This window comes from Stenotrophomonas sp. 1278 (assembly GCF_029892765.1).
GTDB lineage: Bacteria > Pseudomonadota > Gammaproteobacteria > Xanthomonadales > Xanthomonadaceae > Stenotrophomonas > Stenotrophomonas indicatrix.
In genome coordinates this window covers 1-56,029 of sequence record NZ_JARXWD010000004.1, presented here as the reverse complement: position 1 = coordinate 56,029, position 56,029 = coordinate 1, and the positions used below count along the sequence as shown (strand labels likewise).

Here is a 56,029-nt window from a genome sequence, read left to right as displayed (position 1 = left end):
GCCTTTGAGGGTGTTGGAGATGGAACGCCGCAGGGCGGCGCCGTCGGTGCTGGGGACAGCGGATTGGGACGTAGTGCTCATCCGGGTGGGGATCCTCGATGCGGTGCGTCCATGCGGGAAATTGCGCTGCCAGGCGCGCGGTGCGCTGCCGGCCAGCCTCCTTGGTACTGCAACCCACGTCAACGCCGGGTGCCGGAAGGGGCGGGCGGGGCATGGATGGATGACAGCGTGCCACTACATGGGCTGCCGGACCATAACCAAAACGTCCTAAAATCCGTGTTCCCCCAGCTCCCTGGTGCGTCATGTCGGCTCCCCCCGTTCCGTCTGCGGCTGCCCCACGGGGCGGCCTTGTCGTGCTGGCACTGCTGCTGGTCTACGTGGTCTGGGGCTCGACCTACCTGGGCATCGCCAAGGCCCTGCATGGCGGCGCGCTGCCACTGACGATGGTCTCCGGCAGCCGGTTCATCATCGCCGGCGGCCTGATGTACCTGGCGCTGCGCCTGTTCTGGAAGATGCCCAGACCCACCCTGCGGCAGTGGCGCAACCTGGTCATCATGGGCGTGACCATGCTGGTGCTGGGCAACGGCATGGTGGTGCTGGCCGAACGCGAGGTGTCATCCGGCCTGGCCGCTACCGCGGTGGCCTCGGTGCCGTTGTGGATGGCGCTGTTCTCGGCCCTGCGCGGGCAGCATGCCAGCAAGGGCGAATGGCTGGGCATCGCCGTTGGCTTCGTCGGCGTGGTCTGGCTCAACGCCGGCAGCAGCCTGACCGCATCGCCCACCGGGCTGGTGCTGCTGCTGATCGCGCCGGTCGGCTGGGCGTTCGGCTCGGTGTGGGCACGCGGGCAGGACCTGCCGGGGCCGTTCATGACGGCGGCCGGGCAGATGATCTGCGGTGGCGTGCTGCTGGTGCTGATCGGCCTGGTCGTCGGCGAGCGCCCCACCACCCTGCCCGACAGCGGTGGCCTGCTGGCGATGGCCTACCTGTGCGTGTTCGGTTCGATCGTGGCGTTCACCGCTTACGTCTGGCTGCTGCAGAACGTGCGCCCGGCGCTGGCCGGCAGCTATGCCTACGTCAATCCGGTGATTGCTGTCCTGTTGGGGGCTGCATTGAATGGTGAACGCTTTGGTTGGCGCGACTTCCTGGCCATGGCGGTGATACTTCTCGGTGTGGTGGTACTGACGATGGCAAGGACACGCAAGCGATGAGCATGGACGAGAAAGAACAGCGACGGGGCCTGTTGATCACTGCCTCCACCTTCGTGCTGTGGGGGCTGGTGCCGGTGTACTGGCATCTGCTCAACGAAGTGCCTTCGTTCCAGATCATCGCCCACCGCATCATCTGGAGCACCGTGCTGGTGGTGGCCTGGCTGCTGATCGCCTCGCGGCTGGGCTGGTGGAAGAAGATCGCCGCGCAACCGCGCGCGCTGCCGATCCTGGCGGTATCGAGCCTGACCATCGCCTTCAACTGGGGCCTGTACATCTGGGCGATCAACGCAGGGCATGTGATCGAAACCAGCCTGGGCTACTTCATCAACCCGCTGGTGAACGTTCTGCTGGGCGTGCTGGTGCTGAAGGAGCGCCTGCGCCGCGTGCAGTGGCTGGCGGTAGCCATCGCCGCGGTGGGCGTGGCCTGGCTGACCATCGATGCGGGCACGCCGCCGTGGATCGCGCTGGGCCTGGCGTGCTCGTTCGGCCTGTACGGCCTGCTGCGCAAGCTGGTGTCGGTCGATCCGGTGGCCGGGCTGGGCGTGGAAAGCCTGTACCTGTTCCTGCCCGCGCTGGGCTTCGCACTGTGGTCGGAAAACGGCCATGGCGGTGGCTTCTTCGGTAGCTGGGGCTGGGCCAACGACCTGATGCTGATTTTCGGCGGGGTGATCACGGCGGTGCCGCTGATCGGCTTCGCCTACGGGGTCAAGCGCATCCCGCTGTCGCTGGTCGGCATCCTGCAGTACATCGCACCGAGCCTGCAGCTGCTGCTGGGCGTGTTCTTCTTCCACGAAGCGTTCGACACCGGCAAGGCGATTGGTTTTGCGGCGATCTGGGCCGGCCTGGTCCTGTACGTCGGTGACAACGTACGGGCGATGCGCGGCGCGAAACGATAGCGCCTCCGGGGTCAGATCCCTTCGCGATGCAAAGGGATCCGACCCCGCAAAAAAGAACGGCGCCCCGAGGGGCGCCGTTCTGCTTCCATCCACGGCCAGGAGAGAGTTGGCCGGGGCGGGAACGCGGTTGCAGGCTTAGAAGCGCTGCTGGTATTTCATGTACATGAAACGACCGATGTCGAAGCCACCGTAGTAGGTGAAGCTGCTGTTGGGCTGGCTGTACATGATCGGACCCTGGTGGTCGAACACGTTGTTCAGGCCCAACGACACGGTGCCATCCCACGGCAGGCTGTAACGCACCTGCAGGTCGTGGAAGGTGTTGGAACCCACCTTGCGGCTCGGCTGTGCATCGGTATACGGCGAAACAAAGTCGGCCATGTTGCAGTCCGGGCCACCGCCCAGGTCGTACGAGCAGGCTTCCTTCATGCCCGAGTAATAACGGGCGGTCCAGCCGATGCCGAGGTTGCCGTACTGCCAATCCAGGTTGAAGGTCGAACGTACGCGGAAGTCACCGGCCCAGCCCACGCGCTGCTCCACCGGGGTGGTGGCGGCGCTGTCGTTGCGCTGCTCCAGGTAGTCGGTGTAGGTGGTGTTCCAGTTGATGGCGAACTTGCCGTATGCGGTTTCCGGCAGGCGGTAACGCACACCGATGTCATAGCCGGCGGTTTCGCGGTAGCCGGCGTTGACCAGCGAACGATCCAGCGCCGAAACCTGGCCGCGGGTGGCCGCAGCGGTGGAACGGGTGAAGCGACCGCATGCCGAATCCACGCCCTGCACGTAGCACTGGTTGAGGATGTCGGTAGCCGACTCGCCCACGATGGCGTTGTCGATGCGGATCTTCCACCAGTCCAGGCTGACGTCCAGGCCCTGCACGAATTCCGGGCTGTAGACCAGGCCGACGGTCCAGGTCTTGGCGGTTTCCGGCTTCAGTTCCGGGTTGGAACCGGAGTTGAAATCGGAGGTGGCCTGCTGGCCCGGGCGGTTGGCAAGGTTGCCGTCCGAACCGGTCTGCTGACGGAAGTTGGCGGGCACGTTCAGCGCCTGGCAGCGTGCTGCCACGGTCGGGCTGCTGGCGGCGATGCCGAACTTCGTGTCGCACGGATCGGTGAACGAATCGCGGCTGGAAACCGCGCCGCCGTAGAGATCGTCCACGGTCGGTGCACGGAAGCCGGTGCCGTAGGTGGCGCGTACCAGCAGGCTGTCGATCGGCTTCCACTTCAGGCCGAACTTGCTGTTGGTGGTCGAACCGAAGGTGTTGTAGTCGGTGTAGCGACCGGCCAGGTCCAGCGACAGCTCGCGGGCGAAGGCCATGTCGGCCAGCAGCGGCACCTGCATTTCCAGGTAGACCTCGTTGAGCGAGTAGTCGCCACGGGTCGGCTGGCCGGTGGTGCCGGCGATCTGGCCCTTCTGCACCATCAGGTCCGGGGTGTAGCTGGCTTCTTCGCTGCGGTGCTCAAAGCCCATCGCGCCCATGATGTCGCCGGCCGGCAGGGTGAACAGCGAGCCGGAGATGTTGGCGCTGGCGACCTTGGTGGTGCTGCGCATCTTGTCGACGAAGCGGGTGAACAGGTAGTCCTGCACGTCCTGGTTGCCCAGCGAGCCAGGGCCGGTGTAGCCCATCGGTGCAGCCGGATTCCACGGCACGCAGCCGGCGATCACCGCACCCGGCGTACCGCAGCGGGCCACGTCGCCGTCCATGAAGGACGGGCCGACGGCCAGGTTGACGTTCGGCTGGTACATGCTGCCCGTGCCAACGCGCTCACCTTCGTTGCGGTTGTACATGTAGCTGACGTTCCAGTCCCAGTAGCGCGAACCGGTTTCGAAGCTGCCTTCCAGGCCGAGGCTGGCACGCTTGGTTTCCAGCGTGTTCTCGGTACCGCGCGGCAGCTCTTCGGTGCGGTGCGAGAACAGCACGTCCTGGCCCCACTTGTTGAAGGTGCTGTCCTTGGACAGCGCAGCGCGCGTGCCGTTGCGCGACTGCGCAGCCGAGACCGAGTACGGGTAGCCGGCCAGGTGCTTGGTCGACTCGCGCTTGCTGTACAGCGCGTCGGCGACGATGCGCAGGTTGTCGGTGATCGAGAAGCCGCCGTTGGCGAACACCGAGGTGCGCTCCAGGCCGCTCAGCAGGCTCATGTTGGTCTTGGCGTTGGCGCCGTCAGCCGGATCCGGCGTGTGGAAGTTGCCGGCGCTGCTCGGGTCGCCGCCCGGGCCCACGGTCAGCGGCTTGCCACCGACGGTGACCGTGCCCCACTGGGTGGTCGGGCTCAGCGCGTCGACGTCGTCGGCATGGCGCGGGCCACCCGGGTAGCGGCTGAACTCGCGCGCATCGCCGAGGATCTCGTCTTCCTTGGTGCGCTCGGCGCCGACGCTGAACCAGCCGCGGTCGAAGGTCTTGCCGAAGGTGGCGCTGTAGGAGCGCTTCTGGCCGTCGCCTTCACCGTACTGGCCGACATAGACGCTGGCTTCGCCACCGTCGAAGTTCTTGCGGGTGATGATGTTGACCACGCCGGCGATGGCGTCCGAGCCGTACAGCGCCGAGGCGCCATCGGTCAGCACTTCGACGCGTTCCACGATCGCCGACGGAATCGAGGCCAGGTCGGAGTATCCGCCGGCGCTGACGCCCATGCGGCGGCCGTCGATCAGCACCAGGCTGCGTTCCGGGCCGAGGTTGCGCAGGCTGACATACATGCCGCCGAAATCGCGCGAGGAGCTCAGCGAGGACGAACGGCTCAGGCTCGGTGCGCCGGCTGCCGTGACGTCCTGCAGGATGTCGGCAACGTTGACGTAGCCCTTCTTCTCGATGTCGGCGCGGTTGAGTGCCACCACCGGCTGCGCGGTCTCGACACTGGCCTGGCGGATGCGCGAGCCGGTGATCTCGATGCGGTCGAGGTTGGTGGGGGTATCGCCGGCTTCCTGTGCGAAAGCGGGCGTGGTGCAGCTGGCGGCCAGCGCGATGACGATCGCGTTGCGCAGCGGGGTGGTCTTCAGGGACATCCGTGAAATCTCGTGTTTCAGAAAAAACATGCGTCCGTTCTATGGACGCGTGGGGTGCTGCAAACCAACGTGGGGGCCGGATTCTAGAGTGTTTTCATCGGTAACTGTTTGTCCGCGCGCGCTGTAACGCCGCGAAAATGAATCGCAACCAACAATCCACAGGTGCACTGTGCGCAACGTCACGCGCGCTGCGTTTGCGATGGGCAGAGGCACCAATAGCGGCGGTGTTTGCGCAATCTGTAATCGTTGTTGCGTGCGTACACGCATCCATCCACGCATGGCGTGGATCTACTGCAACAACGTCGGCGTCCACACCATGCGGATGGGCCAGTAGATCCACGCCATGCGTGGATGACGTGCAAAAAAAAGGGACGGAGCCTTCGCTCCGTCCCCTGCGCAACGTTCATTCAATCAATGCGTGATGCTCAGGTCTCGCGCAGCGCCGTGGTGATCGGCAGGCGTGCCGCGCGCAGTGCCGGGAACAACCCACCCACCAGGCCGATGCCCAGCGCCCACTTCAGCCCGCTCCACAGCAGTTCCGGCGATACATGGAACTTGAACACTACCGCGCTGAAGTTGCTGCCGATGGTGGACACGCTGTAGCCGTTGAACAGCAGCCATGCCACCGCGCAGCCAAGCAGTCCGCCGAGCAGGGCCAGCAGCATGGTTTCCAGCATCACCGCAGTCACCACCGGCAGGCCACGGAAGCCGATCGCACGCATGGTGGCGATCTCGCGTGCGCGCGTCGCCACGGCGGCATACATGGTGTTGAGCGCACCAAATACAGCGCCTACGGCCATGATGGTGCCGATCACCTTGCCGAGGATGTCGATCAGCTTGGTCAACCCGCCACCCTGCTTGCTGTAGTAGACGCGGGTGGTTTCCACGTCCAGCTTCAGGCGTGGATCGGCGGCGACAGCGGCCTTGAACTGCTCGAAGCCGGCCTTGCCGTCGGTGCGCACGCTGATCGACTGCCAGGCACTGCGCTGATAGGTGGTGGCCAGCGTGTCGGCATCGGTCCACAGTTCCGAGTCATGCGCATCGCCGGTAGCGAACACGCCCACGACGGTCCAGGTCTGGTTGCCCAGGGTGAGCGTCTTGCCAACGTCCATGTCGCGGAACTGGCTCCTGGCGCCCTGGCCGACCACGATCTCGCGCAGGCCGGCGGCGAACCGGCGGCCTTCGACGATCTTGACCTTGTCATGCACGGCCCACGCCTGCGGGCCGACCCCGCGGAACTGCGCATTGACGTCGGTGCCATCGGCCTTGGACACCAGGTTGACCACCTGCGAAAGTTCCGGCGACAGCAGCGGCCGCCCCTGCGCATCGCGGGTGATGCCGGGCAGGGTGGACAGCGTCGGGACCTGCTCGCGGGTGATGACCGAGTTGGTCTCGGCCTGCGAACCGCCGCGCAGCACGATCGCGGTGGTGTCATCGCCGGTGTTGTTGAGCGTGGCCTGGAAGCCTTCGCCCATCGCCAGCATCGCGACCAGTACGCCGACCACGCCGGCGATGCCGACCACGATCACCGAGGAGGCACCCCAGCGTTGCGGCAGGCTGGCGATGCCGATGCGGGTGGCGGCCAGGGCCAGCCGGCCACTGCGGGTGAGCGCCAGCCACAGCCCCAGCAGCACCGCGATGGCAGCGACGCCGATCCACGGCAGGCTGATCCAAACCACCAGGCCAACGACCAGCAGCAGCACGGTCACCGCGTTCCCCAGCCACTTCTTGAGCTTGTTCATGTCGGTGTCCTCTTCAGCGGCCGGCGAGCGCGTCGACGATCTTCAGGCGCTTGGCGCGCAGTGCGGGCAGCAGCCCGACCACGATGCCGATCACCACGATCAGGACGATGCCCACCAGCCAGGTCGGCGTCGGTACGTGCGGCGGCAGCATGCCCATGCTCTTGGGGCTGATGGCCGGCAGGATCAGCGCCGCCAGGCCCATGCCGATCAGTCCACCGAGGCCGATCAGCAGCACCGATTCGACCATCACCAGGGTCAGCACCGTGCTGTCCTTGAAGCCCAGCGTCTTCAGCGTGGCCAGTTCCGGAACGCGCTCGCGCACCGCCTGGGCCATGGTGTTGCCGGTCAACAGCAGCAGGGTGAAGAACACCGCGCCCATGATCGAGGTGACGATCATGCCGATGTCGGCGAACTGTTTCACGAACGCCTGCTGGAACGCCGATTCGGTCTGGGTCTTGGTTTCGTGGTCGGAATTGGCCGAGATCGCATCGATGGCCTGCGCCACCCTCGACGACTGCTCCGGGTTGTCCAGCGTCACCGTGTACCAGCTCACCTGGTTCTTGATGTAGTCGTTGGACTCATCGAAGTACTTCCAGTTCATCATCAACTGGCGTTCTTCATTGGCCGCCAGTGCGCGATCCTTCGAGCGGTAGATGCCCTTCAGTTCCAGCGGCCAGTCGTTGCTGCCGCCACGCGGGAAGATGGTGGCCTGCAGCGGGATGGTGTCGCCGATCTTCCAGCCGAACTGCTTGGCCAGCGTCTCGCCGACGATCGCGCCGGTACGGGTCTGCTGCCAGTCCTGCAGCTGCGCCGGGTCGATCTGCAGCTCGCGGTAGACATCGAAGTAGTTGGGCGCCACCGAGAAGTTGGGGAAGAAGTTCTTCGGGTCCTGGTAGATGCCGCCGAACCACATGCCGTAGGTGACATCGCGCACGCCGCTGACCTGGCGGATCTGCGTTTCCAGGCGGATCGGCAGCGACTGGGTGATCGACAGGCGCGAAGCCACCACCAACCGGTTGGCACCTTCCACGCTGCCACCGGACGAGAACGCCACGCGCACCGAGTCGAGCATGCCGAACAGCAGGAACGCGGCCACCACCGACAGCAGGGTCAACAGGGTGCGGGTGCGGCTGCGGAACAGCTGCGCCCAGACCAACGAGAAGTATTTCATCGCTGTGGCCTCCGTCAGTGGGCCAGCGGGGCGTCGGCCAGCTCGCCCTTGTCCAGGTGCACCGTGTGGGTGGCGTACTCGGCTGCCTTCGGGTCATGGGTGACCATGATGATGGTCTTGCCGTGTTCGCGGTTGAGCTGCTGCAGCAGGCCCAGGATCTCTTCGGCGGACTGGCGGTCAAGATCGCCGGTGGGTTCGTCGCAGATCAGGAAGGTCGGGTCGGAGACGATCGCGCGGGCGATCGCCACGCGCTGCTGCTGGCCGCCGGACAGTTCGTTGGGGCGATGGCTGCGGCGGTCGGCCAGGCCGACCAGGGTCAGCGCGATCTCGGCATTGCGCTTGCGCTGCGCCGCGCTGAGGTGGGTCAGCAGCAACGGCAGTTCCACGTTCTTCTGCGCGGTCAGCATCGGCATCAGGTTGTAGAACTGGAACACGAAGCCGACATGATGGCTGCGCCACGTCGACAGCTGGCCGCCGCTCATCTGGTCGATGCGCTCGCCTTCGATGCTGATCTCGCCGCCGGTGGGGTTGTCCAGGCCGCCGATCAGGTTGAGCAGGGTGGTCTTGCCGGAACCGGACGGGCCCATCAGCGCGACGAAATCGCCGCTGGCGATATCCAGGTCGATGCCGTGCAGCACCTGCACCTTTTCGGGGCCACGCTGGTAGGTCTTGGTGATGTTGCGCAGTGAAACCAGGGTCGACATGGGTGGTTCTCCACGAAAGGCGGGAAACGGGGATGCGTCCCGGCCAACGGCCGGCACGCGTCGAACAGTGGTGCTTTCCAGCGGTACTGCCGGTGGCGCCATGCGGGCGCCGGGCCGTTACTGCGCTTGCTTCTGCTTGACCCTGGTGCCGTCGCGCAGGGTGTCCGGCGGGTTGACCACCACCGACTCCCCCGCGCTCACGCCCTTGAGGATCTGGCGGTCCTTGCCCATCGCCTGGCCCGCCTCGACCGTGCGTTGCTGCACACGGTTGTCATCGCCCAGTGCGAAGGCCACCGACGCGCCCTCACGCTCGACCACCGCAGTGGCCGGAACGCGCACGCCCTGTGGCTTGGCTTCGGTCTGCGGCTTGGCCTGTTCCAGGAAGCTGACCCGCACGCCCATCTCCGGCACGATGCGCGGATCTTTCACCTTCAGTGCGACCCGTACCTTCACCGTGGCCTTGCCGCGGTCAGCGGTGGGAACGATGGCGATCACCTCGGCCGGGATCTTCCACTCCGGGTAGGCGTTGAGCGTGGCTTCCACCGGCATCTTCGGCTGCACGCGGCCGATGAAGGCTTCGCCGACCTCGACTTCGATCTCCAGCGATTCCATGTCGACGATGGTGCCGATGCCGGTACGGGTGAAGCCACCACCGGCCGACAGCGGCGAGACGATTTCGCCGGGCTGCGCGGCCTTGGCGGTGACCACGCCGGAGAACGGCGCGCGCACGATGTTGTTGTCCACGCCAAGGTCGGCGATGGACAGCTGGTCGTTGGCAACCTTGACGTTGCGTCGTGCGGTTTCAAGCTGCGCACGCAGGCTGTCACGCTGGGCCACGGCCTGGTCGTACTGCGAACGCGAGACCAGCTGCTGGCCGACCAGCGCCTGCAGGCGGCTGGCTTCAGCGGCGGCCTGCTTCTGCTGGGCGTCCAGGCCGACCACCTGGCTGCGTGCGGCCTGCAGCTGCGAGGCGTACAGGTTGCGCTGCGCGTCGGCATCGATCGGGTCCAGGGTGGCCATGATCTGACCCTGTTCCACCCGCATGCCTTCTTCGATCATCACCTCGCGCACCTTGCCGGTGATCTTGGCCGACACCGTGGCCATGCGCCGGGCGACCACGTAGCCGCTGGCGTCGAGCACCGAGCTGCTGGCGCTGCCCTGCTGGATGGCCACCGCCGGCGCGGTGTCCACTTCCACGGTGGGCGCGCGGCCGAACAGTGCGAATGCACCACCGGCCAGCAGCACGATGATCACGGCCACGGCGATCCACAGCCAGCGGCGGCCACCACTGCCGCCACTGGAGGCGGGCGGCGGCGACTTGCGGTCGATACGGAGTTCCTTCAACAGCTCGGCAGAAGCGTTCATTCGTTCCATCACAGGCGTTCGGGCGGGTGTGACCGGAAGGGCAGGCAGCGGCGGTTCCGGCGGTGGAGCGTGCGGCACAGCATGAAGGCAGGTGCATCGGCGATGGCAGTGACAGCTGTCATCCGATGTCATTGACGGCGGCAACTGCGAAATGTGACCACGGCGGCACAGGATGGCAACGTCCCCGCTACCGGTACCGCCCATGGATACGATCGCTCCGTCGCTGGCCCGCCTGCAGCAGGTGCAGGTGCGTTACCGCGACCATACCGCCCTGCACGGCATCGACCTGCAGGTGCGCGCTGGCCAGGTACTGGCCCTGCTGGGCCGCAACGGTGCCGGCAAGAGTACCGCGATCAGCGTGCTGTTGGGCCTGCGCCGTGCCGACGCCGGCCAGGTCGAGCTGCTGGGCGGTGATCCGCAGCAGCGCGATCAGCGGCTCGGCCTCGGCGTGATGCTGCAGAGCACCAGGCTGCCGCCGATGCTGCAGGTGGATGAACTGGTGGCGCAGGCGTGTCGGCGCCTGCGCCGGGTCGGCTGAACTGGCATGATCGGCAGCGATCGTCCCCGCCTGGAATCTTCCGTGCCACCGAGCTGGCTTGCGTCCCTGCTGCGCCCTGCCCCGGATTCGGCGGTGGCCGAACTGCTGCGGCGTGGCAAGTCGCCCTGGAGTGGTGCGATCCACCTGCTGTGGTCGGTCTGGATCTTCCTTACCCCGGTGCTCGGGAATGGCTTCACGCTGCGCTGGTTGTTGCTGACGCTGGCCAGCTATCCGTTGTTCCTGCTGTTCTATGCCAGGGTGATGCTGGCGCCACGGCACCACGCCTGGCGCTACGCGCTGGGCATGATTGCGATGGCCCTGGTGCTGCTGCCGTGGTATCCGTCGGGACTGAGCTACTTCGTGTTCGGCTGCGTGATGATCCGCATGAGCAGCCGCGGCGGCTGGTGGGTGTACCTGTTGCAGCTCACTGGCCTGAATCTCCTGTTCTGCAGCACCGCGCTCTACTTCGGTTATCCGTGGCAGGCCATGGTGTGGATGCCGGCGGTGTCGTTCATTGTCGGGCTGGTGGTCAACGTGGAGGCCTTGAGCCATCAGCGCGACGTTGCCCTGCAGCTGTCCCAGGACGAGGTGCGGCGCCTGGCGACCACCGCCGAGCGCGAGCGCATCGGCCGTGATCTGCATGACCTGCTGGGGCATACGCTGTCATTGATCACGCTGAAGCTGGAACTGGCGCGCAAGCTGTACGACCGCGATGACGCGCGTGCCCGGCAGGAAATCGGCGAGGCCGAGGACATTGCCCGCGAGGCGCTGGCGCAGGTACGCAGTGCGGTCACTGGCATCCGCGCCAGCGACCTGGCCGGCGAACTGGCCTCGGCACGCCTGCTGCTGGAATGCCAACAGGTACACCTGCAGTACATGCCGCCGCCGCCGATGCCAGTGGAGGTAGAGCGTGGGCTGGCACTGGTGCTGCGCGAGGCGGCGACCAACATCGTGCGCCACGCGCAGGCGACCCGGGTGCAGGTGGATTTCATGCTTGAGGACCGACAGTTGGTGATGCAGATACGCGATGACGGCCGTGGTGGCGTGCAGGCCGAGGGCAACGGATTGTGTGGCATGCGTGAGCGCGCAGCGGCGCTGGGTGGCCAGTTGACGCTGCAGTCGCCGCGCGGGGAAGGCACGCTGCTGACCGTGCGCGTGCCCCTGGTGGCCGCAACTACGCCGCTGTCGCCGGCATCGCTGGCACAGGGAGGCGCGGCATGATCCGCATACTGCTGGCCGAAGATCAGGCGATGGTGCGCGGCGCATTGTCGGCGTTGCTGGGCCTGGAACCGGATATCGAGGTACTGGGCAGTGCTGCCGACGGCGAAGCCGCCTGGCGCATGCTGCAGCAGCTGCAGCCGGACATCCTGGTCACCGACATTGAGATGCCGGGGCTGAGCGGGCTGGAACTGGCCCAGCGCATCGCCCGCCATGAACTGCCGATCAAGGTGGTGATCGTGACCACGTTCGCCCGTGCCGGTTTCCTGCGTCGCGCATTGGAAGCGGGCGTACTGGGCTATCTGCTGAAAGATGCACCGGCCGAGAACCTGGCCGAGGCACTGCGCAAAGTGAAGCAGGGCATCCGTGCGATCGATCCGCAGCTGGCGCTGGATGCGTGGTCGCAGGCCGACCCGCTGACCGACCGCGAGCGCCGCGTACTGCGCCTGGCAGGCGAGGGCCGCACCGCCAGCGAGATCGCCGAGCAGCTGGGGCTGTCGCACGGCACGGTGCGCAATTACCTGTCCGAATGCATTGGCAAGCTGGGCGTGGCCAACCGGATCGAGGCGTACCGGCTGGCGCGGCAGAAGGGATGGTTGTAGGGGGGCGTCACTTTTCTTTTCGCGCGAAAAGAAAAGTGACACCCCTCCGCAGTCGCGGAAAAGGGCAGCCGGGAACCCCCGGCGAACCCATTCAATCCTTCCCGCTTGCCATCGCCTGGAACACGCCATCGCGGCGCACCCACAGGTGGAACAGCGCCGCACCCACGTGCATCAGCACCGTGGCGAACAACACATAGGCCAGCAGGCTGTGCGCATTGCGCAGCGCGGCGTACAGCGCTGGCGTGTGCGGCACGATCGGCGGCAGGTGCAGGCCACCGCCCAGCACGATCGGGTAGCCGCCGGCCGACAGCATCGCCCAACCGATCAGCGGCATCGCCAGCATCAACGCGTACAGCATCCAGTGCGAAGCCTTCGCCGCCAGCACCTGCCACGCGGGAAGATCCGCTGGCAGCGGCGGTGGGCGATGGCGCAGGCGGTTGTACAGGCGCAGCACCGCCAGCAGCAGGATGGCGATACCCAGCGGCCGGTGCAGGTCGATCAGCATGGGGCGCAGGTGCAGCGAGGCGACCATGGTCACGCCGATGAACAGCATGGCGATGATCATCAGCGCCATGGACCAGTGCAGCACCCGGGCGAGCAGGTTGAAGTGGCCGTTGCCGGTGCTCATCGTGCGTCCCCCTTCGTCTGTGCCGCCGCACCGCTGGCGCGCTCCCGCTCGCGGCGGTTGAACGACTGCGAATACACCGCCGAGCGCGCAGCCAGGATCGGGTCGTCGCTGCCGCGCACGCCGCTGGGCACGATCAGCGGATCGAAGTTGAGCTGGCCACAGGCGCCTTCTTCCTGCGACTGCATGCGGTCGAGGCTGAGCACGCCCGCCACCACCTGTTCGCGCGATTCAGGCCACGGCACCGAGGGATCATCAATGGCATCGCCCGGCGCGGCCAGGCTGACCACCAGGTTCCAGCGCACCGGGCCGGTGGCCAAGCGCTGCTGCAGTTCCTGGCTGAGGAAATCGACATTGGCCTGCTTGCGTGCCTCCGCATCCATCTCCACCAGCGGCGCCTGCGGCTGCCAGCGCCAGCGCACCGCGCGTTTCTGCCCCTGCGCGTTGGTGAACCAGAAACTGTTGACGCTGTTGAAGGTGGTGTTGGCCCAGCTGCTGGTCCACGGTGCGCTCTTGGCCCACTGCTGGAAGGCCTGTGCGCTGGGGTACCTGGCCAGCACGGCCGCCATCTTCTGCGGGTCGGGCTTGCCGGTGGCCGGATCCGGAATCTGCGCGCGGGTCTGCTCGTAGAACGCCTCGGCGGTGGGCACGGCGAAGAACGGGAAGCTGTTCATCGCCATCCGCCATTCCTGCCCGTCATCGCCCACCAGCTGCACGGCGATGCTGCGCACGCGCGCGCTGCCATCGGCGCCGTGCGGATCGCCGCCGCCGATCGACAGCCGGCCCAGCACCGGAACCTTCGCCTGTGAGAACACCCGTGCGCTGGACAGCGTGGGCGCCTGTGCGCTGGGTTCGAACCAGCCGCTCACGCACACCCCTTTGCTGTGCGCGCGGCGGAAGCCGGGATGTGCAGGGCCGGTGGCCTCGATGGTGTCGGTGAAGCGCTGTGCGGTCAGCCGGTCGCGGCCGATCCAACCGGCCAGCCAGGCGAAGGCGAGGGCAACGATGCCCAGGATCAGTGCGATCAGCGCGATCCAGGGCAAGGGCGAATGCCGGCGCGGCGCGCCCGGCTCCTGGCCAGCGCGGGTATAGCGGAAGAGCGACATGATCGAAGTCCTGCCTTCACGGATGTGTGGGTGGGCGACCACCACATCCTCGCAGAACCCGGCCGGGGCCGAAATTCAATTTTTCGTCAGATTTGCAGGGTGATGCAGTGCCGACCAAGGTCGGCACCCACCGGCATGGGTAGCGCCGGGCCATGCCCGGCAGCTCCATCAGCTGTAACGTGCCTTCAGCATCGTCCACGCCGAACGCAGGGCCAGGGCTTCGCCACCGGCCGGGCGGCCCGGGCGCTCGCCATCGTTCCAGGCATACACGTCCAGATGTGCCCAGCGCTGTCCGTCTTCCAGGAAGCGTTCCAGGTACAGCGCGGCGGTGACCGAGCCGGCCATGCGCGAACCGGCGTTGGCCAGGTCGGCGATGCCGCTGCTCAGGTAACGCAGGTACGGACGCCACAGCGGCATGCGCCACACCGGGTCACGGGTGGCGTCGCCAGCCTGCAGCCACTGCTGGGCAACCGTGTCATCGTTGCTGAACAGCGCCGGCAGGTCCGGGCCCAGCGCGATGCGTGCCGCGCCGGTCAGCGTGGCGAAGTCCAGCACCAGGTCCGGCTTCTGCTCACCGGCGAACGTCAGCGCGTCGCACAGGATCACCCGGCCTTCGGCATCGGTGTTGTCGATCTCCACGCTCAGGCCCTTGCGGGTGGCGATCACTTCGCCCGGGCGGAAGGCATCCGGGCCGATCGCATTTTCCACGGCCGGTACCAGCAGGGTCAGGCGCACCGGCAGCTGCTGGGCCATCACCAGCCCGGCCAGGGCCAGCGCGTGTGCGGCGCCGCCCATGTCCTTCTTCATGTTGCGCATGCCATCGGCCGGCTTGATGTCCAGGCCGCCGGTATCGAAGCACACGCCCTTGCCGACCAGTGCCAATGCCGGGTCGGTCTCCCTGCCCCAGCGCAGCACGATCAGCCGCGGCGCACGGTGCGAGGCACGGCCCACCGCATGGATGGCCGGGAAGTTCTGCGCCAGCAGTTCGTCGCCGGTGATGGCTTCCACCTGCGCGCCATGCGCTTCAGCCAGGGCACGCGCGGCGTCTTCCAGCTGCTGCGGGCCCATGTCTTCGGTCGGCGTGTTGACCCAGTCGCGCACGCGCAGGCTGGCGGCGATCAGGTCGGCCACTTCGCCGGTCGGTGCAGCCACCAGCTGGGCCGGCGCGCGGTTGCGCTTGCGGTAGCGGTCGAATCGGTAGCTGCCCAGGCCCCAGCCCAGCTGCAGCAGCGCCTGCTCGGCATCCGGCAGTTCGCTGGCCAGCTGCCACACGCTGCCTTCCGGCAGGGCATGCGGTGCATGGGCGTAGCTGTAGGCATCGGCACGATCACCGACGCCGATCACCGCGCCAGCCAGGCCATCGGCGCCGGGCAGCAGCGCAACCGAATGCGCGCCCGCAGTGAAGCCCTGCGACTTCAACCACGCCTGGGTGGCAGCGGATTGGCTGTTCTTCCACGCCTCGAACTGGCTGCGGTCCAGCACGTGCAGCGGCAGTGCGGCGGTGGTGTCGGCGGTGAAGCCAGTGATCTCGCTCATGCGTCAGGTACTCCGGGATGCGTCAGCGTCGGCGGCGTCGAGGTTGGCATCGAGCCAATCGGCCAGGCCGGTGAGGGTGTCGAACTGCAGGTCAGGCTGCAGCTGCGGATGGTTCCAGGTGGCCGCTTCGCGGTTGATCCAGCAGCCGCGCAGGCCGGCAGCCATCGCGCCGGCCACGTCCATCTCGACGTGGTCGCCCACGTGCAGCACCTGCGCCGGGGCGACGCCCAGGCGGTCGCAGGCAGCGTGGAAAATGCTCGCTTCGGGCTTGGCCGCGCCATGCTCGCGGGCGCCCAGCTGGAAGCTGAAGTGATGGGCCAGGCCGATACGTTCCAGATCGGCGTTACCGTTGCTCAACGCGGCCACCGGCACCCGCGCGGCGATACGCGCCAGTGCGTCGAGCGCATCGGGGTAGCACTCCACCTGGTTGCGCGCGGCGTAGAACACTTCATACGCCGGCTCCAGAAGATCCAGGCTGGCGCCACTGTTTTCCAGCGCCTCCTGGATCGTCAGCCGGCGCAGCGCGCTCAGGTCGAAATGCAGGTGGGGGTTGTCGCGGAACGAGCGCTCGCGCAGTTCGCGCATGGCCGCCACCGGATACATCGCGGCGGTGGCGGGGCTGTGTTCGCGCATCCAGTCGAACAGGACCTGGTCGATGCGGGCGCCGATCGGAGCGAACGGCCACAGCGTATCGTCGAGGTCGAGGGTGATGGCAAGGACAGGGAATTTCACCCCGCCATTCTACGCCTGCCCGCGCGGGCTTTCATGCGCGCGGCGGGCAGGCGCTGCCGCCGTCAGTGGCTGCGCAGGTCGTAGGAGCAGTACAGGACGGTCTGGCCATCGACGCGATCCACGCTCAGGTCATGCCTGCCCACTTCGCGCCGGTAGCCACCGGCCACCGGCGGCGGCATCTTCGCCAAGGCGGCGACCTTGCTGATTTCCGCGCTGCCGAAGTACGCCGTGTAACTGTCCACGCCATCCTCGCCGCTGGAGCCGTCGTAGGAGGTCACATGGGTCACCGGCAGGCCAAGCACCATCAGCGGCGAGGCCAGTGTGTAGCCGTCGTCGTACTCGTCCCTGGTCTTGGCCCCGGCGGGCATCAGCACCTTGGCCATGGCATCGAACTGTTCGGGCGTGAGATGGCGCTGGCAGGTGATGGCCTCCACCAGCTGGGTGCGGGCCATTTCCGCACTGGGCGGGGCCGCGGCGAAGGCGGGGGAGGCCAGGCAGGTCAGGGCGAGGCATCGACGCGCGAAAGAGAACATGGGGAGGGTTCCATCCTGGGAAAAAGCGGGCGCATATTCTGCCAGCCTTCGCCGTCCCACCGTTCCTCTCCCCGCACGCCCGTCGATGGAGCGCGCCTCACTCCAGCAGCCGCGCCCAGCCGTGCATGCCGTCCAGCCGCGCCAGCACCAGCTTGATGCAGACCAGCAGCGGCACCGCCAGCAGCAGGCCGATCATGCCCCAGGCCCAGCCGAACACCATCAGCGCCAGGATCAGCACCAGCGGTGACAGTTTCATCTGCCGGCCAAGCACGATCGGCGTCACCAGCTGCCCTTCCAGGGTATGCAGGGCCAGGTAGGCGGCCGCAGGCAGCAGTGCCTGCAGCGGGTCGCGGAACTCGACAAAGCCCATCAGCAGCATCAATGCGACGCCGAGCAGCGGGCCGACATAGGGCGCGAAATTCAGCAGCGCCGCCACGGTTCCCCACAGCAGCGCCTCCTGCAGGCCGATGCCCAGCAGCATCAGCACCCCGGCCAACAACAGGCCGACCACCGTGTTGATCACGCTGATGGTCAATACGTAGCGCGACACCTCATGCTCGATCGAGCGCAGGATGTCACTGGTGAAACGCTGCTGCTGCCGGTTCGGGAACAGGGCGATCGCTGCACGCTGCAGGCTCTGGCCGTAGATCATGAAGAACAGCGTCAGCAGCACGACGGCCAGCACCGAGGCGGCCAGCCGCGGCGCACGGGTGAGCATGCGGTAGGGGTCGTCCAGCTGGGTGCGGATCACCTGCACCTTGCGGTTGCCGTCGCCGCCGGCCACGCGCGCGAAATTCTCTGCGGCCTGGTTGGCCTGCTGCACCGGCTTGGTCAGGTCCTGCACCTGGCGCGCAACCTTGCGCAGCTGCTGCGGTGCTTCCTGTGCCCAGTCCATCGCCGGGCCGATCAGCTGCACAGCCAGCGCACCGGTCACGCCCAGGCCGGCGCCCAGCACCAGCAGGGCGCCGAGCGCGCGCGGAATCCACAGCTTCTGCAGCAGGCGCAGGATGGGGTTGCCGACCAGGGCGAAGAACATCGCCAGCAGGACCGGCAGGATGATGTCCTGCGCCGCCCACAGGGTGAACGCCACGGCCAGGGTCGCCAGGATCACCAGCGACATCGGGCCACGTGGGCGCGAGGGCGGCGGCAGGGGTGCGGACTCGTCCGGCGCAGGCGACGACGGGGACAACAGGGACTCGCTCATCGACGCACCGACCAGAAAGAGAAGCCCATTATCGGCCCGCCGCGATCAACGCGGCGGGTAAGGTTCGTCAACGTTCGGACATCTCGGTCGCCGCTTCGGCCGGACGGGGCTCACGCAGCTCGGGCTCGGCCACCGGGCGTGCTGCCGGTCGTGCCGCAGCGGCGGGTGGCGGCCCGGCCGCCTCATCCACCTGGTCGGCGGCATCGTCTGCGGTTTCCGCCGCCTGCGCCGCCACCACCGAAGCAAACGCGGCCTGGGCGCTGGCGAACAGGCTGGACACCGAACCGACCATCTGCAGCCAACGCGCTCCATTGACCTTGCCTGGAACCTCCAGCTTGCCGGCGATGAACCCGCCGGCCAGACCCACCACCACGATGCGCAGTGGCGACCAGCCCTGTCGCCAGACCTGGCTGAGCACGTTCCAGTGGTCCTGGGTTTCGCCGAGGCGCACGGCCATCACCTGTTCGCAACGTTTCACACGCCGCTGCAGTGCACCGAACTTCATGGCTTGCCCTCCGGGATCTGCACGCCTGCATCGGGATCATCATCGGTGGGCTCATCGAACAGGCCCAACCGGGACAACTGACGCCGGGTGGCGTGCATGCCGGTGTGGTGGAAGAAGTAGGAAACGCGCCAGATCGCATAGCCGGTGACGGCCAGGCTCAGCAGCGAGGTGATCAGCAGGGCCTGCAGCCAGCTCAGGCCGAAGCTCTGCAGCAGGGCGATGAGGGTGGCGGCCAGCAACAGCCAGGCCGACGCGCCGAACACGATGGCGACGCCGGCCCAGGCCAATGCGCGGCCGAACGCGCTGCGCGCCAGCGCGAAGTCCGCCGACGCCAACCGGCGCAGCGAACGCAGTGAGTGCTTGGCCGAATCGGCAGTCGCCCGGCCGGCTGCGCCGACCTGGCGGATGCTTTCGTCCAACGGCGGCGTGGCCGCCGGATCAGGACGTTGCGTGGTGTCTTCGCTCACGCCGCAGCTTACTTGTCGCTGCCGCGGGCCAGCTTGGCGATGATCCAACCGGTAGCGAAGGCCACGCCGAACGAGGCCAGCGGACGTTCGCGGATCAGCTCAGCAGCGCTGTCGATCAGGTCCTTGCCCTTGTCCATCAGCGCGTCGACCTGTTCCTTGGCGGCGGCACCACCGAACTCGGCAGCAGCCAGGCCCGACAGCGCGCTGTCGGAAAGTTCAGCCTTGACGTTGGCCTTGCCGATGCGCAGTTCATCGGTCGCGGCGCCGGTAGCGCCCTTGATCGCACCGCCGGCAGCGCTGGCGGCCTGCTTCAGGTGGGAACCGGCTTCACCCAGGTGGTCCTTCAGGTTCTCGGTATTGGTGGGGCTCATCGAATCACTCCTGTTGCGATGGGGGAACGGGCGATCGGCGTTCGGCCGACCTGGACGTACAGCAATAGCATCACGTGGGTATAGGGGGCGTTACGGCCAGGCGATCAGCGCATCACCAACTGGCCCTGCTGCTGGCCATTGTTGCGCAGCACGCGCAGCACCAGGGTGGGCGGGCGCTGCTGGAAATTGGCGCGCCAGCTGGCCAGGTCGGCGAACTCGCCCACCGTGGCGTCGGTGATGATGTCGCCCTGCTGCAGGCCATTGGTCGCGGCGCGGCTGCCGCGCTTGACCTCGCTGACCAGCACGCCGCCCACGCCAGACTGACGCAGCGATTCGGGCAGGTCGACGAAGCTGGCACCGGTCAGGCGCGGGTCCAGGCTCTCGCCGCTGACCACGCGCGCCTGTTCCTTCAGCGTTGCCTTGATCTGCAGCGGCTTGCCTTCGCGGCGAACGTCCAGGGTCAGCACGCTGCCCACCGCCGCCAGGCCTTCCACGTTGTGCAGTGCTTCGGCACTGTCCACACGCTGGCCGTTGGCCGATACCACCACGTCGCCCGGCTTCAGTCCCGCGGCGGCACCGGCCGAACCGGCCAGCACGCGGGTTACCAGGGCGCCGCGGGTTTCGCCCAGGCCCAGGCCCTGCGCGATCTGCGCGCTCAGGTTCTGGCTTTCGATGCCCAGCGTGCCGCGCACCACCACGCCATGCTTGACCAGCTGGTCGACCACGCTGCGGGCCAGGTTCGACGGAATCGCCAGGCCCAGGCCGATGTTGCCGGCCATGCTGCCCTGCGGGTTGAAGCTGGCGGTGTTGATGCCCACCAGCTGGCCCTGCAGGTTGACCAGCGCGCCTCCGGAATTACCCGGGTTGATCGATGCATCGGTCTGGATGAAGTTCTGGTAGCCCAGCCCGCGGATGCCACTGCGGCCCACCGCCGAGACGATGCCCGAGGTGACCGTCTGGCTGAAACCGAACGGATTGCCGATCGCGACCACGAAGTCGCCCACCCGCAGCTGGTCGCTGTTGCCCAGCTTGATGTCGGTCAGGTTCTGCGCCGGAATGCGGATCAGCGCGATGTCGGTGTCGCGGTCCGAGCCGAGGAACTCGGCCTTCACCGTGCGCCCATCGGCCAGTGTCACCTGCACGTCATCAGCGTTGTCGATGACGTGGTGGTTGGTCAGCACCAGGCCTTCGGTGGCATCGATGATGACGCCCGAACCGAGTGACTCGTTGATCCGCTCCTGCGGGATGTCCGGGAACAGGCGGCGGAAGAACGGGTCGTTGAAGAACGGGTTGCGTACCCGCACCACCTGCTTGGTGTTGACGCTGACCACCGCCGGCATCGCCTTTTCCAGCATCGGTGCAAGCGAAGGCACCGCCTGCCCGGCGACCGCGGCCGGCAGCGCTGCGGAGGTGGGCAGTACCGCCGGCAGCGGAGCGGCATCGGCACGGTTGTCCAGGTGCGCATTGAGGCCGGTGGCAACGAAGCCGCCGAAGGCAGCGGCGATTGCGAGCGTAAGCAGGGTGGGAAGCGGTCGCATGGGAGTCGGTTCGCAGGCTGAGGTTGGGGCCGTTGACGCATACGGTAGAACAAGCTGAATGAGTGTGTCGCGATCTGGATAAATGCCCCATGAAAATCCGACCCCCACCGCAGGCGCCGGAAAGCTGACGCGCGCACCACAACGCTGTTCGCGACAGCCGCGAGCGAGCTCCGCAAGGCACGCCGGCAGCGCCCTGATACACCGCGACACTTGCGCAGTTCCGCGCATCCCGACCTTGCGATGACGCTCAGTGCTGCGCGGATGTGTGGCTGCTGCCAGTGCCTGCATCGGCACGCCAGCAGCAGGCAGGCTGCGCAGCACACTGCTTAAAAAAAGGGATTTCCTGACTGCGGGGCACGTCAGCCGCCGCTATCGCTTACTCCAGTTGCGTCGCACCGGATGCGATTGGCCGGTCGTGCCCGTTCCACGATAGCCATTGTCGGTATAGCATCGCCCCGTTTTGACAATCCAGGCCCCCAGGAGGGCAACATGAGCAACGGTAATGGTGTGTCGGTCGTGACCGACGCCGTCGAGAACGTGAAAGAAACCGCCACCAACGTCGGCGAGACCATCGCCCACGCCGCCGAAGACGCAGTGAAGTCGGTCAAGAAGACCGTCAAGCGCGCCCGCAAGGCTGCCACCACCCGCGTCGCCAAGGCCAAGAAGGTCGTGGCCAAGGTCGAGAAGACCGTTGCCAAGAAGGCCGAGAAGGCTGCCAAGTCGGTCGGCAAGACCGTTGCCAACGCCAAGAAGAAGCTGGAAGCGGCCAAGAAGAACGCCAAGGCCGAAGCTGCTGCCCTGAAGAAGGAAGTGGCCAAGAAGAAGGCGGCTGCCGGCAAGACCGTGACCAAGAAGGCTGCTGCTGCCAAGAAGACCACCAAGGCTGCCGGCAAGAAGGTCGCTACCGTGAAGAAGGCCGCCACCAAGAAGGTTGCGACCGCCAAGAAGGCTGTGGCCAAGAAGACCGCTGCTGCCAAGAAGGTTGTCGGCAAGAAGGTCGCTACCGCCAAGAAGGCTGTGGCCAAGAAGACCGTGGCCGCCAAGAAGGTCGTCGGCAAGAAGGTCGCTACCGCCAAGAAGGCTGCGGCCAAGAAGACCGTCGCTGCCAAGAAGGTCGTCGGCAAGAAGACTGTCGCTGCCAAGAAGGTCGTCGGCAAGAAGACCGTCGCTGCCAAGAAGGTCGTCGGCAAGAAGACCGCCGCTGCCAAGAAGGTCGTCGGCAAGAAGACCGCCACTGCCAAGAAGGTTGTCGGCAAGAAGACCGTTGCTGCCAAGAAGGTTGCCGGCAAGAAGGTCGCTGCTACCCGCAAGACGGTCGCCAAGAAGGCTGCACCGCTGAAGAAGGCCGTGGCCAAGAAGGCTCCGGCCAAGAAGGCCGTGCGCAAGGCTGCCAAGCGCAAGTAATCGCGCGTGGTTCGAAGGCCCTTCCGCTCATCGGGCGGGAGGGCCTTCTGCGTTTCGGGGGGGCTGATCGTTGCCTGGCGTGGATCTGCGGCTGCAGCCTGGGGCAAGATGAAGGTCTTCCGCAGGAGCCCTGACCATGCGCGGCATCGATTTCAGTTCCTGGCAGGGCGTGCTGTCCACCCTGGCCGGGTTGGTCCTGATCACCCTGCTCGGCGTGGGCATCCGCCTGCTGGTGATGCAGACCCTGCAGCAGCGCCGCGAACGAGAGAATCGGCAGATCAATGAGCGGCTGCGTACCTTGATGGCGGCCTACAAGACGCTGGGCGGCTCCTTCACCGGTGAGCTGGGGGTCGATCCAACCCACCTGCGCGACCTGCGCCAGCGGGCCCACGAAGAAGGCATCGCCGAGCCGGGCTCGGATCGGGCCCGGCGCATCCGCGATGCGGTCGAAGCGGCCTTGTCGGACATCCTGCTGCTGGGCACCGACGAGCAGGTACGGCTGGCCGCGCGCGCTGCCAGTGAACTGGCACAGGGGCGTGCGGTGCACACACACGAACTGGTGATCTCGCTGCGCGACTTCGTCCGCGAGGCGCTGGACCTTGCGCCGGTACCGGCCGACCTGGAGATCCCGCGCCAGGGGCCTACCCGCCCTGCGGGCAGCGCTGGCGGAAGTGGCAAGGGCCGCAACGAGGGCGAAGCCAAGGGCGGTCGCACCGGTGGAGGTGGCGGCGGTGGCGGCGGCATGGGTGCCGGAATGGGCGGGCTGGGTGTTGGTGCCGGTGCTGCGCTGGGTGCCGGCCACGCGGCGGGTGAGGATGAAGCGGGCGCCCGCTGAGGACGCCCGCCCGGGTCAGCGCTTGAGTTCGAAGATCGGCTCGAATCCGCCGTAGATCATCCGTGCACCGTCGAACGGCATGGGATTCTTCGACGGGTCCAACCGCGGGTCTTCCATCATTTTCTGCATGCCTGCATCGCGGGTGGCCTTGTCCGGCCACTCGATCCAGGAAAACACCACGGTCTCCTCCGCCGTGGCTTTCACCGCGCCGAAGAAGTCGGTGGTCTTGCCGTGCGGCACGTCATCGCCCCAGCACTCGACCACGCGCAGCGCGCCGTGTTCGAGGAACACCACGTCGCCGCTGCGCGCGTGGGCGAGGAATTTCTCCTTGTTGGCGGTGGGCACCGCCAGGACGAAACCATCGATGTAGCTCATCGCTTGCCTCCGGAATGGACCGTGCCAGGTGCACGGCCTTCATTGAGTCGACGCTTCAGGGCGCGGCAAATCGACATCGATTGCCGCGCCATTGAATCGAAGCGCGTGCGCGTACCGCGCGCGTATGCCTGAGCCTTGCTGAATCAATGCAAAAAATTCAGCAATGCGAAGACCGCTGTTTTCAGGGAGCGTTGTGGCGAATAACGGAGAATTTACATTCCCGATGCGATGGCGCCCTGGCGCTGCTGCACACCATAAGAAAGTAAAGGTGTACCCCCATGAAGAATTCGCTGATTGCTCTGGCTCTGGCCGCTGCCCTGCCGTTCACCGCTTCGGCCGCCGAGAACCTGTCCTACAACTACGCCGAGGCTGATTACGCCAAGACCGACGTTGACGGCATCAAGGCTGATGGCTGGGGCGTGAAGGGTTCCTACGGCTTCCTGCCGAACTTCCACGCTTTCGGCGAGTACAGCCGTCAGGAAGTCGACCACACCAACATCAAGGTTGACCAGTGGAAGGTCGGTGCCGGCTACAACGTCGAAATCGCTCCGTCGACCGACTTCGTTGCCCGCGTCGCCTACCAGAAGTTCGACCAGAAGCACGGCCTGGATTTCAACGGCTACAGCGCTGAAGCCGGTATCCGTACCGCGTTCGGTGCCCACGCTGAGGTCTACGGCCTGGTCGGTTACGAAGACTATTCGAAGAAGCACGGCGTCGACATCGACAGCCAGTGGTACGGCCGTCTGGGTGGTCAGGTCAAGCTGAACCAGAACTGGGGCCTGAACGGCGAGCTGAAGATGAACCGCCACGGCGACAAGGAATACACCGTCGGCCCGCGCTTCAGCTGGTAATTGCGTCTACGGCGCGCCCGCGCGCTGTTCGCGCTGAAACAGGCCCGGCATTGCCGGGCCTGTTGCGTTGTGGGGAATCAGAACGGAGTCTGACTGCGATGCGCGGCGTCATGTTGCATTGCAATGAATTGGATTCCGCCACCGCCAGTGGCGGCCTACGGTGGATATCCCGTGCTGCCGGATACACCGCGATGCCGCCCGTACTCCCACCGCTGCTCCCCGACCGGCCGCGCCGTCTGGCGCTGCTGGATCCGCATCCGGTGCTGCGGCTGGGGGTGGAAGTGCTGCTGCACCAGCACAGCGGCGTGCACGTGCGCGGCAGCTACGCCAACGAAGATGACCTGGTGGAACTGCTGCAACGTGAATCCGGCTGCGTTGACCTGCTGGTGATCGATGCGCTGCCGCTGGGGGATCTTGGCGACGGGTTGCAGCTGCTGCGCGGATTGTCCCGGCGCTGGCCCAGCCTGCCGATACTGGTGCTGTCGGCGCACTGCAATGCCAGCACCGTGGCCACGACGATGCAGGCCGGCGCACGCGGCTTCCTGTCCAAGGCGACCACGCCGGAAATGCTGCTGCGCGCGGTGGACGTGGTGGCCCGCGGTGGGCGGTTCGTGCCCCCGGAGCTGCGCACGCAGCTGAATCGATCGCGCGCGCGGCGCATGTCGGCGCCCAGCCTGACGCCACTGAGCCGGCGTGAACGCGAAGTGCTGCGGCTGGTGCTGCAGGGGTGCAGCACCGGCGAAGTGGCCCGGCGCTTCCAGCGCTCGGCCAGCACGATCAGCACGCAGAAGAAAGCGGCCTACCAGAAGCTCGGCATCCGCAGCGATGTCGAACTGTTCCGCATCCGCCACCTGCTGGAGTGAGGCTGACGGGCGCGCTTACTCGCCCTGGTACTGCTTTTCCTCGACCAGCGCCGAACCGGCAACACGGTTGATCTCGTTCTTCACCTGTACGCGTTCGCCGTTGGTGCCGTACACGCCGCGCGCCAGCTGGATGAACGCCTCGTCGAATACCTGCGCCGCTTCCTTGTCGCGCAGCTGGTCCTGGATCTCCCACATGCGCTCGTTGATGGCCTTCAACTGCGTCTTCAGCGCGGCCAGTGCCGGCTGCGCGTCAAGCTGCTGCAGCAGCAGCGGCAGCAGGCCGTCAAGCTCGGTGCGCACGTTGGCCAGCTTGGTCGCATCGTCGATGCGCTCGGCCTTGATCTCGAGAATGGTGATCTTGTCGATCAGCTCGCCGATCGATACCGGGGTCAGGATGGCGTCCACGTGGTTGGTTCCTGGAAATAGGCCCGCATGATACCGCGCCCACCGCAGCGCGGATTTACGCTGAATTTGCGCTGGCACGGCAGCATCGCCATCGAACCGTTACGGCCCCGCCATCGACACTGCCGTCCCGGCGGACAGACCGCCTTCGACGAGGAAGTGAGTGCAGTGAAGAGCAAGGGGATGATCGTGGCCAGCGCGGCCGCACTGGCGGGGCTGCTGTGCGCCGGCAGCGTGCAGGCGCAGGTGCAGGTGAGTGGCACGGCGGCATTGACCAGCGACTATGTCTGGCGCGGCAGTTCGCAGAGCGAGGGCGATCCGGCCGCGCAGGTGGGGGCAAAGGTGACGGTGGGTTCGGGCTGGTATGCCAGCGCATGGGGATCGAATGTCTCGTTCACGCCGGACAGCGGGGCACGCAGCGAGTTCGATCTCGTCGCCGGCTGGTCCGGCGCGCTGTCGCCGGACTGGAGCCTGGATGCGAACCTCACCCGGTATGTCTATCCGGGCACTGGCCGCGCACTGGACTGGACCGAACTCAATGTCACCACCACCTGGAAGCAACGCGCCTGGCTGCAGGTTGCCCACTCCAACGACGCCCTGGCCGGCGGCCGTCGCGGCAACTACGCACAGCTGGGCGTGCGGGTGCCATTGAACGAGCGCGTGCGGTTGGAAGCGGCGGTGGGGCAGTATTGGCTGCCCACCGCGCAGGGGCCGGACTACCTGCATGGCCAGCTCAGTGCCATTGCTACGTTGACGCCGGCCTGGGAACTGCGCGCCACCGTGCATGACACCGACAGCGCCGCCAAGCGTCTGTTCCCGGGCAATGCCGGTGGACGCTGGGAACTGGCGCTGCAGGGCAGCTTCTAGTCGGCCGACGCGGCCTGGCGTGCGCGCCAGGCACTGGGCAGCCACACCAGCAGGGCCAGTACCGCCACCGCGGTACCGGCCACGCATACGCCGGTCCAGCCGAAACGCTGGTAGACCTGTGCCGACAGCAGCGAGCCCAGCGAACCCCCGATGAAATAGCCGGTCATGTAACCGGCATTGAGGCGGTTGCGTGCCTCCGGCTGCAGTGCGTAGATCAGGTTCTGGTTGCTGACATGCAGCAGCTGCGCGGCCAGGTCCAGCACCACCACGCCGACCAGCAGCGCCAGCAGCGAATGCGCCGACAGCCCCAGAGGCAGCCAGGACAGCAGCAACAGCACAAGCGCAATGGCCGTGGCCCGGCCGGTCTGGCCACGATCCGACATGCGCCCGGCAAGGCCAGCAGCCAGCGTACCGGCGGCACCGACCAGCCCGAACAGGCCGATGGTGGCGTCGCTGTAGGCATACGGCGGCTGCGCCAGCAGGAAGGCCAGTGGCGTCCAGAAGATCGCGAACATCGCAAAGCTGCACGCGCCGAGCAGCGTGCGCTGGCGCAGCACCCGTTCCTGCACGAACAGCGTGCCGATCGAGCGCAGCAGCGCGAAGTAGCTCAGCCCGGCGCTGTGGTGGAAACGCGGCAGGCCGCGCTGCAGGGCCAACGCGGTCAGCACCAGCGTACCTGCAGCGATCGCATAGACCAGGCGCCAGTCGCCCAGGCTCGACAGCAGCCCGGCCACGGTGCGTGCCAGCAGGATGCCCAGCAGCAGCCCGCTCATCAGCGTGCCGACCACGCGGCCGCGATGCTCCGGTGCGGCCAGGGTGGCGGCGAACGGCACCAGCACCTGCGCCACCACCGAGAACAACCCGGTGATCGCGGTACCGGCCAGCAGCCATGGCAACGACGGCGCGCACGCGCTGATCACCAGCCCGCTGGCCGACAGCAACGTCATCACCACGATCAGCCGGCGGCGCTCGAACAGATCACCCAACGGCACCAGCAGGATCAGGCCAGCGGCGTAGCTCAACTGCGCAGCGGTCACCACCATGCCGACCTGGCCGAAAGGCACGCCGAAGGCATCGGCGATGGTATGCAGCAACGGCTGCGCGTAGTAATTGCTGGCCACCGCGATACCGGTGGCGACCGACATCAACAGGATCTGCCAGCGCCGGAGGGGAGGAAGGGAAGGGGACACGCGATGTTCCGTGAAGCAGGGCAGCACAGTGTCCGCCTGCTGCTCTCATGATGGAAATGAATCATCATCATCGCTGTCATCTGGAATTGAGATACGGGTGTGAACCTCAAGCAGCTCGAATTCGCCGTGGCCCTGGCTGAAGAGGGCAACTTCACCCGTGCGGCCGCGCGCTGCCACGTCGTGCAGTCCGCCCTGAGCCATCAGATTGCCCATCTGGAGCAGGAGCTGGGCACGATGTTGTTCGAGCGGTTGCCTCGCCAGGTGCGCGCCACCGCGGCGGGAGAGGCGTTGCTGGTGCACGCCCGGCAGGTGCTGGCCAGCCTGCGCCACCTGCGTGCCGATGTCGCTGCCGTCAGTGGTGACGTGCGCGGGCTGCTGGCGATCGGGCAGATCTCGTCGCTGACCGGCGTCGACGTGGTGGCCATGCTGGCTGCCTTCCAGCAGCAGCACCCGCAGGTGGAGTTCCAGTTGCGGGTGGACAAGAGCGAGACCCTGCTGCAGCAGGTGCAGTCGCGCGCACTGGACGTGGCGCTGGTGGGGCTGGCGCCGTCGGCCCATCTGGAGGGCGTCTGCCACCAGATGCTGCAGGAAGAGGATCTGGTGGCCGTGCTGGCGCCGCAGCATCGGCTGGCCACGCGCCAGCGGTTGCCGTTGGCGGCGCTGCAGGATGAGGCCCTGGTCGATTTCCCGCGGGGGACCGGCGCGCGCCGGCAGACCGATGATGCGTTCGCCGCAGCGGGCCTGCCGCATCAGGTGCGTTTCGAGGTCAACCTGATGGAACTGGTCGAGCGCTTCGTCCGCCACGGCCTGGCGGTGGGCATCGTGCCGGTGCGGATCGCCGACGGTTTCGAAGGGGTGGTGCAGGTGCCGCTGCAACCGACCCCGACCCGGCGCGTACATCTGGTCTGGCAGCGCCTGCCGACGCCGGCCGCACGCGCCTTCGTCGACGCCGTGCTCAGCTGCGCAGGCGCAGGCTCAGGCCCTTGAGGAAGTTGCGCAGCATCTGGTCCAGGCAGCGCCGGTAGTTCTTGTGGCCGGGCTGGCGGAACAGCGCGCCGAGTTCGGATTTGGAGACGTTGAAGCCGACGCTGGTGAAGATCTCCATCATGTCGACATCGCGCAGCTGGAAGGCCACGCGCAGCTTCTTCAACACCAGGTTGTTGTCGATGCGGGTTTCCACCGCGCGCGGCGCCTGGCCCTCATCGTGACCGCGCAGGTGCAGGATCAGGCCATCGAGGAAGTGCGCCAGCGCACTGTCACTCATCGGCTGGAAACCCGGCTCGTCTTCACGCAGCAGCCAGGCCTTGGCCTGGTCGACATCCACTTCGAACGCCGGATCGGCCATCTGGCACAGGGTCACCACGTGGTGGTCGCCGAGGTCCAGGGAATAGCGCACGCTGCGCAGTACATCATTATTGATCATGGCCCATTGTACCGGCCCTGCGGCTGTAACCGGACTGTCACCGGATTGCAGCATCGTGAGCGCTGTTCTGCAGAGACCCTCTCCGATGCGCCGGTACCTCCTTTCCGTTCTGCTGGTCGCCAGCAGCTTCGCCGCCACCGCCCAGGATCGTTTCGTGCCCGTGGAGCAGCGTCTCAGCGCGGCCCAGCTGGCCGAAGTGGGCCTGGACGCGACCCAGCTGCAGACCCTGAACCGCGTGCTGCGCGAGGCCGAGGCATCTACGCCCGTACCCACGCGGGCGGCGGTTGCGGCCAACACCGGCGCGCCGTTGCCGGCCAACGTTCCCGCCCCAGCGGCGATGCACCTGGGCCTGGAAGAGGGGCCGGTCAGCGCGCGCGTGGTCGGCGACGTTGCGGGTTGGCAGCCGGGCACGGTGTTCACCCTCGACAACGGCCAGCAGTGGCAGGTGATGAAGGGCCAGATGAAGCTGCGCAAGACCCTGCAGGCACCGCAGATCGAGGTGATTCCGGGTATCGCCGGGCGCTGGTTCCTGCAGGTTGACGAAGATCTGCCGAAGGCACGCGTGTTCCGCCTGCGCTGACCGCGCGCACCGCAGTGGGCCGATCAGGCAACGCAGCCGTGGGCCGACGGTGCCAGAATGGCGGTCTGGTTTCCCACGGAGTTGTCTGATGACCCGAACCGTCCTGATTACCGGCGCCACTTCCGGCTTCGGCGCCGCTGCCGTACACCGCTTCGCCCAGGCGGGCTGGAAAGTGATCGCCACCGGCCGTCGCAGCGAACGCCTGCAGCCGCTGGTCGAGCGCTACGGCAAGGAGGTGGTGCACGCGGCCGTGTTCGACGTGCGTGATCCGGTCGCGATGGAAGCGGCACTGCTGGCGCTGCCGCCGGCCTTCGGTGACATCGATCTGCTGGTCAACAATGCCGGTCTGGCCCAGGGCACCGCGCCGGCGCAGAGCGCCAGCCTGAAGGACTGGACGACGATGATCGACACCAACATCACCGCGCTGGTCACCCTGACCCATCGCCTGTTGCCGCAGCTGGTGGAGCGCAAGGGCGCCATCATCAACATTTCGTCGGTGGCCGGTGTCTATCCGTATCCGGGCGGCAACGCCTATGGCGGCACCAAGGCGTTCGTCAGCCAGTTCTCGCTGGGCCTGCGTTCGGACCTGCACGGTACCGGTGTACGCGTGACCACCATCGAGCCGGGCATGGCCGAAACCGAGTTCACCGTGGTCCGCACCCATGGCGACCAGGTTGCGTCGGACAAGCTGTACACCGGCGCCAACCCGATGACCGCCGAAGACATCGCCGAGCAGATCTTCTGGGTGGCGAGCCTGCCCCCGCACCTGAACATCAATCGCCTGGAACTGATGCCGGTCAGCCAGTCGTTCGCCGGTTTCCAGGTTGCCCGCGAGAGCTGATCCGCTGTCTGCAGCGTCGAGCCCGGCGCTGCACGGGGAAAAAAAAGCCGGGCAATGCCCGGCTTTTTTCATTATGCCCGCACGGTTACTGCGCCTTGATCGCCATCGCCTGCAGGCCGGTGCCATCCAGCTTCTGCTTGGCTTCGGAAAGCTCACCGGCGGTGCCATAGGGCCCCATGCGTACGCGGTACACGGTCTTGCCGTTGATCTGCGCCGACTCCACGCGTGCGGCCAGGCCCATCATCGCCAGCTTGGCCTTGGTCGCTTCGGCATCGCCGGACGCGCCGAACGCACCGGCCTGCAGGATGTAGCGGGCGTTGTCGGCCGGTGCCGGGGCTGCTGCAGTGCTGGCGGTGGCCGGCGCGGTTTCGCTGCGTGCCGCAGGAGCGGCGGCAACGGTGCTGGTGCTGGCCGGCGCGGTGGTGGCCGTTGGCGCGGCGGTCGTCGTGCGTTCACTCACCGGCGTCGGCAGCGGACGGCTGGTGGCGGTCACCGGCGCGGTGCTGGCAACGCTCGCCGTCGCCGCAGGGGCTGCGGCCGCAACTGCCGCCGGCACTGGCTTGCCTTCCAGTGCGGCCTGCGCGCGCTGCGCTTCGGCCTTGCTCCGGCGCTGTTCCTCGGCGCGCGCGCTGGCGGCCAGTTCGGCGTCGGACATCTCCACTTCCTTGCCAGGCAGCAGGGTGTAGAAGTCGTACTGGGTGGCCGCCGGCTTTTCCGGCTCAGCCGGCTTCGGCGTGGCCGGCTGTGCGGCCGGCTGGGTGCCGACATCGCCTTCGCCATCGGCCACCGGCGCCGGCTGCGCGTTCGGGTTCGGCTGCGGACCGGCGCGCAGGAAGCCATCGCCCTCGCCCTTGAACAGGTTCGGCGCCGCCAGGAACACCACGGCGGCGATCGCCACGCCGGCAACCAGCCACACCCATCCGGGCGTGCCTTGGCTGCTGTTGCGCCGAGCCTGTGTCTTGCCGCGTCGTGCTGCCATGTCTACTGCGTCTCCTGAGGCTTACATTTTTTCCGGGGCGGAAACGCCCAGGAGGTCGAGGCCGTTGGCCAGTACCTGGCGCGCCGCGCAGGCCAGGGTCAACTTGGCATTGCGATCGGTCGCGTCGTCCACCAGCACCGGCGTCCCGTGATACCACGTGTGGAAGGCGTGCGCCAATTCGCGCAGGTACTGGGCGACCAGATGCGGTTCCAGCGCCACGCCGGCCGCTTCCACCACTTCCGGATAACGCGAGATCTCGTTCATCAGGGCCAGCGATGCGTCATCGGCCAGGCGGCCCAGATTGGACAGGCCGGTGCCCTGTTCGTAGACCAGACCCTTCTCCTGCGCCTGGCGCAGCAGGCTGCAGACGCGGGCATGTGCGTACTGCACGTAGAACACCGGGTTGTCGTTGCTCTGCTGACGGGCCAGGTCGATGTCGAAGGTCAGCTGTGAATCGGGCTTGCGTGCGATCAGGAACCAGCGGGTCGCGTCGCGGCCGGCTTCTTCGATGAGGTCGCGCAGGGTGAAGTAGCTGCCGGCACGCTTGGACAGCTTCACTTCCTCGCCGCCGCGCATGACGGTGACCATCTGGTGCAGCACGTATTCCGGCCAGCCCTGCGGGATGCCCACTTCCATGGCCTGCAGGCCGGCACGCACGCGCGCCAGTGAACCGTGGTGGTCCGCGCCCAGTTCGGTGATCGCGCGCTCGTAGCCGCGCTGCCACTTCGACAGGTGGTAGGCCACGTCCGGCACGAAGTAGGTGAAGGTGCCGTCGGACTTGCGCATCACGCGGTCCTTGTCGTCACCGAAGTCGGTGCTGCGCAGCCACAGCGCGCCGCCTTCCTCATAGGTATGGCCCGACGCCTGCAGCTTGGCCACTGCCTCGGCGACCTTGCCATCGGCGTACAGCGAACTTTCCAGGAAGTAGATGTCGAAATCCACGCCGAACGCGGCCAGGTCCAGGTTCTGCTCGTTGCGCAGGTAGGCCACGGCGAAGCGGCGGATCGCCTGCAGGTCGTCCGGGTCCTTGGCGCCGACCACCAGGGTGCCTTCCAGGTCGACGCTGGCGCCGGACATGTAGGCACGGGCCACGTCGGCGATGTAGTCGCCGCGGTAGCCGCCTTCCGGCCAGCCTTCCTGGTCCGGGGCAATGCCCTTCACCCGGGCCTGGGTCGACAGCGCCAGGTTCTCGATCTGCACGCCGGCATCGTTGTAGTAGAACTCGCGCTTGGCATTCCAGCCGTTGGCATCGAGCACGCGTGCCACGCAGTCGCCGATGGCCGCGGCGCGGCCGTGGCCGACATGCAGCGGACCGGTCGGGTTGGCCGACACATACTCCACGCCTACCGTGCGGCCATTGCCGGACAGGTTGCGGCCGTAATCGGCGCCTTCCTTGATGACGGTGACGGCTTCGCGCTGGTACGCGGCCGGCGCCAGGTGGAAATTGATGAAGCCGGGGCCGGCGATCTCGACCTTGCTGACGTCTTCGCTGCGGGGCAGTGCCTCGACCAGCGCCTGTGCCAGTGCGCGCGGATTGCTGCGCGCGGCCTTGGCCAGCAGCATCGCGGCGTTGGTGGCGAAGTCGCCATGGTCGCGGGTCTTCGGGCGCTCGACCACGAAGTCCGGCGGCAGGGAGTCGACGGGCAGGGTGCCATTGGCGCGCAAGGCTTCGATGCCTTGGCTGATCAGGGCGCGGAGGAGATTTTTCACGAGGCCTGCTGTGAGAATGAGCGGCGGAATCGCCCATTTTAGCGCAGATGCCGGCCTCAACGCTGACCGGGGCCTGCCTGCCAGGGCACGCGTCGCGGCGTGCTGCTGCGGGGCTCATCCGACCAGGCGGGCCTGGAGCGGTGGCAGAAGACCCCGTTCAGCAAACGAAACCGGACGCCCCTCGCCGACCACGAAGTGGTCCAGCAGGCGGATGTCGACCAGTGCCAGGGCCCGTTGCAGCTCCTCGGTGATCTGCGCGTCGGCGGCCGAGGGTTCCGGGTCGCCAGAGGGATGGTTATGGCTGAGGATGACCGCGGCGGCGTTGTGCAGCAGGGCTCTGCGCACTACTTCACGGGGGTAGACCGGGGCCGCGTTGATGGTGCCGGCGAACAGTTCCTCGCAGGCGATCAGGCGGTGGCGGTTGTCCAGGAACAGGACCACGAACAGTTCCCGTGCCTGCCCACGCAGACGGTGCTGCAGGTAACGGCCGACGGCGGCAGGGTTGTTGCCGACCGCTTCGCCCTGCTGCAGTTCAGCGGCCAGGTAGCGGTGGGCCAGTTCCAGCCCTGCGGCCAGCGTGCAGCTGCGAGCCGGCCCCAACCCAGGGAGTTTCGATAGTTCGCGGGCGGAGCGGTCCAGCAGCACGCGCAATGGGCCGTGGGCGAGCAACAGGTCGCGCGCGGTCTGTACGGCGTCCCGGCCGCCAATGCCGGAACCCAGGAACAGGGCCAGCAGTTCGGCGTCGGACAATGCCGTGGGACCCCGGGCCAGCAGCTTCTCGCGGGGGCGCTCTTCTTCGGGCCATTCATGGATGGGCATGGCGCCCATCATGGCGATCATCGCCGACTGCTCCCATAAGCCCTTGCCGCACCTGCGGGTCGGCCAAGCCCTCAGTCGCGCCGGGTCTGCAGGTAGTCGTAGAGTTCCTGGTTGGTCTGCAGGCCCAGCTTGCGCATGGCTTCGGCCTTCTGCCGGCTGATCGTCTTCGGGCTGCGCCCGCTGCGGTCGGCGATGGCATTGATGTTCAGGCCATCGGTCAGCAGTTGCAGCACTTCCAGTTCGCGTGTCGACAACGCAGCCGGTGGATGGGGGAACAGCAGATCGCGGGCCTGCAGGTGGCGCCGCAGCTGGTCGGAAACGAACACCTGCCCGGCCATGGCGGCATGCAGGGCCTGCGGTAGTTCGGCGAAGTCGGCGCTCTTGTCGACAAGGCCGTGTACGCCATCGCGCAGCAGGCCATCGAGCAACCCCGGGTGCCTGGCCCCGGTCAGCACTACCACGGGAAGGTCGGGATGGCGTTGGCGCAGCTCGGCCAGCAGTTCAGGGCCGTCCGGGCCGGGGCCGGGCATGGACAGGTCGGTGAGTACGGCGTGGCAGGGCTGCTGGACCAGCAGCTGCAGCAGTCCGGCACCGTCGGCAGCGGCACCGGCCACGTCCATCTGGTGACGCTCAAGCACGATTCGGATGCCGTGCAGGACGACCGGATGGTCGTCGGCAATGATGATGCGCGGTTGCACGGGGAACTCCTGGGAAATCGAACGGCACACCTCGGTGGCCAGCAATGATTCTGCAAAGCGGGGACGCGAAGAGGTATAGGAAAGTTCCGAATCGGCGCGCAGCAAACCCGGAAAACTCCATCGGCCCCCGCCCATGTGCTGATAGCCGCCCGCTATGTGCCGCGTGCACCGGGAGGTTGCTGGCCTTCGGGTAAGCTAACGCCCTCGTTTGCACAGGAATTCCAGGTGGCTGATTCTCCCAACGCTTCCCCGACGCGGACCCGCGCGCTGGAAGGCCAGAAACTGCTCTTGTGTGTCGGTGGCGGGATCGCGGCCTACAAGGCCCTGGAACTGGTTCGACGCCTGCGTGATGCCGGTGCGCTGGTGCAGGTGGCGATGACGGCCGGCGCCCAGCAGTTCGTCACCCCACTCAGCTTCCAGGCCCTTTCCGGCCAGCCGACCCGCACTACCTTGTGGGACAGCGCCGCCGAACAGGCCATGGGCCACATTGAACTGGCACGCTGGGCCGATCGCATCGTGATCGCGCCCGGTACCGCCGACTTGCTGGCCCGCCTGGCCCAGGGCCACGCCGACGACCTGGTCAGCACCTTGTGCCTGGCCAGCACCGCACCACTGACCGTGTGCCCGGCGATGAACCATCGGATGTGGCTGCATCCGGCCACCCAGGCCAATATCGCCCTGCTGCGCCAGCGCGGCGCGCAGGTGATCGGTCCGGTCGATGGGCCGCTGGCCGAAGGCGAATCCGGCCCCGGTCGTTTGGCCGAGCCGGCCGACATCGTCGCCGCCCTGGCCGCCAACGGCGCTGCCGCTGCCGCGGCGCCGGAAACGCGCGCCCTGCAGGGCCTGCGCCTGCTGATCAGCGCCGGCCCGACCTATGAAGACATCGATCCGGTGCGTTACGTGGGCAACCGCAGCAGCGGCAAGATGGGCTACGCGCTGGCCGCCGCTGCCGCCGGGCTCGGTGCCCAGGTGGTGCTGGTCAGCGGCCCGGTGCAGCTGCCGACGCCGCCCGGCGTGCAGCGCATCGATGTGCGCTCTGCCGCGCAGATGCGCGAGGCGGTACTGGATGCGTTGCCGGCCGACATCTATATCGGTGCTGCCGCCGTTTCCGACTACACCCCGCGCCAGGTTGCCGCGCAGAAGCTGAAGAAGACCGCCGACAGCCAGTCGCTGGTGATCGAGTTGGTGCGCACCCCGGACATCCTGGCCGAGGTTGCCGCGCAGACGCAGTCGTTGAAGCTGGTGGTCGGCTTTGCCGCCGAGACCCACGAGGTGGAGAAATATGCGCGCGGCAAGCTGGTCGACAAGCGCCTGGACCTGGTGATCGCCAACCAGGTGGGCATCAGCGGCGGTGGTTTCGAAAGCGACAACAATGCCGCCACGGCCTTCTGGCAGGATGGCGAACAGGTATTCCCGGCTACTTCCAAGCGTGAGCTGGCCGAACAACTGCTGGCGCTGATCGCGCGGAGGCTTCAGGCATGACCCAGGCAAGCAACACCCACGGACTCTCCCCGCAACCGTTGCAGGTAAAGCTGCTCGACCCCCGCTTCGGCGACAGCTGGCCGCTGCCGGCCTATGCCACCGAAGCCAGCGCTGGCATGGACCTGCGCGCGGCGCTGGAAACCGCGCTGACCCTGCAGCCGGGCGACACCGTACTGGTCCCCAGCGGCCTGGCCATCCATATCGCCGATCCTCATCTGTGCGCAGTGATCCTGCCGCGTTCGGGCCTGGGCCACCGCCATGGCATCGTGCTCGGCAACGGCACCGGCCTGATCGACGCCGACTACCAGGGGCCGTTGCTGATCAGTGTCTGGAACCGTGGCCGCGAGGCCTTCACCATCGAGCCGGGCGATCGCATCGCCCAGTTGGTGATCGTGCCGATTGCCCGCGTCAGCCTGCAGGTGGTGGATACTTTCACCGACAGCGTGCGGGGAACGGGTGGATTCGGCCATACCGGGGTGCGTTGACAGGGGACATCGATGAGCGGCATCGGGGAAGCACAGCGGGGAACGACGTTGGGGCGCAGCGCGCCATTGCTGGGCGTGCTGCTGGTACTGCTGGCCGCCTGGTTCGGCTGGAGCGCGGTACAGCAGTGGCGGCAGGCCGCCAGCGGGGACGCGCTGGAACAGGCCCGCGACCAGGCCGTGCAAGGGCTGCAGCAGGCGGCCTCCGGCCAGTTGCAGCAGCTGCAGCAGCAGTTGAAGGGCGACCGCGTGCAGCAGGCGCTGCAGGCCGGTGATGCCGCCGGCGCCGCGCTGGCGCTGCGGGAGAGCTGGACCGGCGTCGAGCAGGTGGAGGTGCTGGGCGCTGACCTGGCCGCAGGCTATGCCGATGCGGCCACCTTTGGTTTCGCCCGCCTGGCCCTGCTGGAATCGGCGCTGGCCGAAGGCAAGGCAACCCTGCGCGTGGTCCGCGATGGCGGCGGCAACCGCCTGGGTCTGGCCGCGCCGGTACAACTGGCCGGTGTCGGGCCGGCGGTGGTGTATGTCCGCCAGCCGCTGCTGCGGTTGACCGCGCCGCTGGATCAGGTGAGCGCCCCCGGCAATGGCTTCCTGGCGCTGCGCCAGGGAGCACACAACATCGTGGTGCAGGGCGATACCGGCCTGTCCGAGAGCGCCGAAGCAATGGCGCGCCCGGTGGCGGGAACGCCGTTGCGGCTGGCCGCCGGGGTGCCCAATGTGGAACCCGGCCCGCTGGGGCTGGGAGCCCTGGCCAGCGCGATTGTCGCCCTGCTGCTGGGCTTCATCGCGGTACTGCTGGTGGTAGGTCGTGGCCGGCTGCCGAAGTCGCTGCCGCTGCCCAGTCGGCGCAGCGCGGTGGCCGACGCCGATCACGGCCCGACCCTGCGTGAAAGCCTGCAGATGGTCCCGCCAACGGTGCCCGGCGAGACGGTGGCCGAGGCTGCGCCACCTCCGCCGCCACCGGTTCCGGCCGACGAGCTGGCTGCAGGCATCTTCCGCGCCTACGACATCCGCGGCGTCGTGGGCAGCCAGCTGACCGCGCGCACCGCCGCGCTGATCGGCCAGGCCATCGGCACCGTCGCCCTTGAGCAGGGCCTGCGCGAGGTGGTGATCGGTCGCGATGGGCGCTTGTCCGGTCCCGAACTGTCGGCCGGTCTTGCCGAAGGCCTGCGGCGTGCCGGCTGTGCGGTCATCGATATCGGCCTGGCGCCGACCCCGGTGGTGTATTTCGCCGCCTTCCATCTGCGCACCGGTACCTGTGTAGCGGTCACCGGCAGCCACAATCCGCCGGACTACAACGGTTTCAAGATCGTCATCGGTGGTGAGACCCTGTCCGGCGATGCGATCACCGACCTATACCAGCGCATTGTCGAAGGCCGTCTGGTGCAGGCTGCGGAGCCGGGTGATTACCAGCAGCGCGAGGTCGCCGCCGATTACATCCAGCGTATTGCCGATGACGTGCAGCTGGACCGACCACTGAAAGTGGTGGCCGACGCGGGCAACGGCGTGGCCGGTGCCTTCGCCCCGCAGCTGCTGGAAGCGATCGGCGCAGAAGTCATCCCGTTGTACTGCGATGTCGACGGCACCTTCCCCAACCATCACCCCGATCCCAGCGAGCCGGCCAACCTGGAAGACCTGGTGCAGACGGTCAAGCGCTTTGGCGCCGACCTCGGCGTGGCGTTCGATGGTGATGGCGATCGCCTTGGCGTGGTCACCAGTGAAGGCAGGATCATCTACGCCGACCGTCTGCTGATGCTGTTCGCCGCCGACGTGCTGATGCGCAACCCGGGCGCGATGGTGATCTACGACGTGAAGTGCACCGGCAGGTTGTCCGATCACGTGCTGCGCAACGGTGGCAGCCCGTTGATGTGGAAGACCGGGCACTCGCTGATGAAGGCGAAGATGCGCGAGACCGACGCCGAACTGGCGGGCGAGATGAGCGGCCACTTCTTCTTCAAGGAACGTTGGTTCGGCTTTGACGATGGCCTGTACGCCGCTGCACGCCTGCTGGAGATCCTGGCCCAGCGCGAGGAAACGCCGGACGAAGTGCTGGCCGAACTGCCGGAAATGGTGGCGACGCCGGAGCTGAAGGTGCCGGTGGCCGAAGGAACCCCGCATGCGTTGGTGGCGATGCTGGTGGCCGCTGCGCAGTCGCCGGACAACCCGTATGTCGGCGGCCGCCTCTCGACCATCGACGGCCTGCGGGTGGACTTCGCCGACGGCTGGGGCCTGGTTCGCGCCTCCAACACCACGCCGGTGCTGGTGCTGCGTTTCGAAGGCAACGACGAAGCAGCACTGGAGCGTATCCAGGCGCTGTTCCGCAGCCAGCTGCAGCCGGTGCTGGGCGACACCCCGCTGGGGTTCTGAGGTGAGGCCGGGCTGCGCCTGGCACCCGCGGTAGTGCCGGCCGCTGGCCGGCAACCTCAGAAGCAATGGCAAAAAGCAGGTTTGCTGTCCCCGCCTTCGACAGATCTCCGCGATCTGCCGGAACGACACGGCCCGCTCCTGGTGGGTGTCGACCTTGGTCGACACAGTAGATCCACGCCATGCGTGGATGCTCTTCGATGATGTCCATCCACGCATGGCGTGGATCTACTTGGCTGGTGGGTGCCGACCGTGGGTCGGCACGCCTCACCCCTTGAACCGCAACCCCACGCCCGGTTCGGTGAACAGGTAGCGCGAATCCAGCGCCGAGTCGCCCAGCTTGTGCCGCAGCTTGCCGACCAGGATGCGCAGGTAGTGGGTGTCGTGCTGGTGGGTGGGTCCCCAGATTTCCTGCAGGATCTGTGGCTGGGTGACCACCCGCCCGGCATTGCGCAGCAGCAGCGACAGCAATGCGTACTCCTTGCGGGTCAATGCCACCAGCTCGCCATCGATCGCCACTTCACGGCGCACCAGGTCCACATGCAGGTGGCCATCGTCGAACACCGGCGGCGTGCCATCGGTCGGCACGCTGCGTGTGCGCAGCAGCGCCCGCACCCGCGCCATCAGTTCCTGGGTGCCGAAGGGCTTGGTCACATAGTCGTTGGCGCCGTTGTCCAGTGCACGCACTTTCTCGGTTTCGCCGGCACGCACGGTCAGCATGATCACCGGCACCTGGCTCCACTGCCGCAGCTGCTCCAGTACCTCGTGGCCTTCCATGTCCGGCAGGCCGATGTCCAGGATCACCAGGTCCATGTCCTCGCTGGCGGCCATCTGCAGGCCTTCCTGGCCGGTCGCGGCCTGGCGCACCTGGTAGCCCTGTGCGCGCAGGCTGATGTCCAGGAACCGGCGGATCTGGGTTTCATCGTCGATCACCAGCACGCGCGGGGCCGGCGCGCTGGCATCAGTCGGGGTCGGACTCATCGTGGGAGGCTGGCTTGAGCAGGGGCAGGGTAATGCGGATCAGGGTACCGCGACCGTCGCGCCCGGGCAGCGCCTGCACGCTGCCGCCGTGTGCGCCGATCATCCCCTGGCAGATGGTCAGGCCCAGGCCGGTGCCGTGGCGGCCGCGGTCGCCGCGTTCGACGCTGTAGAACATGTCGAAGATGCGCGCGCGCTCGTCGTCGGGAATGCCGGGGCCGGCATCGATCACGTCGATGCGCAGCTGACCGTCCAGTTCGCGCGCCAGCACCTGCACGGCGGCATCGGCTGGCGAGAACTTGGCAGCGTTCTCCATCACGTTGAACACCGCCTGTTCCACCAGTGCCGGATGCACCCATATCGGTGCCAGCGTTGCCGGAATATCCAGCTCCAGCCGCACCTTCGGCTGGTAGCGCTGCAGGCGTCGGGCGGCCGAACCGATCAGCTCGTCCACGCCTATCCAGTCGCGGTTGATCTTCAGGCCCTCGTGGCCCAACCGGGTCATGTCCAGCAGGTTCTGGATGTAGCGGTCCAGGCGCTCGCCTTCGACCAGGATGGTGTCCAGCAACGCGCGGCGGTCGGCCAGATCCATCGCCGCGCCGTAGCTGGCCAGGCTGTCGGCCGAGCCGATCATCGCTGCCAGCGGCGAACGCAGGTCGTGCGACACCGAGGAAAGCAGGGCAGAGCGCAGCCGCTCGGTCTCGTTGCTCACATGCGCCTGTTCCAGCTCGGCCACCAGGCGCGTGCGCAACGCGGCCTGGGCGATGTCGTCGACCATCGCTTCGGCCAGCTGGCGCTGTTCGGGCAGCAGCCGCGCCTGCGCACCCGGCAGGTACAGGCCGGCCACGCCGATCGCGCGGTCTTCGCCGTCCAGCAGCGGCAGGAACCACCATTGCGCGCCGGCCAAGGTATCGGTGAAGCGGCCACTGGGCTGGCCATGGCGCAGGGCCCAGTCGGCCGCCGCCAGATCGGTATCACCGGGCAGGCTGCGGCCACCGGCGGCGGTATCGGCGCCGATCCGCAGCCAGGCCGGTACGTCCATGGCCTGTTCCAGCGCATGCCGGCCGGCCTGTGCCACTTCACCATTGCCGGCCGCGCTGGCCAGCTGCCGGCCCAGCTGCTGGCGTGCGCGTGCATGGCGGTTGGCCGCGCGCAATGCGATCACCTGCATGCGCAGGCGCGACGCCAGGCGTCCGGCCACCAGCGCCGCTGCCAGGAACAGGAACACGGTGATCACGCCCTGCCGCGCGCCGATGGCGAAGGTGAAGCGCGGCGCGATGAACAGGAAGTTGTAAGCGAGGAAACACAGGATCGCCGCCATCACCGCGACGCTGGCGCGGGTACGTGCAGCCACCAGCACCACCGCCACGATGAACACCATCGACAGATCGGCCATGCCCACCCAGCGTTCGACCAGCCACGCCACCGCGCAGGCAAGGGCGGTGGCGATCAGGGCCTGCAACGGCTCGTGGCTGCCCCCGCGCATCGGTGGCAGCAGCCCCTCTCGACGGGAACGCGCACGGGCCTGCGGCGTGCTGATGATGGTGATCTCGTAGTGCGCGCCGCGCTGGATCAGCTGCTGGGTCAGGGTGCGGTTGAACATCCGCGCCAGCGGCCGTTCGCGGGTACGCCCCAGCACCAGCGTCGATACGCCGTTGTGCGCGGCGTGGTCGAGCAATGCATCGGCGATGCTTGAACCATGCAGCAGCTCGGCTTCGCCGCCGAGGCGGCGGGCCAGCGCGAACGCAGCATCGATCTCGCGCCGGGTCGCTTCGTCCTGGCGGCGCCCCTGCACCGTCACCACCGTCCACGGTGCATCGCGGCGTTCGGCGATGCGCCGTGCCACCCGCACCAGGTATTCGCTCTGGCCACCGCCGTCGATCGCCACCAGCACGCCACGCCGCAACGGCAGATTGCTCTCACCGCGCGCGGCGCGGGCTTCGCGCAGGCTGCTGTCGACACGGTCGGCGGCCTCCTGCATCGCCAGCTCGCGCAATGCGGTCAGGTTGGCCGGCGAGAAGAACGCCTGCAGGGCCTGCGCGGCCTGCTCGGGCACGTACACCTTGCCCTGCTGCAGGCGCGCGATCAGTTCGCGCGGCGGCAGGTCGACCAGCACGATGTCATGCAGGCGGTCGAGCACGCCATCGGGCACGGTCTCGCTGACACGCACGCCGGTGATGCGCATCACCACATCGTTGAGGCTTTCCAGATGCTGGATGTTGACCGTGGTCCAGACGTCGATGCCGGCGTCCAGCAGTTCCATCACGTCCTGCCAGCGCCGTTCGTGGCGGCTGCCCGGCGCATTGCGATGGGCCAGCTCGTCCACCAGCACCAGCGCTGGTTTTCTCGCCAGCACGGCGTCCAGGTCCATCTCCTGCAGGTCGTGGCCATGGTAGGCCACGTCCTTCAGCGGCAGCCGTGGCAGGCCTTCCAGCAGGGCCTGGGTATCGGCACGGCCATGGGTCTCCACCAGCCCGACCACCAGGTCCACGCCACGGCGCAGCTGTTCCTGCGCGCGGGTCAGCATGGCGTAGGTCTTGCCGACGCCGGGCGCAGCGCCCAGGAACACGGTGAGCTTGCCACCGGCTTCGCGTTGCAGTCCTTCCACCAGGGCGTTGGCCTGGCGGGTCCGCAGATCAGTCATGGGAGCCGCTGTCATGGCCGCCATTGTGCGCGCAGCGGGTGCAGCCCTGCATCACGGCGCGCGTGCCGCGTGGTCCAGTGCGAAGTTCAGCGTCACCACGTTCACCCGTGGCTGGCCGAATACGCCCCATTGCCGGCCCTGCGTGTTGGCCTTCACCAGTGCCTGCACCTGCTCGACGGGCAGGCCACGCGCACGCGCCACCCGGGCCACCTGCAGCTGCGCTGCCGCCGGCGACAACTGCGGATCCAGCCCGCCGCCGGACTGGGTGACCAGATCGGCAGGCACCTGCGCGGGCGTTACGCCTTCGCGCGCGGCCACTGCTGCGGTGCTCGCCGCCACACGCTCGGCCAGCGCCGGGTTGCTGCGGGCCAGGTTGGAGCCGGCCGCCGCCATCGGGTCGTAGTTGGCGGCCGACGGTCGCGCCTGGAAGTAGCCATCGCCGGTGAACGGCTGCGACAGCCATGCCGACGCACGCACCTGGCCGCTGCCATCGCGCAGCAGGCTGCCTTCGGCCTGCGCCGGGAAGGACAGGCCGGCAAAACCGGTGGCGATGCCGGCGTAGACCGCACCGGCCAGCAGCAGGGTGGCCACGCCCAGGCCGATGGCCGGGCGCCAGCTGGCGCCATCCTGCAGCGTGGCCACGCGCGCCTCGCGCTTCAGCTCGCGGGAAAGGGAAGGGGAGTCAGAACGGTTCATGCGCCGAATACCAGGACAAGAAGGAGGTCGATCAATTTGATCGCCGCGAACGGCAGCAGCACGCCACCCAGGCCGTACACCAGCATGTTCCGGCGCAGCAGCGCCGTTGCGGTGGCCGGGCGGAAGCGCACACCGCGCAACGCCAGCGGGATCAGGGCGGGAATCACCAGGGCATTGAAGATCAGCGCCGCCAGCACCGCGTTGCGCGGGCTCGACAGCTGCATCACGTTCAGCGCGGCCATCGCAGGCACGGTGGCGGCAAACAACGCCGGCAGGATCGCGAAGTACTTGGACACATCGTTGGCCAGCGAGAACGTGGTCAGCGCGCCGCGGGTGATCAGCTGCTGCTTGCCCACCTCCACCACCGCCAGCAGCTTGGCCGGATCCGAATCCAGATCGACCATGTTGCCGGCTTCCTTGGCCGCCTGCGTGCCCGAATTCATCGCCAGGCCGATGTCGGCCTGGGCCAGCGCCGGCGCATCGTTGGTACCGTCGCCGACCATCGCCACCAGGCGGCCACCGGCCTGCTCGGCACGGATGCGGGCCAGCTTGTCCTCGGGCCGTGCCTCGGCGATGTAGTCATCCACACCGGCTTCGGCGGCGATCGCAGCAGCCGTCAGCGGGTTGTCACCGGTGATCATCACCGTGCGGATGCCCATCGCCCGCAGCTGTGCGAACTTCTCGCGCATGCCGTGCTTGACCACGTCCGACAGCTCGATCACGCCCAGCACATGGCGACCCTCGGCCACCACCAGCGGCGTGGCACCGTTGCGCGCGACCTGGTCCACGCGCCCGGCCAGTTCGGCCGGTACGGTGCCGCCGAGCGCCTGCACATGGGCACGGATCGCATCGGCAGCGCCCTTGCGGATCTGCCGGCCGTGCACCAGGTCGACACCGGACATGCGGGTCTGCGCACTGAAGGCCAGGTAGTCGGCCTGGTCCGGCTCGGCGGTGGTGCAGCCCTGTTCGCGGGCCAGGCGCACGATCGACTTGCCTTCCGGGGTCGGGTCGGCCAGCGATGACAGCAGCGCCGCCTCACGCAGCTGGTCGGCGTCGATTCCGGCCAGTGCGTGGAAGTGGCTGGCCTGGCGGTCGCCGTAGGTGATGGTGCCGGTCTTGTCGAGCAGCAGCACGTCGACGTCACCGGCCACTTCCACCGCCTTGCCCGACTTGGCCAGCACGTTGGCCGCCAGCGCGCGGTTCATGCCGGCGATGCCGATGGCCGGCAGCAGGCCACCGATGGTGGTCGGGATCAGGCACACCAGCAGCGCGATCAGCAGCAGCGGATCCACCTTGACGCCCACCGACGCACCGATCGCCGGCAGCGTCGCCACCACCACCAGGAAGGTCAGCGTCATCGCCGCCAGCAGCAGGGTCAGCGCGATTTCATTCGGGGTCTTCTGACGGTTGGCGCCTTCCACCAGCGCGATCATGCGGTCCAGGAAGCTGTGTCCCGGCTCGGCAGTGATGCGTACGACGATCTGGTCGGACAGCACCTTGGTGCCGCCGATCACGCCGGAGCGATCAGTACCCGCCTCGCGCAGCACCGGTGCCGACTCGCCGGTCACCGCCGCTTCGTTGATGGTGGCCAGGCCCTGCACGATCTCGCCGTCGGCCGGCACCAGCTCGCCGGCACTGACGATCACATGATCACCGGGGCGCAGTTCCGCGGCGGGCACCTGGGTCTCGCTGGCACCGGCCTGCGCCGACGCCAGACGACGCGCCACCAGGTCCTGGCGGGCGCGGCGCAGCGAGGCGGCCTGGCCACGGCCACGTGCTTCGGCCACGGCCTCGGCGAAATTGCCGAACAGCACGGTGACCAGCAGGATCGCGGTCACCGCCAGGCCGAAGCCCAGTGGTGCATTGCCGGTCAGGGTGATGATCGCGGCGACGATCGTGCCGGCCATCACCACCGCCATCACCGGGCTGCGCACCAGATGCATCGGCGACAGCTTGCGTACGGCCTCGATGAGCGCGCGGCGCAGGCCGGCGGCATCGAGCAGGGCCGGGCGGGAAGCCACGGAAGAGGAACGGTTTGCGGTTGCGTGACTACTCATGGGGTGTCCTCAGTGCAGTCCCAGGCTCAGGTGGTCGGCGATCGGGCCGAGTACCAGCGCCGGCATGAACTGCAGCACGGTCAGGATGACGATCACCGAGACCAGGGTCAGGGCGAACGTCGGGGTTTCGATCTGCAGGCTGCCGGCCGATTCAGGGGCCTGCCGCTTGGCGGCCAGCTGTGCGGCCACCACCAGCGGGATGATCAGCAGCGGGAAGCGGCCCAGCAGCAGCACCAGCGAGCAGCTCAGGTTCCACCAGGGCGTGGCGTCACCCAGTCCCTCGAAGCCCGAGCCGTTGTTGGCGTAGGCCGAGACGTACTCGTAGAACACTTGGCTTATGCCATGGAAGCCGGGATTGGAGGTGCCCGCCAGACCCGGCACGGCCAGCGTGATCGCGGTGAACAGCAGCAGGGTGATCGGCTGCAGCAGCACCAGCAGTGCCAGCAGGCGCACCTGCGGCGTTTCCAGCTTGCGGCCGAACAGTTCCGGTGTACGGCCGGTCATCAGCCCGGCCAGGAACACACCCAGCAGCAGGTACACGATGAACTGCTGCAGGCCGCAGCCGATGCCGCCCCAGATCGCGCTGACCAGCATGTTGACCATCGCCAGGCCGCCAGACAGCGGGCTCAGCGAATCGTGCATGCCGTTGACCGAACCGTTGGAGACCTGGGTGGTCACCGCCGCCCACAGCGCGGTGCCATCGGCGCCGAAGCGTACTTCCTTGCCTTCCATCAGCAGCGGCGTGGCCGCGCTGGCGCTATGGCCCTCGCTCCATACCATCGCACCGGTGGACAGCAGCGACATGCCGAGCATGCAGCTGAACACCAGCGCGCCGAAACGACGGCGCCCGGTGAACGCGCCGATCATGAAGATCACCGCCATCGGCACCAGCAGGATGCCGATCACCTCCAGCATGTTCGACACCGGGGTCGGGTTCTCCAGCGGGAAGCTGCTGTTCGGGCCATACCAGCCGCCGCCGTTGGCGCCCAGCTGTTTGGCCGCGACCATCGCCGCAACCGGGCCCAGCGGCAGCTTCTGCTGCGCCATGCCGGCACTGGCATCGATCGGCGTGGCCTGCGGGCCACCGGCCATCGTGGAGGGCACGCCCTGGCTGGTCAGCAGCAGCGTCCATACCAGGCACAGCGGCAGCAGGAAGCGCACGCACAGGCGCACGACGTCGGCGTAGTAATTGCCCACCGCCACCTGGCGGTCATCGCCCGCGGCGGGCGCAGTAACCGATTTCGGCGCGCGCGAGAACAATGCACGCAACGTGGCCACGGCCAGCGCCAGGCCCATCATCGGCGTCACCACCTGCAGACCGGTGATACCGGTCATCTGCGAGAAGTAGGACAGCTGGGCCTGGCCGGAGTAGTGCTGCTGGTTGGTGTTGGTCAGGAACGAGATCATCGTGTGCAGCGCCGTGTCCCAGCGCATGTTCGGGATCTGGTCCGGATTCAACGGCAACCACGCCTGGGTCATGAACACGGCCTGGGTCAGCACCGCGATCACCACGTTGCTGAGCACGAATGCCAGCACGTAGCCCCGCCAGGACATCGAACGTGAAGGATCAACGCCGAGCACCTTGTACAGCGGCTTTTCGATCCAGTGGAACAGCACGTCGACCTTCATCGGCGTGCCGCGCATCACCCGGGCGAGGTACAGGCCCAGGGGCCAGGCCAGCACCAGGCTGGCGGCAAGAATGGCAAGAATTTCAGTCATGGCAGGCTCCGCTCAGAACGACTCGGGCCGCAGCACGACATAAAGAAGATAGGCGGCGGCAACCAGCACCAGCACGCCACACAGCAACGACAGCCAGGGGGACATGGAATTTGAGACCTGGTGGAACCCCTCCACCTCAGGCCGTCATCGTCGTCCCCGCCCCCATAAACGCACTACGCGCCGGACAGGGCCGACGCGTAAAGAGTGCATAAATTTCAGGGTCCAGGCCGTAACCCGGCAAGCGGCAGCGCCGGGCCATGCCGGGCGAGCAGCGCGCCGCTCAACCCGCCGGGGTCTGTGCCGGCACGTCCACCGGCGCCAATCCCTTCAGCTGCCGATAGCGCTGCAGGCTGCTTTCGATTTCGACCTTCAATGCCTGCTGCTGCTGTTCGAAACTGGCCAGCAGCCGTTGCTGCGACTGCAGCTGCGCATGGCGCTGGCCGATCGCCTGGGCCTGCTTGTCGGCCACCTTGCCGCCGGCCAGTTCGCGGTCGCCGGCGGCAGCAAGCAGGGCCACCAGCGATTCGCGCAGGCTGGCCACGTTGTACTGGGCGGTCTTGAGGTTGTTGTCGAGCACCTCCTGGCGCTCGGCGAACACGCGTCGCAGCGCATTCTCATCACCGTAGGTGGTCAGCATCGCCTGTTCGGTACGCTGCCGGGTCTGCTCGGCCATCTGGTCCAGCTGGACCTGCGCCGCCGCCGTGCTGGCGGCAGCGCGTTCCTCATCGCTCAACGCGCGCTGCACCTGCGCGTTGCGCAGGCCGCTGTTGGCGCTGAACTCATCGCGGGCGTGGTTGACCGCATCGGCCGGCAGCGCGTCGCTGCAGATCCGCTCCTTGCCCTCGTTCCAGCAGTACAGCTTCTTGTCTGCGGCCTTGCCGCTGGACTGTGCCAGCAGCGTCTGCGGCATCACCAGCAGCAGGCTGGCGGCGACGATGGCAGGAACTCGGAACATGCGACCTTCCCCCTGTTGGTCAGCGCGTGGAACGGACGCCGTACTGGGCGCGATAGGCCTCCAGCGGCTGCCGGTAGCCCACAAGTTCCGGATTTCCGGACGCGAAATCAAGCAGGTCGGCCAGCGTCGCCACGGCGATCACCGGGATGCCGGCTTCTTCGGCCACGGCCTGTGCGGCGGAGCGATGGTCGCTGTCCGAGGCGATCTCCTGGCGGTCCAGGGCGACCACGATGCCGGCCGGAATACCGCCCGCAGCGCGGATGATCGCCAGCGCCTCGCGGATGGCGGTGCCGGCGGTGATCACGTCGTCGACGATCAGCACGCGCTTGCCGGTCATGTCGGCGCCGATCAACTGGCCGCCTTCACCATGGTCCTTCACTTCCTTGCGGTTGAACGACAGCGGCAGGTCGCGGCCACGCTGGGCCAGCTCGCAGGCCATTGCGGTGGCCAGCGGAATGCCCTTGTAGGCCGGGCCGAACACCACGTCGTACTTGATCCCGGTGGCGTCGATGGCGTCGGAATAGCACGCACCCAGCTGCGACAGCAGGGAACCGGAGTCGAAACGGCCGGCGTTGAAGAAATAGGGGCTCAGCCGGCCGGACTTGAGGGTGAACTGGCCGAAGCGCAGGGCGTCGGCGGTCAGGGCCAGCTGCAGGAAACGGTGACGGTGGTCGCTCATCAAAACTCGATTCATCTTCATTTGGAGCGCAAATCCTAATCCAGCTGGGCTTTCTGCGCTCGTCCGGCCCCTTCACGCAGGTATCCGCAGCTGCCCCCGCGGGCTGCTCAGCCCGGCAGGCAACCGGTATGCTTGCCCGGTTTCCCGCCGTAGGTTCTTCCGCATGCGCATCATCAGCTTCAACGCCAATGGCATCCGCTCGGCCGCCACCAAGGGCTTCCTCGACTGGTTCCGTGGCCAGGACGCCGACGTCCTCTGCATCCAGGAGACCAAGGCCCAGGAAGACCAGCTGACCGACCCGATGTTCCGCCCGGACGGCCACCATTGCTTCTACCGCGATGCCATCACCAAGAAGGGCTACAGCGGCGTGGCGATCTACAGCAAGCGCGAACCGGACCAGGTCATCACCTCGCTGGGCTGGGCCCCGTTCGACGACGAAGGCCGCTACATCGAGGCCCGCTTCGGCAACCTCAGCGTGGTCTCCTTCTATATTCCGTCCGGCAGTTCGGGCGACCTGCGCCAGGGCTTCAAGTTTGACGTGATGGAGTGGCTGCGGCCGATCCTCGAGGAATGGGCGCGCAGCGGCCGCGACTACGTGCTGTGTGGCGACTGGAACATCGTCCGCTCGGCGCTGGACATCAAGAACTGGAAGTCCAACCAGAAGAACTCCGGCTGCCTGCCCGAGGAACGCGACTGGCTCAATGCCCTGTGTGCCGACCATGGCCAGGCCACCGATGTGGGCGCAGGTCGCGGCTGGGCCGATGCCTACCGCCTGCTCAACCCGACCGGCGAGGACTACACCTGGTGGAGCAACCGTGGCGCCGCCCGCGCCAACAACGTGGGTTGGCGCATCGACTACCAGTTCATCACCCCGGGCCTGCGTGACCGCCTGCGCAGCTGCTCGATCTATCGCGACCAGCGCTTCTCCGACCACGCGCCGTTCATCGTGGACTACGACCTGTGACCGAGGCTGCCAAGCCTGCCGGTTACAAGGGCTGGGCCGGCATCAAGCGTGCGTTCGGTACGCCCTCGGCGCTGACCATGGCCCTGCTGGGCTTCGGTAGTGGCCTGCCGTTCCTGCTGATCGCCTCGCAGACCCTGTCCACCCGTCTGCGCGATGTCGGCCTCGATCTGGGCAGCATCGGCCTGATCAGCCTGGCCAGCTTCTTCTACCTGCTCAAGTTCGTCTGGGCACCCCTGCTGGATCGCTACGCGTTTCCGTTGCTGGGGTTCCTCGGTCGCCGCCGCTCGTGGCTGCTGGTCTCGCAGACCCTGGTACTGGTGGGCCTGGTGGCACTGGCGTTCGTGCGGCCAGAGCAGGGCGTGTGGCCGCTGGTGGCCTGGGTACTGGTGGCATCGTTTGCAGGTGCCACCCAGGATTCAGTGGTCGACGCCTACCGCATCGAGATCGCGCCGCAGACCGCGCAGGCCGCGTTGGCCGCCACGTACACGCTGGGCTATCGCATCGGCCTGATCCTGGCCGGTGCCGGCGCCTTGTACCTGGCACAGTTCGAAGGCTGGATCATTGCCTATCTGGCCATGGCCGCACTGATGATCCTGCCGATCATCACCACGCTGTTCTGCCGCGAACCGGAGCGCCCGGCCAACGCCGTGCAGCGCCGCATCGACATTGCCGAAGCGTTCGTACAGCCGATCACCAGCTTCTTCACCCGCAACGGCATGGCACTGGCGCTGGCGCTGCTGGCGTTCGTCGGGTTCTTCAAGTTTCCCGACCAGGTCATCGGCGTGATGGCCGGACCCTTCTATCTCGATTCGGGCTTCGACAAGGCCGACATCGCTACGGTTTCCAAGCTGTTCGGCGTGTGGATGGGTATTGGTGGGGCGTTCCTTGGCGGTATCGCCGTCGCCGCCTTCGGTTTCCGCCGGATGCTGCTTGTCGCGGCGCTGGGCGTGGCCCTGTCGAACCTGGCGTTCCTGCTGATGGCGCACAATCCGGGGCAGTTGTGGGCGTTCTACGCCGCGCTCAGCGCCGACAACCTGTTCCAGGGCTTTGCCGGCACGGTGCTGGTGGCTTTCATGTCTTCGCTGACCGATCGCAACTTCACCGCAACCCAGTATGCCCTGCTGGTATCGCTGGCCAACCTGCCGGGCAAGTTCGTCGGCGGCGTTTCCGGTTACATCGTGGAGGCCACCTCGTACAGCACCTTCTTCATGCTCAGCGCCGTCACGGTGGTGCCCACCATGCTGCTGCTGGCCTGGCTGTGGCCACGCATCGTTGATCGTGGGCCGTCCCCCGCCGCCTGATTGCCTGTGTGCGCTTACTGCGGGATGATCGCCCCGACGCGCCGAGGGGGCGGTGCCTTGCGAACGGGGAAGTGAGCATGGCCGACGTAGTGCTGCGGGACCTGGACCCGCTGCTGCTGGAACGCATCAAACGGGTCTCGGTGGCCCGTGGCTGGACCCACGAACAGACCTGCGCGGTCCTGCTGGAGCAGGGCCTGTTCAGCAGTGAACTGGAGGTCCGCTCGGGCTTCGGCGATCCCGAAGTCGACGCGCTTTCCGACGCGATCGCCGCACTGCAGGCGCTGCCGGCCGGCCAGGGCTTCGATTGATCTGATGTCGGGTCGCCGGGCATGGCCCGGCGCTACCGCGCGCCGCCGACGGGTAGCGCCGGGCCATGCCCGGCGGATGGCGTCACCTCACGCCGGATGAATCGCCCCGAGAATCCGCGGCCCCGTCGCCCCGGTCACGCTCGGCAGGTTGCCCGGCAGCCCGTCCATCGTCCGCTGCGCCAGCCAGGCAAACCCCATTGCCTCCACATACTCCGGGTCCAGTCCGTGCAGCGCCGTGGACTCCACCACCACGCCCGGCAACCGCGCCGCCAGCCGCCGCATCAACTGCGTATTGCGCACGCCACCGCCGCACACCAGCACCCGCCGGGTGTGCGGCTGCTGGGCCAGCAGTGCATCAACCACTGTCGCCGCGGTCAGCTCCAGCAGTGTCGCCTGCACATCGGCTGCGGCGAACTGGCCTTCCTCCATGTGTGCTTCGGCCCACGGCAGGTGGAACTGCTCGCGCCCGGTGCTCTTGGGCGGCGGCAGCGCGAACCACGGGTCCGCGCGCCAGCCGGCCAGCAGGCTGTCATCCACCGCACCGCTGGCTGCGTAGGCGCCGTCAGCATCGAAGCTGCGCCCGGTATGGCGTTGGCACCAGGCATCCATCAGCGCGTTGGCCGGGCCGGTATCGAAGCCACGCACGACGCCTTCGCGTGGGATCAGGGTCAGGTTGGCGATCCCGCCCAGGTTCAGCACCGCACGGTCCTCATCGGCCGCACCCAGCATGTCCAGGTGGAAAGCCGGCATCAGCGGCGCGCCATGGCCGCCGGCGGCAACGTCACGGCGGCGGAAATCGCACACGGTGGTGATGCCGGTCAGCTCGGCGATGCGGTTGCCGTCGCCCAGCTGCACGGTGAAGGCCGGGTCGGCCAACGGTCGATGGCGCACCGTCTGCCCGTGCGAGCCGATGGCTCGTACCTGCGAACGGTCGACACCGGCTTCTTCCAGCAGCTGGTTGGCGGCGGCGGCGAAGCTGATCGCAATCCGCGCGTCCAGTTCGCCCAGTTCCTCCAGCGACTGCAGCGGGCCGCCTTCGCCGAGGGCCACCAGCCGCGCCCGCAGCACCGGCTCCCAGCGGGCGGTCAGCCCGTGCACGAAGCGGCACCCCCCATCGGCCGGGAACTGCACCAGCGCGGCATCGATGCCGTCAGCGCTGGTGCCCGACATCAGGCCCAGGTAGAGGGGAAGGGACGGATCGGCAGTGGTGTTCATGGCGGGCATAAAAAAAGGACACGGCAAGCTTGTGCTGCCGTGTCCTCCTTCGTCAACGCAGGGCTCAGCCGCGCTTGCGGCCTGCCGGCGCCTTGTCCTTGGCGCTGGCCACCTCGGTGCTCGCGCTTTCGGCGGCCGGCGCGGGGCTGGCGTCGGCGTAGATCAGCTTCTCCATGCCCTGGATGCGGGCCATCGCCGGCGCGGTCTGCGCCCGGAAGGCCACCAGCTCGGCGCCCTTCAGCGGCTCCGGCGGCGGCATGGTCACCGTCAGCGGGTTGCGGTGCTCGCCATTGACGCGGAATTCGTAGTGCAGGTGCGGGCCGGTCGCCAGGCCGGTCGAGCCGACGTAGCCGATCACCGTGCCCTGGGCCACGCGCTGGCCATTCTTGATCCCGGCAAAGCGCGACATATGGCCGTACAGGGTGGTGTGGCCACGGCCGTGGTCGAGGATCACCACGTTGCCATAACCGCGCTGCACGCCGACGAACTGCACCCGCGCATCGCCGGCGGCCATGATCGGGGTACCGGTGCGCGCGGCGTAGTCCACGCCCTTGTGCATGCGCATCTTGCCCAGCACCGGGTGCTTGCGCGCGCCGAAGGTCGAACTCAGCCGTGCGAACGGGATCGGCATGCGGATGAAGCTCTTCTTCAGCGAACGGCCGCTGATGTCGTAGTACTCGGACTTGCCGTTGCGGTCGAAGCGGAAACCGGAATAGGTCTTGCCGCCGGTGGTGAAGGTCGCCGCCAGGATCTTGCTGGTATCGACCTTCTCGCCCTCGCGCCAGGTCTCATCCATCACCACGCTGAAGCGGTCGCCCGGCTGCAGGTCCTTGGAGAAGTCGATGTCGTACTTGAAGATGTCGTCGGTCATCGTCGCGATCGCCGACGGTGACAGTCCGGCGCGGCGCGCGGCCGCATACAGCGAACTGGTGATCTCGCCGCTGGTGACCACCGTGCGCGTGGATGTCTCGCGCTTGGTCACCGTTTCCTTGATGTCATCGCCGCTCAGGCTCAGTTCGACCCGGTTGTCGGCATCGCGGTCGAAGCGGATGCTGCGCAGGTCACCGGACAGCGGCATGTCGAAGGCGATCTCGGCACCCGGGCGCAGCTTGGTCAGCGATTCGCGCGCACCCGGATGGTCCAGCACCCGGTGCAGGGTGGTGGCGGAAATGCCGGCCTTGTCGAACAGGTCGCTCAGGGTCTGCCCGCGCTGCACCCGCAGCACCTGCCAGCTGTCGCCGGGGATCTGCTGCTGGCGTGCCATTGCCAACGGCGGCAACGGCAGTGCCAGGCTGGTGTGGCTGTCGGCGTAGGGCGCATCGATGGTGTGCGAGAAGCCCGGCACGATCGTGGCCACCAGCGCGCCAATGGTCACAAACAGGCTGGCGTGCATCCAATGACGCCGCGTCCAGCGCTCATTGAACGCAGCGGGAAGGTGTTGCCTCAGCTTCCGGTGCAGGGCGTTGTCGTGCAGGACGTGGAGTCGTTCCTGGAAGCGCTGCTTGCGAGCGCGGCCTTGATCGGAATTGAGCATCAGATGTCGGTCTCTGGCTGACCCGGGAACGCGGGCCCAAACGCCGGTAACATAGACACCTAACAAATTCGCGTCAAACCCTTGTGCCTATTGGCTTTTGTGAAGCCGATCGGGTTAACTTCGCTTTAACACCCCACATAAGAAACGGCGTTGCCGGGAGTAGTCACGTGTCCTCGATTGAAGAAGCCCTTGCCCTGATCGGCCGCGGTGCCGACGAGATCCTCAAGCTCGAGGATCTGCGCGCGCGCCTGCAGGAAGGCCGCCCGCTGCGCATCAAGGCCGGCTTCGACCCCACCGCGCCTGACCTGCACCTGGGCCACACGGTGCTGCTGAACAAGATGCGTCAGTTTCAGGACCTCGGCCACCAGGTCATTTTCCTGATCGGCGACTTCACCGGCATGATCGGCGACCCCTCCGGCAAGAGCCTGACCCGCAAGCCGCTCAGCCGCGACGACGTGCTGGCCAACGCCCGTACCTACGAGGAGCAGGTGTTCAAGGTGCTGGACCGCAGCCGCACCGAGGTCCGCTTCAATTCGGAGTGGTTCGGCAAGATGAGCGCGGCCGACATGATCCGCCTGGCCGGCCAGCACACCGTGGCACGCATGCTCGAGCGCGACGACTTCGCCAAGCGCTATGCCGCCCAGCAGTCCATCGCCATCCACGAATTCCTGTACCCGCTGGTGCAGGGCTACGACTCGGTGGCCCTGGAAGCGGACGTCGAGCTGGGCGGTACCGACCAGAAGTTCAACCTGCTGATGGGCCGTGGCCTGCAGGAACACCACGGCCAGAAGCCGCAGGTGGTGCTGACCATGCCGCTGCTGGAAGGCCTGGACGGCGTCAACAAGATGTCCAAGTCGCTGGGCAACTACATCGGCATCAGCGAGCCGGCCATCGACATCGTCACCAAGACCATGAAGGTCGATGATGCCCTGATGTGGCGTTGGATCGAGCTGCTGTCCTTCGATATCAGCCAGGCCGAAGCGGCCTCCCTGCGCGAGCAGATCGCCGCCGGCCTGAATCCGCGCGTGGTCAAGCTGCGCCTGGCCCGTGAACTGGCTACCCGGTTCCACGATGCCGCAGCGGCAGAGCAGGCGATTGCCGGCTGGGAAGCTGCCGTTACCGGGCAGGGCGACATCACCCAGCTGCCGCTGCAGGATGTGGCCATCCCGGCCGAGGGCCTGCGCATCGCGGCCCTGCTGACCGCCGCCGGCCTGACCCCGAGCAACTCCGAGGCCAACCGCAAGCTCAAGGAGCGTGCGGTGAAGGTGGACGGTGAAGTGGTGGAAGACGGCCAACAGGTGCTGCAGCCCGGCTTCGAGGGGCTGCTGCAGGTCGGCAAGCGCACCTTCGCCCGCGTGCGCCTGGTCGCTGCCTGACCGGAGGCAGGGGCCGGCGCAGCCGGCCCCTGCTTCTGCTCCTGCAGAGCGGCGCTGACGCTCTGCCGCTGTTCGCGGGGCCTGTGGCGGCGCCTTTGCATGAACGGATGCAACATCCGATGAAAAAAGTTGCCACACCCCCTTCACAAAGGCCGCGAATAGGGACATACTTTCCCTCCCCCGTCGCAGGGGTCGCCAACAAGGGGCTTCAGCGACACAAGGGGCGCCACCACCGACGAACGAGATGATCGAACGAAAGGTGTTGACGGACTCGAAAAGTCCGGCATAATAGGCGGCTCGCTACGAAGGAAACTTCGCAGCACACGGGAATGGCGCTGAGGCCACTTCCCACGATCTTTGAAAGTATGCGCAGGTATCTTGTGAAG

At 67.3% G+C, this 56,029-nt stretch carries 53 protein-coding genes and 1 pseudogene (1 of these 54 cut by a window edge); 20 read left to right on the top strand and 34 right to left on the bottom strand.

Annotation, left to right across the window (positions count from 1 at the left end; all coding sequences use genetic code 11):
- Positions 1-81, bottom strand: the beginning of a protein-coding gene (locus M2299_RS05590; protein ID WP_032978271.1) for an MFS transporter. It extends 1,254 nt beyond the left edge of the window; only the first 81 of its 1,335 coding nucleotides appear in the window; it begins with the start codon at positions 79-81; its stop codon lies off the left edge, out of view.
- Between the two features lie 221 nt (positions 82-302).
- Between M2299_RS05590 and yedA the strand changes: the two genes are divergently transcribed.
- Both yedA and rarD read left to right on the top strand, forming a co-directional pair.
- Positions 303-1,208 (top strand): drug/metabolite exporter YedA, encoded by a 906-nt coding sequence (gene yedA, locus M2299_RS05585; RefSeq protein ID WP_025878341.1) that lies wholly within the window; start codon positions 303-305, stop codon positions 1,206-1,208.
- The gene (gene rarD / locus M2299_RS05580) at positions 1,205-2,104 is read left to right on the top strand and encodes an EamA family transporter RarD (RefSeq protein WP_280884023.1); all 900 of its coding nucleotides are present in this window, start codon (positions 1,205-1,207) and stop codon (positions 2,102-2,104) included. Before yedA ends, rarD begins: the two co-directional genes overlap by 4 nt.
- A gap of 135 nt (positions 2,105-2,239) precedes the next feature.
- On the opposite strand, the gene M2299_RS05575 is transcribed toward rarD, so the two are convergent.
- The 5 genes from M2299_RS05575 to M2299_RS05555 all read right to left on the bottom strand — a co-directional run bounded on the left by M2299_RS05575 (position 2,240) and on the right by M2299_RS05555 (position 10,080).
- Positions 2,240-5,098, bottom strand: coding sequence for a TonB-dependent receptor (locus tag M2299_RS05575; protein WP_180831779.1), 2,859 nt, complete (start codon positions 5,096-5,098; stop codon positions 2,240-2,242).
- A gap of 425 nt (positions 5,099-5,523) precedes the next feature.
- A complete protein-coding gene (locus M2299_RS05570) occupies positions 5,524-6,840 on the bottom strand; it encodes an ABC transporter permease (RefSeq protein ID WP_025878344.1) in 1,317 nt (438 codons plus the stop codon).
- Positions 6,841-6,853: 13 nt separating this feature from the next.
- Positions 6,854-8,011 carry an FtsX-like permease family protein gene (locus tag M2299_RS05565; protein ID WP_032978283.1) on the bottom strand — a complete coding sequence of 386 codons (1,158 nt, stop codon included), beginning with the start codon at positions 8,009-8,011 and terminating at the stop codon, positions 6,854-6,856.
- Positions 8,012-8,025: 14 nt separating this feature from the next.
- On the bottom strand, positions 8,026-8,715 hold the full coding sequence (locus M2299_RS05560) for an ABC transporter ATP-binding protein (protein ID WP_025878346.1): 690 nt from the start codon (positions 8,713-8,715) through the stop codon (positions 8,026-8,028).
- Between the two features lie 117 nt (positions 8,716-8,832).
- A complete protein-coding gene (locus M2299_RS05555) occupies positions 8,833-10,080 on the bottom strand; it encodes an efflux RND transporter periplasmic adaptor subunit (protein WP_280884022.1) in 1,248 nt (415 codons plus the stop codon).
- Positions 10,081-10,282: 202 nt separating this feature from the next.
- Here M2299_RS05555 and M2299_RS05550 point away from each other — a divergent pair.
- The 3 genes and pseudogenes from M2299_RS05550 to M2299_RS05540 form a co-directional block, all read left to right on the top strand.
- Positions 10,283-10,594: pseudogene (locus M2299_RS05550) on the top strand (ATP-binding cassette domain-containing protein); the annotation flags it as partial.
- Positions 10,595-10,624: 30 nt separating this feature from the next.
- Positions 10,625-11,839: a sensor histidine kinase gene (locus M2299_RS05545; RefSeq protein ID WP_025878349.1), complete on the top strand. Its 1,215-nt coding sequence runs from the start codon at positions 10,625-10,627 to the stop codon at positions 11,837-11,839.
- Complete coding sequence (locus M2299_RS05540; RefSeq protein ID WP_025878350.1) at positions 11,836-12,438, top strand: response regulator transcription factor; 603 nt, start codon at positions 11,836-11,838, stop codon at positions 12,436-12,438. The genes M2299_RS05545 and M2299_RS05540 overlap by 4 nt, the downstream gene beginning before the upstream one ends.
- A gap of 91 nt (positions 12,439-12,529) precedes the next feature.
- Here the strand turns inward: M2299_RS05540 and M2299_RS05535 are convergent, their stop codons facing one another.
- From M2299_RS05535 to M2299_RS05490, 10 genes are all read right to left on the bottom strand, one after another.
- A complete protein-coding gene (locus tag M2299_RS05535; protein ID WP_280884020.1) occupies positions 12,530-13,066 on the bottom strand; it encodes a cytochrome b in 537 nt (178 codons plus the stop codon).
- Entirely contained in the window at positions 13,063-14,169 is a 1,107-nt protein-coding gene (locus M2299_RS05530; RefSeq protein ID WP_099786213.1) for a catalase family peroxidase, read from the bottom strand. The genes M2299_RS05535 and M2299_RS05530 overlap by 4 nt, the downstream gene beginning before the upstream one ends.
- 168 nt (positions 14,170-14,337) lie before the next feature.
- Positions 14,338-15,705, bottom strand: coding sequence for a M17 family metallopeptidase (locus tag M2299_RS05525; protein ID WP_280884019.1), 1,368 nt, complete (start codon positions 15,703-15,705; stop codon positions 14,338-14,340).
- A 3-nt stretch (positions 15,706-15,708) separates the two neighbouring features.
- Positions 15,709-16,437 (bottom strand): HAD-IA family hydrolase, encoded by a 729-nt coding sequence (locus M2299_RS05520; protein ID WP_025878355.1) that lies wholly within the window; start codon positions 16,435-16,437, stop codon positions 15,709-15,711.
- A gap of 62 nt (positions 16,438-16,499) precedes the next feature.
- A complete protein-coding gene (locus M2299_RS05515; RefSeq protein WP_280884018.1) occupies positions 16,500-16,970 on the bottom strand; it encodes a hypothetical protein in 471 nt (156 codons plus the stop codon).
- A 97-nt stretch (positions 16,971-17,067) separates the two neighbouring features.
- Positions 17,068-18,174, bottom strand: coding sequence for an AI-2E family transporter (locus tag M2299_RS05510; RefSeq protein WP_025878356.1), 1,107 nt, complete (start codon positions 18,172-18,174; stop codon positions 17,068-17,070).
- Between the two features lie 67 nt (positions 18,175-18,241).
- Positions 18,242-18,679, bottom strand: coding sequence for a hypothetical protein (locus M2299_RS05505; protein WP_025878357.1), 438 nt, complete (start codon positions 18,677-18,679; stop codon positions 18,242-18,244).
- Entirely contained in the window at positions 18,676-19,146 is a 471-nt protein-coding gene (locus M2299_RS05500) for a phage holin family protein (protein WP_025878358.1), read from the bottom strand. Before M2299_RS05500 ends, M2299_RS05505 begins: the two co-directional genes overlap by 4 nt.
- A gap of 8 nt (positions 19,147-19,154) precedes the next feature.
- A complete protein-coding gene (locus tag M2299_RS05495) occupies positions 19,155-19,517 on the bottom strand; it encodes a hypothetical protein (protein ID WP_025878359.1) in 363 nt (120 codons plus the stop codon).
- 104 nt (positions 19,518-19,621) lie between these two features.
- Positions 19,622-21,055, bottom strand: coding sequence for a Do family serine endopeptidase (locus M2299_RS05490; RefSeq protein WP_025878360.1), 1,434 nt, complete (start codon positions 21,053-21,055; stop codon positions 19,622-19,624).
- Between the two features lie 489 nt (positions 21,056-21,544).
- Here M2299_RS05490 and M2299_RS05485 point away from each other — a divergent pair, with 489 nt between their 5' ends.
- A complete protein-coding gene (locus M2299_RS05485) occupies positions 21,545-22,459 on the top strand; it encodes a histone (protein WP_280884017.1) in 915 nt (304 codons plus the stop codon).
- A 136-nt stretch (positions 22,460-22,595) separates the two neighbouring features.
- Positions 22,596-23,294: a hypothetical protein gene (locus M2299_RS05480; RefSeq protein ID WP_134831883.1), complete on the top strand. Its 699-nt coding sequence runs from the start codon at positions 22,596-22,598 to the stop codon at positions 23,292-23,294.
- Between the two features lie 15 nt (positions 23,295-23,309).
- Here the strand turns inward: M2299_RS05480 and M2299_RS05475 are convergent, their stop codons facing one another.
- A complete protein-coding gene (locus tag M2299_RS05475; protein ID WP_025878363.1) occupies positions 23,310-23,669 on the bottom strand; it encodes a DUF1428 domain-containing protein in 360 nt (119 codons plus the stop codon).
- A 278-nt stretch (positions 23,670-23,947) separates the two neighbouring features.
- On the opposite strand from M2299_RS05475, the gene M2299_RS05470 reads away from it, so the two are divergent.
- Both M2299_RS05470 and M2299_RS05465 read left to right on the top strand, forming a co-directional pair.
- A complete protein-coding gene (locus M2299_RS05470; protein ID WP_025878364.1) occupies positions 23,948-24,520 on the top strand; it encodes an Ax21 family protein in 573 nt (190 codons plus the stop codon).
- A 191-nt stretch (positions 24,521-24,711) separates the two neighbouring features.
- Entirely contained in the window at positions 24,712-25,383 is a 672-nt protein-coding gene (locus tag M2299_RS05465) for a response regulator transcription factor (RefSeq protein WP_280884016.1), read from the top strand.
- A 15-nt stretch (positions 25,384-25,398) separates the two neighbouring features.
- Here the strand turns inward: M2299_RS05465 and M2299_RS05460 are convergent, their stop codons facing one another.
- On the bottom strand, positions 25,399-25,788 hold the full coding sequence (locus M2299_RS05460; protein ID WP_218788447.1) for a DUF6165 family protein: 390 nt from the start codon (positions 25,786-25,788) through the stop codon (positions 25,399-25,401).
- Between the two features lie 165 nt (positions 25,789-25,953).
- Between M2299_RS05460 and M2299_RS05455 the strand changes: the two genes are divergently transcribed.
- Complete coding sequence (locus M2299_RS05455; protein WP_280884086.1) at positions 25,954-26,652, top strand: TorF family putative porin; 699 nt, start codon at positions 25,954-25,956, stop codon at positions 26,650-26,652.
- Here the strand turns inward: M2299_RS05455 and M2299_RS05450 are convergent.
- Entirely contained in the window at positions 26,649-27,842 is a 1,194-nt protein-coding gene (locus M2299_RS05450; RefSeq protein ID WP_280884015.1) for an MFS transporter, read from the bottom strand. The genes M2299_RS05455 and M2299_RS05450 overlap by 4 nt on opposite strands.
- Before the next feature lie 99 nt (positions 27,843-27,941).
- Here M2299_RS05450 and M2299_RS05445 point away from each other — a divergent pair, with 99 nt between their 5' ends.
- A complete protein-coding gene (locus M2299_RS05445; RefSeq protein WP_248148280.1) occupies positions 27,942-28,829 on the top strand; it encodes a LysR family transcriptional regulator in 888 nt (295 codons plus the stop codon).
- Here M2299_RS05445 and M2299_RS05440 read toward each other — a convergent pair.
- A complete protein-coding gene (locus M2299_RS05440; RefSeq protein ID WP_280884014.1) occupies positions 28,798-29,265 on the bottom strand; it encodes a DUF1456 family protein in 468 nt (155 codons plus the stop codon). The genes M2299_RS05445 and M2299_RS05440 overlap by 32 nt on opposite strands.
- 85 nt (positions 29,266-29,350) lie before the next feature.
- Between M2299_RS05440 and M2299_RS05435 the strand changes: the two genes are divergently transcribed.
- On the top strand, positions 29,351-29,845 hold the full coding sequence (locus M2299_RS05435; RefSeq protein ID WP_280884013.1) for a hypothetical protein: 495 nt from the start codon (positions 29,351-29,353) through the stop codon (positions 29,843-29,845).
- An 88-nt stretch (positions 29,846-29,933) separates the two neighbouring features.
- Positions 29,934-30,686: an SDR family NAD(P)-dependent oxidoreductase gene (locus M2299_RS05430; RefSeq protein ID WP_025878372.1), complete on the top strand. Its 753-nt coding sequence runs from the start codon at positions 29,934-29,936 to the stop codon at positions 30,684-30,686.
- Between the two features lie 85 nt (positions 30,687-30,771).
- Here the strand turns inward: M2299_RS05430 and M2299_RS05425 are convergent, their stop codons facing one another.
- From M2299_RS05425 to M2299_RS05410, 4 genes are all read right to left on the bottom strand, one after another.
- On the bottom strand, positions 30,772-31,665 hold the full coding sequence (locus tag M2299_RS05425) for an SPOR domain-containing protein (protein ID WP_180831786.1): 894 nt from the start codon (positions 31,663-31,665) through the stop codon (positions 30,772-30,774).
- 21 nt (positions 31,666-31,686) lie between these two features.
- Positions 31,687-33,375, bottom strand: coding sequence for an arginine--tRNA ligase (gene argS / locus M2299_RS05420; RefSeq protein WP_025878374.1), 1,689 nt, complete (start codon positions 33,373-33,375; stop codon positions 31,687-31,689).
- Positions 33,376-33,489: 114 nt separating this feature from the next.
- Entirely contained in the window at positions 33,490-34,194 is a 705-nt protein-coding gene (gene radC, locus M2299_RS05415; RefSeq protein ID WP_025878375.1) for a DNA repair protein RadC, read from the bottom strand.
- A gap of 71 nt (positions 34,195-34,265) precedes the next feature.
- A complete protein-coding gene (locus M2299_RS05410) occupies positions 34,266-34,892 on the bottom strand; it encodes a response regulator transcription factor (RefSeq protein ID WP_025878376.1) in 627 nt (208 codons plus the stop codon).
- Positions 34,893-35,117: 225 nt separating this feature from the next.
- Between M2299_RS05410 and coaBC the strand changes: the two genes are divergently transcribed.
- Genes coaBC through M2299_RS05395 form a run of 3 tightly spaced genes read left to right on the top strand, consistent with a single transcriptional unit; the run spans position 35,118 to position 39,220 of the window.
- A complete protein-coding gene (gene coaBC, locus M2299_RS05405; RefSeq protein ID WP_280884012.1) occupies positions 35,118-36,374 on the top strand; it encodes a bifunctional phosphopantothenoylcysteine decarboxylase/phosphopantothenate--cysteine ligase CoaBC in 1,257 nt (418 codons plus the stop codon).
- Entirely contained in the window at positions 36,371-36,859 is a 489-nt protein-coding gene (gene dut / locus M2299_RS05400) for a dUTP diphosphatase (RefSeq protein ID WP_223487229.1), read from the top strand. The genes coaBC and dut overlap by 4 nt, the downstream gene beginning before the upstream one ends.
- A gap of 12 nt (positions 36,860-36,871) precedes the next feature.
- Entirely contained in the window at positions 36,872-39,220 is a 2,349-nt protein-coding gene (locus tag M2299_RS05395) for a phosphomannomutase/phosphoglucomutase (protein WP_223487230.1), read from the top strand.
- Positions 39,221-39,484: 264 nt separating this feature from the next.
- On the opposite strand, the gene M2299_RS05390 is transcribed toward M2299_RS05395, so the two are convergent.
- The 8 genes from M2299_RS05390 to pyrE all read right to left on the bottom strand — a co-directional run bounded on the left by M2299_RS05390 (position 39,485) and on the right by pyrE (position 48,945).
- On the bottom strand, positions 39,485-40,198 hold the full coding sequence (locus tag M2299_RS05390; protein WP_025879418.1) for a response regulator transcription factor: 714 nt from the start codon (positions 40,196-40,198) through the stop codon (positions 39,485-39,487).
- Entirely contained in the window at positions 40,179-42,839 is a 2,661-nt protein-coding gene (locus M2299_RS05385; protein WP_280884011.1) for a sensor histidine kinase KdpD, read from the bottom strand. Before M2299_RS05385 ends, M2299_RS05390 begins: the two co-directional genes overlap by 20 nt.
- A gap of 51 nt (positions 42,840-42,890) precedes the next feature.
- Positions 42,891-43,535, bottom strand: a complete 645-nt coding sequence (kdpC, locus tag M2299_RS05380) for a potassium-transporting ATPase subunit KdpC (protein ID WP_025879420.1) — start codon at positions 43,533-43,535, stop codon at positions 42,891-42,893.
- Positions 43,532-45,592, bottom strand: a complete 2,061-nt coding sequence (gene kdpB / locus M2299_RS05375) for a potassium-transporting ATPase subunit KdpB (RefSeq protein WP_033832832.1) — start codon at positions 45,590-45,592, stop codon at positions 43,532-43,534. Before kdpB ends, kdpC begins: the two co-directional genes overlap by 4 nt.
- Before the next feature lie 9 nt (positions 45,593-45,601).
- Positions 45,602-47,311: a potassium-transporting ATPase subunit KdpA gene (gene kdpA, locus M2299_RS05370; RefSeq protein WP_025879422.1), complete on the bottom strand. Its 1,710-nt coding sequence runs from the start codon at positions 47,309-47,311 to the stop codon at positions 45,602-45,604.
- 12 nt (positions 47,312-47,323) lie between these two features.
- Complete coding sequence (locus M2299_RS05365; protein WP_005407770.1) at positions 47,324-47,416, bottom strand: potassium-transporting ATPase subunit F; 93 nt, start codon at positions 47,414-47,416, stop codon at positions 47,324-47,326.
- A 175-nt stretch (positions 47,417-47,591) separates the two neighbouring features.
- Complete coding sequence (locus M2299_RS05360) at positions 47,592-48,266, bottom strand: hypothetical protein (RefSeq protein ID WP_025879423.1); 675 nt, start codon at positions 48,264-48,266, stop codon at positions 47,592-47,594.
- Positions 48,267-48,285: 19 nt separating this feature from the next.
- Entirely contained in the window at positions 48,286-48,945 is a 660-nt protein-coding gene (gene pyrE, locus M2299_RS05355) for an orotate phosphoribosyltransferase (RefSeq protein WP_025879424.1), read from the bottom strand.
- A gap of 163 nt (positions 48,946-49,108) precedes the next feature.
- Here pyrE and M2299_RS05350 point away from each other — a divergent pair, with 163 nt between their 5' ends.
- The 3 genes from M2299_RS05350 (at position 49,109) to M2299_RS05340 (ending at position 51,518) form a co-directional block, all read left to right on the top strand.
- A complete protein-coding gene (locus M2299_RS05350) occupies positions 49,109-49,909 on the top strand; it encodes an exodeoxyribonuclease III (RefSeq protein WP_280884010.1) in 801 nt (266 codons plus the stop codon).
- Positions 49,906-51,210, top strand: coding sequence for an MFS transporter (locus tag M2299_RS05345; protein WP_280884009.1), 1,305 nt, complete (start codon positions 49,906-49,908; stop codon positions 51,208-51,210). The genes M2299_RS05350 and M2299_RS05345 overlap by 4 nt, the downstream gene beginning before the upstream one ends.
- Before the next feature lie 77 nt (positions 51,211-51,287).
- Positions 51,288-51,518 carry a hypothetical protein gene (locus M2299_RS05340; RefSeq protein WP_025879428.1) on the top strand — a complete coding sequence of 77 codons (231 nt, stop codon included), beginning with the start codon at positions 51,288-51,290 and terminating at the stop codon, positions 51,516-51,518.
- A gap of 87 nt (positions 51,519-51,605) precedes the next feature.
- Here M2299_RS05340 and M2299_RS05335 read toward each other — a convergent pair whose 3' ends face one another.
- Positions 51,606-52,733, bottom strand: a complete 1,128-nt coding sequence (locus M2299_RS05335) for an anhydro-N-acetylmuramic acid kinase (RefSeq protein ID WP_080277682.1) — start codon at positions 52,731-52,733, stop codon at positions 51,606-51,608.
- A 64-nt stretch (positions 52,734-52,797) separates the two neighbouring features.
- Entirely contained in the window at positions 52,798-54,267 is a 1,470-nt protein-coding gene (locus M2299_RS05330; protein WP_025879426.1) for a peptidoglycan DD-metalloendopeptidase family protein, read from the bottom strand.
- Positions 54,268-54,434: 167 nt separating this feature from the next.
- Here M2299_RS05330 and tyrS point away from each other — a divergent pair, with 167 nt between their 5' ends.
- Entirely contained in the window at positions 54,435-55,643 is a 1,209-nt protein-coding gene (gene tyrS / locus M2299_RS05325) for a tyrosine--tRNA ligase (RefSeq protein ID WP_032977018.1), read from the top strand.
- The last annotated feature ends 386 nt before the right edge of the window (positions 55,644-56,029 follow it).

What these genes read in the sequence shown, in the direction of transcription:
- M2299_RS05485 (WP_280884017.1), top strand. Translation starts at nt 21,545, where the DNA reads ATGAGCAACGGTAATGGTGTGTCGGTCGTGACCGACGCCGTCGAGAAC.
- kdpB (WP_033832832.1), bottom strand. Translation starts at nt 45,592, where the DNA reads ATGAGTAGTCACGCAACCGCAAACCGTTCCTCTTCCGTGGCTTCCCGC.
- rarD (WP_280884023.1), top strand. Translation starts at nt 1,205, where the DNA reads ATGAGCATGGACGAGAAAGAACAGCGACGGGGCCTGTTGATCACTGCC.
- M2299_RS05575 (WP_180831779.1), bottom strand. Translation starts at nt 5,098, where the DNA reads ATGTCCCTGAAGACCACCCCGCTGCGCAACGCGATCGTCATCGCGCTG.
- M2299_RS05525 (WP_280884019.1), bottom strand. Translation starts at nt 15,705, where the DNA reads ATGAGCGAGATCACTGGCTTCACCGCCGACACCACCGCCGCACTGCCG.
- kdpC (WP_025879420.1), bottom strand. Translation starts at nt 43,535, where the DNA reads ATGAACCGTTCTGACTCCCCTTCCCTTTCCCGCGAGCTGAAGCGCGAG.
- M2299_RS05440 (WP_280884014.1), bottom strand. Translation starts at nt 29,265, where the DNA reads ATGATCAATAATGATGTACTGCGCAGCGTGCGCTATTCCCTGGACCTC.
- M2299_RS05530 (WP_099786213.1), bottom strand. Translation starts at nt 14,169, where the DNA reads ATGTCGCTCTTCCGCTATACCCGCGCTGGCCAGGAGCCGGGCGCGCCG.
- M2299_RS05505 (WP_025878357.1), bottom strand. Translation starts at nt 18,679, where the DNA reads ATGAAGTTCGGTGCACTGCAGCGGCGTGTGAAACGTTGCGAACAGGTG.
- M2299_RS05515 (WP_280884018.1), bottom strand. Translation starts at nt 16,970, where the DNA reads ATGTTCTCTTTCGCGCGTCGATGCCTCGCCCTGACCTGCCTGGCCTCC.
- M2299_RS05340 (WP_025879428.1), top strand. Translation starts at nt 51,288, where the DNA reads ATGGCCGACGTAGTGCTGCGGGACCTGGACCCGCTGCTGCTGGAACGC.
- M2299_RS05475 (WP_025878363.1), bottom strand. Translation starts at nt 23,669, where the DNA reads ATGAGCTACATCGATGGTTTCGTCCTGGCGGTGCCCACCGCCAACAAG.
- M2299_RS05560 (WP_025878346.1), bottom strand. Translation starts at nt 8,715, where the DNA reads ATGTCGACCCTGGTTTCACTGCGCAACATCACCAAGACCTACCAGCGT.
- yedA (WP_025878341.1), top strand. Translation starts at nt 303, where the DNA reads ATGTCGGCTCCCCCCGTTCCGTCTGCGGCTGCCCCACGGGGCGGCCTT.
- M2299_RS05390 (WP_025879418.1), bottom strand. Translation starts at nt 40,198, where the DNA reads ATGAGTCCGACCCCGACTGATGCCAGCGCGCCGGCCCCGCGCGTGCTG.
- M2299_RS05495 (WP_025878359.1), bottom strand. Translation starts at nt 19,517, where the DNA reads ATGAGCCCCACCAATACCGAGAACCTGAAGGACCACCTGGGTGAAGCC.
- M2299_RS05360 (WP_025879423.1), bottom strand. Translation starts at nt 48,266, where the DNA reads ATGTTCCGAGTTCCTGCCATCGTCGCCGCCAGCCTGCTGCTGGTGATG.
- dut (WP_223487229.1), top strand. Translation starts at nt 36,371, where the DNA reads ATGACCCAGGCAAGCAACACCCACGGACTCTCCCCGCAACCGTTGCAG.
- M2299_RS05465 (WP_280884016.1), top strand. Translation starts at nt 24,712, where the DNA reads ATGCCGCCCGTACTCCCACCGCTGCTCCCCGACCGGCCGCGCCGTCTG.
- M2299_RS05565 (WP_032978283.1), bottom strand. Translation starts at nt 8,011, where the DNA reads ATGAAATACTTCTCGTTGGTCTGGGCGCAGCTGTTCCGCAGCCGCACC.
- M2299_RS05490 (WP_025878360.1), bottom strand. Translation starts at nt 21,055, where the DNA reads ATGCGACCGCTTCCCACCCTGCTTACGCTCGCAATCGCCGCTGCCTTC.
- M2299_RS05335 (WP_080277682.1), bottom strand. Translation starts at nt 52,733, where the DNA reads ATGAACACCACTGCCGATCCGTCCCTTCCCCTCTACCTGGGCCTGATG.
- M2299_RS05470 (WP_025878364.1), top strand. Translation starts at nt 23,948, where the DNA reads ATGAAGAATTCGCTGATTGCTCTGGCTCTGGCCGCTGCCCTGCCGTTC.
- M2299_RS05425 (WP_180831786.1), bottom strand. Translation starts at nt 31,665, where the DNA reads ATGGCAGCACGACGCGGCAAGACACAGGCTCGGCGCAACAGCAGCCAA.
- M2299_RS05435 (WP_280884013.1), top strand. Translation starts at nt 29,351, where the DNA reads ATGCGCCGGTACCTCCTTTCCGTTCTGCTGGTCGCCAGCAGCTTCGCC.
- M2299_RS05480 (WP_134831883.1), top strand. Translation starts at nt 22,596, where the DNA reads ATGCGCGGCATCGATTTCAGTTCCTGGCAGGGCGTGCTGTCCACCCTG.
- M2299_RS05330 (WP_025879426.1), bottom strand. Translation starts at nt 54,267, where the DNA reads ATGCTCAATTCCGATCAAGGCCGCGCTCGCAAGCAGCGCTTCCAGGAA.
- M2299_RS05545 (WP_025878349.1), top strand. Translation starts at nt 10,625, where the DNA reads ATGATCGGCAGCGATCGTCCCCGCCTGGAATCTTCCGTGCCACCGAGC.
- M2299_RS05365 (WP_005407770.1), bottom strand. Translation starts at nt 47,416, where the DNA reads ATGTCCCCCTGGCTGTCGTTGCTGTGTGGCGTGCTGGTGCTGGTTGCC.
- M2299_RS05350 (WP_280884010.1), top strand. Translation starts at nt 49,109, where the DNA reads ATGCGCATCATCAGCTTCAACGCCAATGGCATCCGCTCGGCCGCCACC.
- M2299_RS05570 (WP_025878344.1), bottom strand. Translation starts at nt 6,840, where the DNA reads ATGAACAAGCTCAAGAAGTGGCTGGGGAACGCGGTGACCGTGCTGCTG.
- M2299_RS05510 (WP_025878356.1), bottom strand. Translation starts at nt 18,174, where the DNA reads ATGAGCGAGTCCCTGTTGTCCCCGTCGTCGCCTGCGCCGGACGAGTCC.
- pyrE (WP_025879424.1), bottom strand. Translation starts at nt 48,945, where the DNA reads ATGAGCGACCACCGTCACCGTTTCCTGCAGCTGGCCCTGACCGCCGAC.
- M2299_RS05395 (WP_223487230.1), top strand. Translation starts at nt 36,872, where the DNA reads ATGAGCGGCATCGGGGAAGCACAGCGGGGAACGACGTTGGGGCGCAGC.
- radC (WP_025878375.1), bottom strand. Translation starts at nt 34,194, where the DNA reads ATGCCCATCCATGAATGGCCCGAAGAAGAGCGCCCCCGCGAGAAGCTG.
- M2299_RS05430 (WP_025878372.1), top strand. Translation starts at nt 29,934, where the DNA reads ATGACCCGAACCGTCCTGATTACCGGCGCCACTTCCGGCTTCGGCGCC.
- M2299_RS05555 (WP_280884022.1), bottom strand. Translation starts at nt 10,080, where the DNA reads ATGAACGCTTCTGCCGAGCTGTTGAAGGAACTCCGTATCGACCGCAAG.
- M2299_RS05540 (WP_025878350.1), top strand. Translation starts at nt 11,836, where the DNA reads ATGATCCGCATACTGCTGGCCGAAGATCAGGCGATGGTGCGCGGCGCA.
- M2299_RS05535 (WP_280884020.1), bottom strand. Translation starts at nt 13,066, where the DNA reads ATGAGCACCGGCAACGGCCACTTCAACCTGCTCGCCCGGGTGCTGCAC.
- kdpA (WP_025879422.1), bottom strand. Translation starts at nt 47,311, where the DNA reads ATGACTGAAATTCTTGCCATTCTTGCCGCCAGCCTGGTGCTGGCCTGG.
- M2299_RS05385 (WP_280884011.1), bottom strand. Translation starts at nt 42,839, where the DNA reads ATGACTGATCTGCGGACCCGCCAGGCCAACGCCCTGGTGGAAGGACTG.